The 55767-nt window shown below is 71.0% G+C and carries 61 protein-coding genes and 2 pseudogenes (1 of these 63 only partly in view); 33 read left to right on the forward strand and 30 right to left on the reverse strand.

Translation table 11 applies throughout. The annotated features are described in order from the left end of the window. Window positions 1–94: 94 nt before the first annotated feature. Window positions 95–502, reverse strand: a complete 408-nt coding sequence (locus ADK67_RS24665) for a DoxX family protein (protein WP_053718880.1) — start codon at window positions 500–502, stop codon at window positions 95–97. A 144-nt stretch (window positions 503–646) separates the two neighbouring features. On the opposite strand from ADK67_RS24665, the gene ADK67_RS24670 reads away from it, so the two are divergent. The 10 genes and pseudogenes from ADK67_RS24670 (at window position 647) to ADK67_RS53840 (ending at window position 6929) form a co-directional block, all read left to right on the forward strand. Then, a complete protein-coding gene (locus ADK67_RS24670; RefSeq protein ID WP_053718881.1) occupies window positions 647–985 on the forward strand; it encodes an ArsR/SmtB family transcription factor in 339 nt (112 codons plus the stop codon). Next, window positions 975–1454, forward strand: coding sequence for an SRPBCC family protein (locus ADK67_RS24675; RefSeq protein ID WP_053718882.1), 480 nt, complete (start codon window positions 975–977; stop codon window positions 1452–1454). The genes ADK67_RS24670 and ADK67_RS24675 overlap by 11 nt, the downstream gene beginning before the upstream one ends. A gap of 107 nt (window positions 1455–1561) precedes the next feature. After that, window positions 1562–2614 (forward strand): VanZ family protein, encoded by a 1053-nt coding sequence (locus ADK67_RS24680; protein WP_197289599.1) that lies wholly within the window; start codon window positions 1562–1564, stop codon window positions 2612–2614. A 9-nt stretch (window positions 2615–2623) separates the two neighbouring features. Continuing rightward, a complete protein-coding gene (locus ADK67_RS24685) occupies window positions 2624–2860 on the forward strand; it encodes a hypothetical protein (RefSeq protein WP_053718884.1) in 237 nt (78 codons plus the stop codon). A 389-nt stretch (window positions 2861–3249) separates the two neighbouring features. Beyond that, window positions 3250–3444: a hypothetical protein gene (locus ADK67_RS24690; protein ID WP_053718885.1), complete on the forward strand. Its 195-nt coding sequence runs from the start codon at window positions 3250–3252 to the stop codon at window positions 3442–3444. A 97-nt stretch (window positions 3445–3541) separates the two neighbouring features. Continuing rightward, window positions 3542–3862, forward strand: a complete 321-nt coding sequence (locus ADK67_RS24695) for a hypothetical protein (RefSeq protein WP_231648346.1) — start codon at window positions 3542–3544, stop codon at window positions 3860–3862. Further along, window positions 3859–5463: pseudogene (locus ADK67_RS24700) on the forward strand (replication initiator). Before ADK67_RS24695 ends, ADK67_RS24700 begins: the two are co-directional and overlap by 4 nt. An 18-nt stretch (window positions 5464–5481) precedes the next feature. Continuing rightward, window positions 5482–5670, forward strand: a complete 189-nt coding sequence (locus tag ADK67_RS24705; protein ID WP_053718887.1) for a helix-turn-helix domain-containing protein — start codon at window positions 5482–5484, stop codon at window positions 5668–5670. A 36-nt stretch (window positions 5671–5706) separates the two neighbouring features. Further along, window positions 5707–6438 (forward strand): phage integrase central domain-containing protein, encoded by a 732-nt coding sequence (locus ADK67_RS53835; RefSeq protein WP_231648347.1) that lies wholly within the window; start codon window positions 5707–5709, stop codon window positions 6436–6438. Then, window positions 6396–6929, forward strand: a complete 534-nt coding sequence (locus ADK67_RS53840; protein WP_231648348.1) for a tyrosine-type recombinase/integrase — start codon at window positions 6396–6398, stop codon at window positions 6927–6929. Before ADK67_RS53835 ends, ADK67_RS53840 begins: the two co-directional genes overlap by 43 nt. Before the next feature lie 28 nt (window positions 6930–6957). On the opposite strand, the gene ADK67_RS51155 is transcribed toward ADK67_RS53840, so the two are convergent. Continuing rightward, entirely contained in the window at window positions 6958–8436 is a 1479-nt protein-coding gene (locus tag ADK67_RS51155; RefSeq protein ID WP_157620808.1) for a P-loop ATPase, Sll1717 family, read from the reverse strand. Window positions 8437–8548: 112 nt separating this feature from the next. On the opposite strand from ADK67_RS51155, the gene ADK67_RS24715 reads away from it, so the two are divergent. Continuing rightward, window positions 8549–8815, forward strand: a complete 267-nt coding sequence (locus ADK67_RS24715) for a tyrosine-type recombinase/integrase (protein ID WP_082403740.1) — start codon at window positions 8549–8551, stop codon at window positions 8813–8815. Between the two features lie 44 nt (window positions 8816–8859). Here the strand turns inward: ADK67_RS24715 and ADK67_RS24720 are convergent, their stop codons facing one another. From ADK67_RS24720 to ADK67_RS24745, 6 genes are all read right to left on the reverse strand, one after another. Next, window positions 8860–10023 carry an acyl-CoA dehydrogenase gene (locus tag ADK67_RS24720; RefSeq protein ID WP_053718889.1) on the reverse strand — a complete coding sequence of 388 codons (1164 nt, stop codon included), beginning with the start codon at window positions 10021–10023 and terminating at the stop codon, window positions 8860–8862. A 52-nt stretch (window positions 10024–10075) separates the two neighbouring features. Next, the gene (gene purE / locus ADK67_RS24725) at window positions 10076–10561 is read right to left on the reverse strand and encodes a 5-(carboxyamino)imidazole ribonucleotide mutase (protein WP_053718968.1); all 486 of its coding nucleotides are present in this window, start codon (window positions 10559–10561) and stop codon (window positions 10076–10078) included. 17 nt (window positions 10562–10578) lie between these two features. Continuing rightward, window positions 10579–11775: a 5-(carboxyamino)imidazole ribonucleotide synthase gene (locus ADK67_RS24730; protein WP_053718890.1), complete on the reverse strand. Its 1197-nt coding sequence runs from the start codon at window positions 11773–11775 to the stop codon at window positions 10579–10581. A 130-nt stretch (window positions 11776–11905) separates the two neighbouring features. Continuing rightward, the gene (locus ADK67_RS24735) at window positions 11906–12886 is read right to left on the reverse strand and encodes a hypothetical protein (RefSeq protein WP_053718891.1); all 981 of its coding nucleotides are present in this window, start codon (window positions 12884–12886) and stop codon (window positions 11906–11908) included. Continuing rightward, window positions 12883–13755 carry an ABC transporter ATP-binding protein gene (locus ADK67_RS24740; RefSeq protein WP_053718892.1) on the reverse strand — a complete coding sequence of 291 codons (873 nt, stop codon included), beginning with the start codon at window positions 13753–13755 and terminating at the stop codon, window positions 12883–12885. Before ADK67_RS24740 ends, ADK67_RS24735 begins: the two co-directional genes overlap by 4 nt. Continuing rightward, window positions 13752–14168, reverse strand: coding sequence for a GntR family transcriptional regulator (locus ADK67_RS24745; protein ID WP_053718893.1), 417 nt, complete (start codon window positions 14166–14168; stop codon window positions 13752–13754). Before ADK67_RS24745 ends, ADK67_RS24740 begins: the two co-directional genes overlap by 4 nt. A 273-nt stretch (window positions 14169–14441) precedes the next feature. Here ADK67_RS24745 and ADK67_RS24750 point away from each other — a divergent pair, with 273 nt between their 5' ends. Continuing rightward, on the forward strand, window positions 14442–14924 hold the full coding sequence (locus tag ADK67_RS24750) for an RICIN domain-containing protein (RefSeq protein ID WP_053718894.1): 483 nt from the start codon (window positions 14442–14444) through the stop codon (window positions 14922–14924). Window positions 14925–15101: 177 nt separating this feature from the next. Here the strand turns inward: ADK67_RS24750 and ADK67_RS24755 are convergent, their stop codons facing one another. After that, window positions 15102–15827 carry a GGDEF domain-containing protein gene (locus ADK67_RS24755; protein ID WP_231648349.1) on the reverse strand — a complete coding sequence of 242 codons (726 nt, stop codon included), beginning with the start codon at window positions 15825–15827 and terminating at the stop codon, window positions 15102–15104. A 229-nt stretch (window positions 15828–16056) separates the two neighbouring features. Here ADK67_RS24755 and ADK67_RS24760 point away from each other — a divergent pair, with 229 nt between their 5' ends. Genes ADK67_RS24760 through ADK67_RS24770 form a run of 3 tightly spaced genes read left to right on the forward strand, consistent with a single transcriptional unit; the run spans window position 16057 to window position 19473 of the window. Next, a complete protein-coding gene (locus ADK67_RS24760) occupies window positions 16057–18330 on the forward strand; it encodes a sigma-70 family RNA polymerase sigma factor (protein ID WP_053718896.1) in 2274 nt (757 codons plus the stop codon). A 36-nt stretch (window positions 18331–18366) separates the two neighbouring features. Continuing rightward, the gene (locus ADK67_RS24765) at window positions 18367–18882 is read left to right on the forward strand and encodes a GtrA family protein (RefSeq protein ID WP_082403741.1); all 516 of its coding nucleotides are present in this window, start codon (window positions 18367–18369) and stop codon (window positions 18880–18882) included. Window positions 18883–18918: 36 nt separating this feature from the next. Further along, complete coding sequence (locus ADK67_RS24770; protein WP_053718897.1) at window positions 18919–19473, forward strand: GtrA family protein; 555 nt, start codon at window positions 18919–18921, stop codon at window positions 19471–19473. Window positions 19474–19509: 36 nt separating this feature from the next. Here ADK67_RS24770 and ADK67_RS24775 read toward each other — a convergent pair whose 3' ends face one another. Further along, window positions 19510–20388: a LysR family transcriptional regulator gene (locus ADK67_RS24775; RefSeq protein WP_053718898.1), complete on the reverse strand. Its 879-nt coding sequence runs from the start codon at window positions 20386–20388 to the stop codon at window positions 19510–19512. A gap of 93 nt (window positions 20389–20481) precedes the next feature. Here ADK67_RS24775 and ADK67_RS24780 point away from each other — a divergent pair, with 93 nt between their 5' ends. Then, on the forward strand, window positions 20482–21411 hold the full coding sequence (locus ADK67_RS24780) for a superoxide dismutase (RefSeq protein WP_231648350.1): 930 nt from the start codon (window positions 20482–20484) through the stop codon (window positions 21409–21411). Window positions 21412–21420: 9 nt separating this feature from the next. Here the strand turns inward: ADK67_RS24780 and hisN are convergent, their stop codons facing one another. After that, window positions 21421–22206 carry a histidinol-phosphatase gene (hisN, locus tag ADK67_RS24785; RefSeq protein WP_053718899.1) on the reverse strand — a complete coding sequence of 262 codons (786 nt, stop codon included), beginning with the start codon at window positions 22204–22206 and terminating at the stop codon, window positions 21421–21423. A 39-nt stretch (window positions 22207–22245) separates the two neighbouring features. Here hisN and ADK67_RS24790 point away from each other — a divergent pair, with 39 nt between their 5' ends. Next, entirely contained in the window at window positions 22246–22911 is a 666-nt protein-coding gene (locus tag ADK67_RS24790; protein ID WP_053718971.1) for a response regulator transcription factor, read from the forward strand. Continuing rightward, window positions 22911–24185, forward strand: coding sequence for an ATP-binding protein (locus ADK67_RS24795; RefSeq protein ID WP_053718900.1), 1275 nt, complete (start codon window positions 22911–22913; stop codon window positions 24183–24185). The genes ADK67_RS24790 and ADK67_RS24795 overlap by 1 nt, the downstream gene beginning before the upstream one ends. Before the next feature lie 55 nt (window positions 24186–24240). Here the strand turns inward: ADK67_RS24795 and ADK67_RS24800 are convergent. The 9 genes and pseudogenes from ADK67_RS24800 to ADK67_RS24840 form a co-directional block, all read right to left on the reverse strand. Continuing rightward, window positions 24241–24489: pseudogene (locus tag ADK67_RS24800) on the reverse strand (hypothetical protein); the annotation flags it as partial. Further along, on the reverse strand, window positions 24486–27200 hold the full coding sequence (locus tag ADK67_RS24805; RefSeq protein WP_053718901.1) for a TNT domain-containing protein: 2715 nt from the start codon (window positions 27198–27200) through the stop codon (window positions 24486–24488). The gene ADK67_RS24805 and the pseudogene ADK67_RS24800, both read right to left, overlap by 4 nt. A 14-nt stretch (window positions 27201–27214) precedes the next feature. Next, window positions 27215–27523 (reverse strand): WXG100 family type VII secretion target, encoded by a 309-nt coding sequence (locus tag ADK67_RS24810; protein WP_053718902.1) that lies wholly within the window; start codon window positions 27521–27523, stop codon window positions 27215–27217. Further along, the gene (locus ADK67_RS24815) at window positions 27520–27984 is read right to left on the reverse strand and encodes a YbaB/EbfC family nucleoid-associated protein (protein ID WP_053718972.1); all 465 of its coding nucleotides are present in this window, start codon (window positions 27982–27984) and stop codon (window positions 27520–27522) included. Before ADK67_RS24815 ends, ADK67_RS24810 begins: the two co-directional genes overlap by 4 nt. A 15-nt stretch (window positions 27985–27999) precedes the next feature. Next, window positions 28000–28665 (reverse strand): adenosylcobinamide amidohydrolase, encoded by a 666-nt coding sequence (locus ADK67_RS24820; protein WP_063797715.1) that lies wholly within the window; start codon window positions 28663–28665, stop codon window positions 28000–28002. Beyond that, window positions 28662–29225, reverse strand: a complete 564-nt coding sequence (locus ADK67_RS24825) for a GNAT family N-acetyltransferase (RefSeq protein ID WP_053718903.1) — start codon at window positions 29223–29225, stop codon at window positions 28662–28664. Before ADK67_RS24825 ends, ADK67_RS24820 begins: the two co-directional genes overlap by 4 nt. A gap of 2 nt (window positions 29226–29227) precedes the next feature. Continuing rightward, on the reverse strand, window positions 29228–30157 hold the full coding sequence (locus ADK67_RS24830) for a hydroxymethylglutaryl-CoA lyase (protein WP_053718904.1): 930 nt from the start codon (window positions 30155–30157) through the stop codon (window positions 29228–29230). After that, window positions 30144–30674: a PH domain-containing protein gene (locus ADK67_RS24835; RefSeq protein ID WP_053718905.1), complete on the reverse strand. Its 531-nt coding sequence runs from the start codon at window positions 30672–30674 to the stop codon at window positions 30144–30146. The genes ADK67_RS24830 and ADK67_RS24835 overlap by 14 nt, the downstream gene beginning before the upstream one ends. Before the next feature lie 45 nt (window positions 30675–30719). Continuing rightward, window positions 30720–31508: a biotin--[acetyl-CoA-carboxylase] ligase gene (locus ADK67_RS24840; protein WP_053718906.1), complete on the reverse strand. Its 789-nt coding sequence runs from the start codon at window positions 31506–31508 to the stop codon at window positions 30720–30722. A 214-nt stretch (window positions 31509–31722) separates the two neighbouring features. Here ADK67_RS24840 and ADK67_RS24845 point away from each other — a divergent pair, with 214 nt between their 5' ends. Together ADK67_RS24845 and ADK67_RS24850 are read left to right on the forward strand one after the other, a co-directional pair. Beyond that, window positions 31723–33354 (forward strand): acyl-CoA carboxylase subunit beta, encoded by a 1632-nt coding sequence (locus ADK67_RS24845; protein ID WP_053718907.1) that lies wholly within the window; start codon window positions 31723–31725, stop codon window positions 33352–33354. Then, window positions 33351–33563 carry an acyl-CoA carboxylase subunit epsilon gene (locus tag ADK67_RS24850; protein ID WP_053718908.1) on the forward strand — a complete coding sequence of 71 codons (213 nt, stop codon included), beginning with the start codon at window positions 33351–33353 and terminating at the stop codon, window positions 33561–33563. The genes ADK67_RS24845 and ADK67_RS24850 overlap by 4 nt, the downstream gene beginning before the upstream one ends. A 55-nt stretch (window positions 33564–33618) precedes the next feature. Here the strand turns inward: ADK67_RS24850 and ADK67_RS24855 are convergent, their stop codons facing one another. Next, a complete protein-coding gene (locus ADK67_RS24855) occupies window positions 33619–33954 on the reverse strand; it encodes a hypothetical protein (RefSeq protein WP_053718909.1) in 336 nt (111 codons plus the stop codon). 226 nt (window positions 33955–34180) lie between these two features. Between ADK67_RS24855 and ADK67_RS24860 the strand changes: the two genes are divergently transcribed. Next, window positions 34181–34789, forward strand: a complete 609-nt coding sequence (locus tag ADK67_RS24860) for a Maf family protein (protein WP_053718910.1) — start codon at window positions 34181–34183, stop codon at window positions 34787–34789. Window positions 34790–34967: 178 nt separating this feature from the next. Beyond that, window positions 34968–36290, forward strand: coding sequence for a dicarboxylate/amino acid:cation symporter (locus ADK67_RS24865; RefSeq protein ID WP_053718911.1), 1323 nt, complete (start codon window positions 34968–34970; stop codon window positions 36288–36290). A gap of 180 nt (window positions 36291–36470) precedes the next feature. Here ADK67_RS24865 and ADK67_RS24870 read toward each other — a convergent pair whose 3' ends face one another. Beyond that, window positions 36471–37091: a hypothetical protein gene (locus ADK67_RS24870; RefSeq protein WP_053718912.1), complete on the reverse strand. Its 621-nt coding sequence runs from the start codon at window positions 37089–37091 to the stop codon at window positions 36471–36473. Between the two features lie 164 nt (window positions 37092–37255). Here ADK67_RS24870 and ADK67_RS24875 point away from each other — a divergent pair, with 164 nt between their 5' ends. The 9 genes from ADK67_RS24875 (at window position 37256) to ADK67_RS24915 (ending at window position 45074) form a co-directional block, all read left to right on the forward strand. Continuing rightward, window positions 37256–39028, forward strand: a complete 1773-nt coding sequence (locus tag ADK67_RS24875) for an acetyl/propionyl/methylcrotonyl-CoA carboxylase subunit alpha (protein WP_053718913.1) — start codon at window positions 37256–37258, stop codon at window positions 39026–39028. 9 nt (window positions 39029–39037) lie between these two features. Then, window positions 39038–39427, forward strand: a complete 390-nt coding sequence (locus tag ADK67_RS24880; protein WP_053718914.1) for a DUF1707 SHOCT-like domain-containing protein — start codon at window positions 39038–39040, stop codon at window positions 39425–39427. Next, the gene (locus tag ADK67_RS53845) at window positions 39424–40296 is read left to right on the forward strand and encodes an HAD family hydrolase (RefSeq protein ID WP_082403735.1); all 873 of its coding nucleotides are present in this window, start codon (window positions 39424–39426) and stop codon (window positions 40294–40296) included. Before ADK67_RS24880 ends, ADK67_RS53845 begins: the two co-directional genes overlap by 4 nt. Before the next feature lie 11 nt (window positions 40297–40307). Beyond that, complete coding sequence (locus ADK67_RS24890) at window positions 40308–40748, forward strand: GNAT family N-acetyltransferase (RefSeq protein ID WP_053718915.1); 441 nt, start codon at window positions 40308–40310, stop codon at window positions 40746–40748. Between the two features lie 6 nt (window positions 40749–40754). Then, window positions 40755–41342: a DUF3558 domain-containing protein gene (locus ADK67_RS24895; protein ID WP_053718974.1), complete on the forward strand. Its 588-nt coding sequence runs from the start codon at window positions 40755–40757 to the stop codon at window positions 41340–41342. A gap of 113 nt (window positions 41343–41455) precedes the next feature. After that, the gene (locus ADK67_RS24900) at window positions 41456–41833 is read left to right on the forward strand and encodes a hypothetical protein (RefSeq protein WP_053718916.1); all 378 of its coding nucleotides are present in this window, start codon (window positions 41456–41458) and stop codon (window positions 41831–41833) included. Between the two features lie 28 nt (window positions 41834–41861). After that, complete coding sequence (locus ADK67_RS24905; protein WP_053718917.1) at window positions 41862–43187, forward strand: PPE domain-containing protein; 1326 nt, start codon at window positions 41862–41864, stop codon at window positions 43185–43187. Next, on the forward strand, window positions 43187–43981 hold the full coding sequence (locus tag ADK67_RS24910) for an ESX secretion-associated protein EspG (RefSeq protein WP_053718918.1): 795 nt from the start codon (window positions 43187–43189) through the stop codon (window positions 43979–43981). Before ADK67_RS24905 ends, ADK67_RS24910 begins: the two co-directional genes overlap by 1 nt. Before the next feature lie 175 nt (window positions 43982–44156). Continuing rightward, the gene (locus tag ADK67_RS24915) at window positions 44157–45074 is read left to right on the forward strand and encodes a DUF559 domain-containing protein (RefSeq protein WP_063797716.1); all 918 of its coding nucleotides are present in this window, start codon (window positions 44157–44159) and stop codon (window positions 45072–45074) included. A 101-nt stretch (window positions 45075–45175) separates the two neighbouring features. On the opposite strand, the gene ADK67_RS24920 is transcribed toward ADK67_RS24915, so the two are convergent. Further along, window positions 45176–45625, reverse strand: coding sequence for a gamma-glutamylcyclotransferase family protein (locus tag ADK67_RS24920; protein ID WP_033429064.1), 450 nt, complete (start codon window positions 45623–45625; stop codon window positions 45176–45178). Between the two features lie 180 nt (window positions 45626–45805). Between ADK67_RS24920 and ADK67_RS24925 the strand changes: the two genes are divergently transcribed. Then, the gene (locus ADK67_RS24925) at window positions 45806–47209 is read left to right on the forward strand and encodes an NAD(P)H-quinone dehydrogenase (protein WP_053718919.1); all 1404 of its coding nucleotides are present in this window, start codon (window positions 45806–45808) and stop codon (window positions 47207–47209) included. Window positions 47210–47263: 54 nt separating this feature from the next. Here ADK67_RS24925 and glpK read toward each other — a convergent pair whose 3' ends face one another. After that, the gene (glpK, locus tag ADK67_RS24930; RefSeq protein WP_053718920.1) at window positions 47264–48769 is read right to left on the reverse strand and encodes a glycerol kinase GlpK; all 1506 of its coding nucleotides are present in this window, start codon (window positions 48767–48769) and stop codon (window positions 47264–47266) included. Between the two features lie 14 nt (window positions 48770–48783). Beyond that, window positions 48784–49524, reverse strand: coding sequence for an MIP/aquaporin family protein (locus tag ADK67_RS24935; RefSeq protein WP_053718921.1), 741 nt, complete (start codon window positions 49522–49524; stop codon window positions 48784–48786). 182 nt (window positions 49525–49706) lie between these two features. On the opposite strand from ADK67_RS24935, the gene ADK67_RS24940 reads away from it, so the two are divergent. Next, window positions 49707–51437, forward strand: coding sequence for a glycerol-3-phosphate dehydrogenase/oxidase (locus tag ADK67_RS24940; RefSeq protein WP_053718976.1), 1731 nt, complete (start codon window positions 49707–49709; stop codon window positions 51435–51437). Between the two features lie 40 nt (window positions 51438–51477). Here ADK67_RS24940 and ADK67_RS24945 read toward each other — a convergent pair whose 3' ends face one another. The 5 genes from ADK67_RS24945 to scpA all read right to left on the reverse strand — a co-directional run. Next, complete coding sequence (locus ADK67_RS24945) at window positions 51478–52740, reverse strand: M20 family metallopeptidase (protein WP_053718922.1); 1263 nt, start codon at window positions 52738–52740, stop codon at window positions 51478–51480. Continuing rightward, complete coding sequence (locus ADK67_RS24950) at window positions 52737–53903, reverse strand: M20 family metallopeptidase (RefSeq protein WP_082403736.1); 1167 nt, start codon at window positions 53901–53903, stop codon at window positions 52737–52739. Before ADK67_RS24950 ends, ADK67_RS24945 begins: the two co-directional genes overlap by 4 nt. A 193-nt stretch (window positions 53904–54096) precedes the next feature. Further along, window positions 54097–54420, reverse strand: a complete 324-nt coding sequence (locus ADK67_RS24955; protein ID WP_157620811.1) for a hypothetical protein — start codon at window positions 54418–54420, stop codon at window positions 54097–54099. Window positions 54421–54513: 93 nt separating this feature from the next. Then, window positions 54514–55518: a methylmalonyl Co-A mutase-associated GTPase MeaB gene (gene meaB / locus ADK67_RS24960; protein ID WP_053718924.1), complete on the reverse strand. Its 1005-nt coding sequence runs from the start codon at window positions 55516–55518 to the stop codon at window positions 54514–54516. Continuing rightward, window positions 55511–55767, reverse strand: the end of a protein-coding gene (scpA, locus tag ADK67_RS24965; protein ID WP_053718925.1) for a methylmalonyl-CoA mutase. It continues 1939 nt past the right edge of the window; the window shows 257 of its 2196 coding nt (coding positions 1940–2196); its start codon lies beyond the right edge, outside the window; its stop codon occupies window positions 55511–55513. The genes meaB and scpA overlap by 8 nt, the downstream gene beginning before the upstream one ends.

Here is a 55767-nt window from a genome sequence, read left to right on the forward strand (position 1 = left end):
TCGCGACCAGGTACGACAAACTCGCCGTCCGCTACAAGGCCACCGTCCACATCGCAGCCATCAACATCTGGCTACGCCACATCTGAAACACGCGCTAGGCCGGCTGCTCGGCCTTCCGACCCTTCGCCAGCCGGGCGACGGACAGCGACCCGCCGTTGAACCCGACGGCGATCGCGGCCACCCCGAGCACGAGGACCAGCTCGTAGCCGCCTTGGCCGAGCAGCCCGTTCGGCAGGTGCACGAGGATCAGCGCGCCGAGCATGTTCACCGCCAGCAGCACGCCGACGACCGGCAGCGCGACGCCGAGGACCAGCAGCGCGCCGCCGACGAGTTCGACGATCGTGGCGAACCAGGCGGACAACGTCGGCAGCGGCACGCCCATGCCCGCGAACGCGGTGGCGGTGCCGTCGAGACCCCACTCGGTGACCTTCTGCCAGCCGTGGGCGATGAAAACCGCCCCCACGCCGATGCGGCCGATGAGCGCTGCCACGTCCTTGAGCATTGCGTTTCCCCTTCGTGTCGACGGTTGAACGCACCCGACGTTATATGAACTTTCAACCAGTTCCCGGGTCGCGGGCCGGGTTGACAGCGACTCGACAGGGGCGTAGAAAACCAGTCAGTTAGATAACCAAGTGGTTAGGTAGCCATGGCGGACGATCCCTTGAGCATCACCTTCGCGGCCCTGGCCGACCCGACGCGACGGGCCATCCTGGCGCGACTGGCGGACGGCGCGGCGACCGTGAAGGAACTCTCCGAGCCGTTCGCGATGAGCGGCCCGGCGGTGTCCAAGCACCTGCGCGTCCTCGAACGGGCGGGGCTCATCACCCGCGGCCGTGACGCGCAGTGGCGGCCGTGCACGCTCGACGCGACGCCGTTGCGCGAGGTCACCGAGTGGGCCGACGACTTCCGCCGGTTCTGGGACGACAGCTACCGCCGCCTGGACAGCTACCTCGACCGGATGAAGGAGCAGGAAGATGACCACTGACACCACCGTTTCGTGGACCACGCCGTCCGCCGTGGAGGTGGCGTTGACGAGGACGTTCGACGCGCCGCAGAAGCTCGTGTTCGACGCGTTCACCAAGCCGGAGCACGTCGTGCACTGGATGCTCGGACCCGAGGGCTGGACCATGCCCGTGTGCGAGATCGACCTGCGGCCGGGCGGGCGGTGGCACATGGTGTGGCGGCGGGCCGACGGCAGCGAGATGGCGATGACCGGCGAGTACCAGGAGGTCACGCCCTGGTCGAGGACGGTGCAGACCGAGTCGTGGGGTCCGGGGTGGGCGTCGACGGTGAACACGACCGAGTTCATCGCGGACGGTGACCGGACCACGGTCGTGCAGACCATGAAGTACCCGTCCCAGGCCGACCGCGACCGTGCGTTGGAGACGGGGATGAAGGACGGCGCGTCGATCAGCTACGAGCGGCTGGCGGCGTACCTGACGTCGGTGGGCTGAGCGCGTCCGTTCGGCGGCAACGTGCACCGATCGGGTTTGACGTTCACGCGATGGGGTTACTGAGCGGTGGACCTTCGTCGCGCGATCGTTCGACCGGATCGGTGGACATGCTGAGTTCGTACTTCGAGTCCGTGCGGACGGGGTTCGCGGCGTTCGTCGGCGTCGGCGCGCTCGTGCTGCTGCCGTTGATCGCGGTGCACTACTACCGGTTCGGGCGGGTGGAGCCGCGTCGGGCGGTGGTCCTGTACGGGCTGCTGGCGTACGGGCTGGTGGCGCTGGCGCTGATCTTCCTGCCGTTCCCGTCACGGGTGTGCGCGGGTGGGGAGATGCTGTCCACCACACCGTTCCGCTGGGTGACGGACATGCGCAACAACCTGGCGGCGAACGGCCGTTCCGGGGTGGGGGCCGTGGTCACGTCCACGGTGTTCCTCCAGCAGGCGCTCAACGTCGCCCTCTTCGTGCCGCTGGGCGTGGTGCTGCGAAAGGCGTACGGCCGCGGCCCGTTCGCCGTGATCGCGATCGGGTTGGGGATCTCGCTGGCCGTCGAGGTCGTGCAGTACACGGGGAACCTGGGCGCCTACCCGTGCCCGTACCGCATCGCGGACATCGACGACCTGATCTCCAACACCACCGGTTCACTGCTGGGCTGGATGATCGCCCCGGCGGCACTGGTCGTCCCGGCCGTGCCGCGGGCGGACGCGTCCACCGCCCCACCCGACACCGTGACCGTGCCGCGCAGGCTGTCGGCCCTGGCGGTGGACGTGACGATCCTGATCACGGCCACCCACCTGGTCTTCAACGACAACCCGTGGTGGCTCATGGCCCTGACCGTCGCGATCCGCATCGTCCTACCGGCCGTCACCGGCCGAACCCCGGGCGGCTGGCTGCTGCGCTACCGACTGCGCCGCGCCGACGGCACCCCCGCCAACCCGTTCCGGATCGCCCTGCGCGAACTGCTGGGCGTCACGGGCCTGATCACCTACACCGCCTTGGCCCCGAGCGCGTGGTGGTTCGCCGTGGACCTGACCGTCCTGGCCTTCTTCGTCCTGGGCACGTTCGCCATCCCGGCCTTCCGCCGGGACCAACGGAGCGTGCCCGACCTGGCCGCCGACACCCGCGCCACCTCAACCAGCCCCGCCACCGCCCTGACCGGCCCTTAACCTCATCCCATGGGGCCACTGTCGGACGACGAGTACCGCACCTTCTTCACCCTCCTCCACCGCTTCTGCGAGGAAGAACTGGATCAGGCGGAACAGTTCTCGGTGCCCACCAGGTTCGGCGACGTCTACGCACACTTCAGCCGCGACCCTCTCGGACCGGCCGACGCGTACACGCCGTTGGGGGACACGAAGTTCTGGAACCCGTCGGGCGGCCCGGCGCGGGAGCCGGGCCGCCCGAGGCTCTAGCGGCCGAGGATGGTGCGCGACATGACCACGCGCTGGATCTGGTTCGTGCCCTCGAAGATCTAGATGATCTGTGGCGAGCACTTCTTCCACCTTCGACTACTCCCCCGCGCCCCATCCTGATCAGGCTCTTTCCGTTGGTGACTGTTGGCTCGATTTACAGCGGTGGCTGACCGAGCTGGTGGGCGACTTGGACGGGCCTGCGGTGCTTCACCTGCCTGCTCCGAGCGGGCCGACTTCAGCGTAGGGCTCACCGAGCGCCGACTGCCCGACCTGGAGGAGTTCCGGTCCGCGAGATGAACACCGACGGGCCCGCAGCTGCATCGGGCCAGTAACGCCCGACATCGAGGGCCGACTTCACCCATCAACAGCCTCACTCACACGAGTCACGCATGAGCCGATCGATCCGCATCGCCGCCAGCACGTCCGGGGCGATCTTCTTTGTGTCGGCGTTCGTCCTGTACGTGGCACGGTCGGTTGATGTGGCGCTGTCGTGGCTGCTGATGTTCGTGTCGGTCGGCGTCGGCCTGCTGGTCGGCGTGCTCTCGACCGCAGGACAGGCGGAGTTGGGACAGCCGAGCACCTGAATCCTCGGCCTCCAGACAGCCCAAAACGCGCGCGGCGCGGGCTATCCAGACGATCACCTCGCAGGGACGGGCACCCGGCTACGCCGTCGTCGGTTTGGTGCAGGACCCGCACAAGGAAGTCGTGTCCTTCCGGCACCTGTTCACCACCCGTGTGGCGCTGCGGCTGGACGAACCACAGCAGGTGGACATGGTCCTTGGCGACGGTGTCCGGCAGCGTGGCGCAGCTGCTCACGAGGTCAGCGAGAACACGCCCGGTGTCGCGTGGGTGAAGCAGGACGGGCAGCGGGAGCCGGACCGGGCTCGGGCCTTCCACGTGACCGACGCGGACCTTGTCGAGCTGGTCGTCTATCTGGCGAACGCGATCGTGCACGACTTCCCGAATCGACCGGACGGCACCGAGGGGAGGGCGGCGGCATGAACGGCGAGACTCGCGCTGAGCGGATGCGTCAGCCCATCGCCCTGGACGTGGCCAAGGCTGCCGCCGAGAAGTACGGCGTCTGCGTCCGGCCGTTCACGATGGAAGTGGAGGATCGGGCCAGCTACGAAGTCCGGTACGTCGCGGTGCCCTGCGGGTCCACAGTGGAGAGCGTCTGTGCGCCGTGTGCGAAAAAGGCCAAGGCGTTGCGGATGGCGCAGTGCCGCGAGGGCTGGCACATGACCGAGGAACCGGACTTCACCGCGCGTCAGCCGTCCCAGGACGAGAAGGGGCTGATGACGTTCCGGGCGGACCTGGTCAAGGCGTACCGGGACGCTGTTGAGGCCGGTGAAGCGGGTGACGCCGACGAGCTGCGGGAGGAGATCCACAGCGTTGACGCGGAACTTCGGCAACTCGGCGTGCGGGGTCGGTTCCCCTCGCCCGACGCGCCTGGCAAGCGGCCGGTGAAACGGTCCACGAAGCGGCGGCAGGATGCGCCGAACCTGCCTCGGCGGCGGGTCGAGAAGCGGACGGTGGGGCGTGAATACGCGGGTGGGTTCCGGCCGTCGATGTTCGTCACGCTGACGCTCGACACCTACGGGCGGGTGCGTGATGACGGCCCGCCGGTCGATCCGGACGGCTACGACTACCGGCGGGCGGCTCGGGACGCGGTGCACTTCGCCTCGCTGGTGGACCGGTGGTGGCAGAACCTGCGCCGGGTCGTCGGCTGGGACGTCCAGTACTTCGCCACCGTGGAACCGCAGAAGCGGGCGCCGCCGCACCTGCACGCGGCGGTCCGCGGTTCGATCCCGCACGAGACCATCCGACTCGTCACGGCGGCGACCTATCACCAGGTGTGGTGGCCCAACCACGACGAACGCGTCTACGGCGGCGACCACCTGCCGGTGTGGGACGCGCGGGCGGAAGTGTTCGTCGATCCGGACACCCGGTAGCCGCTGACGGCCTGGGCGGACGCGGTCGAGGCGGTGGAGGAGCCGGCGCACGTGGTCACCTTCGGGCGTCAGGTGCACTCCAAGGGCATCCTCGGCGGCTCGGAGGAGGCCGGACGCCACATCGGCTACCTGACCAAGTACCTCACCAAGTCCATCGGCGAGGTGGTCGAGCAGAACACCGACCGGCAACGCAGGCACGGGGACCGCCTGGCGGACGAGCTGGCCGTGACGCCGTGCTCCGACCGGTGCCCGGTGTGGCTGCTCTACGGCGTCCAACCACGCGGGGCGGGCTCACGCACCACGCCGGGGCACTGCAAGGGGCGGGCTCATCGGCGGACCACGCTCGGCCTGCCCGGCCGGCGGGACCTGGTGTCACGGAAGTGGTCGGGCAAGACGCTCGCCGACCACCGGGCCGACCGGAAACGGTTCGTCATCGAGGCACTGGCGGCAGTCGGGATCGAGAAGCCCGAACCCGACACGTCCCAGCTCGTCTGGCACAAGGTCCGACCCGGCGACCCGAACGTGCCACCACGGGCACACCTGCTCATGCACGCCATCGCGGAACGAACGCGGTGGAAGGCGGAGTACGACCGGGCGATGCTCGCGGCCGGTGAGCCTCCTGAACTTTCGGCAATTTCGATAGCGGCTTGACAGCCTTGGGGGGAAGTCATGACCAGCATTGAGCCTCTGTGGGGTGTGAAAGAGGTCTCGGAGTTCTTGGGTGTCCCGATCAAGATGCTCTACCAGTGGAAGTGGCAGCGCATCGGTCCGCCCGTGAAGAAGGTCGGGAAGTACCTGCGGTACGTGCCCGCAAAGGTCCGCGCCTGGGCTGAGCAGCCCGACGAACAGGCGGCCTAGAAGTTTCGGCAATTCGGAAGACAGGAGAAGTGTGCCGTGGGGCATGTCCAAGATCGCTGGTGGAAGGAGGTCGAGGACCCGGTCACCAAGAAGGTGACCAAGGTCAAGACCTCGGTGTACGGACAAGGGCTCCGCTACCGGGTCCGCTACCTGGACCCGAGCGGGGTCGAGAGGAGCAAGAGCTACCCGGACAGGCAGAAGAAGCGTGCCGATGACTTCCTCTTGGAAGTGGAGTCCAACAAACTTGAGGGCAAGTACATCGATCCGAAAGCAGGCAAGCGCAAGTTCAAAACGCAAGCCGAGAACTGGATCAAAGCGCAGTCTCCCGATACCGCAACTCGGGAGGCGATCCAGAGTCGGCTGGACAGCCGGATTTACCCGCACTTCGGTGAACCGCCAGTCGACAAGATCAAGCCTGCAACCGTCCGCGAATGGCTCGGTGTCTTGGAACAGGAGCGGCTAAGCGAGAACTACAAAACGGTGCTGTTCACCATCGTGTCGTCGGTGATGGACTCGGCCGTTGAGGACAAGCTGATCACGGAGAACCCGTGCAAGGCCAAGACCATCAAGCGGCCCACGTCGGTCAGCCCGGACATCCTCGTCTGGCCGGAAGACCGCGTGTTGGAGATCGAGGGGGCGATCGAACCGCGTTTCGCGATCATCTGCCCTCTCGGCGCCGGCTGCGGTCTCCGGCAGGGCGAATCCTTGGCCTGTCACCGGACGACGTGGACGACGCTGGGATGGTGCTGCGCGTCCAGCGGCAACTGAGGGTGGTGCGCGGTCAGCTCGTGTTCGCGCTCCCCAAGGGCGGGAAACGGCGGGTAGTGCCGCTGACCTCTGGTGTCCTGCGGGCGATCAGGGAGCACATGCGGCTCTTCCCGCCGGTCGAGGTGACTTTGCCGTGGAAGGACCCCGAGGGCGATCCGGTGACGGTCCGACTGCTGGCCACTGGGGACGGCGGGCGGCTCTACACCGGTGACCTGTTCCACAAGGTCGTCTGGCTGGGTGCGTTCCGGGAGGCAGGTCTCATCTACCGCAAGCGGGCGGACGGGATGCACGCGCTGAGGCACTTCTACGCCTCGGTGCTGCTGTCGCAGGGCGTGTCCATCAAGGAATTGGCGGAGTACCTGGGGCACTCGGATCCAGGCTTCACGCTCCGCACGTACACGCACCTCGTCCCGTCCAGCCACGAGCGGGCACGGCAGGCGATCGACGCGGTGTTCGGCCCGCAAATTTACGACACCGCCAGACCGCAATAAAATCGCACCCTGCACAAATTAGACCAATTCAGCGAGGAATATTCCATGCATACACCAGGGCATTGTGTAGAATCAACTCACCTTTAATGTAAATTTCCACATTGTCACGCCTGTGGTAAAACTGTAGATAACGCTCACTACTGCCCGCCACAACATTACCCACGGCCCCCGCAAAAAACAGCCACTTCAACATCTCATTAGCCTGCGCGACGTTGCCATCCGAACCCTCTAGAAAATCATCCGAAAATTGACGGGCAGTGAATGTGGACTTACGAAGATGCCTAAGCGTAGAGATTGCCCGCGCCGCTAGATCACCTTCCTCTCGTAGGCCAACAAGCTCGTTCGCAATAGCCTCAACAAAATACTTGGAAGCATACCTCAAGGCACCTTCACGGATAACCTCATTAGATAGCTTAGCGCCCGGCCTATTAGAAGATTTCTGCTCGCCTTCAACCTCACGTATGTACTCAAGCAACCGGAGCAGATCACGTGGAGTATGCCTCGTTAGATCCAAAAGATATGAGTATATATCGCGCCACTTAGGAGACTTGTCACCCAATTGAACATCTTTAGGGAAAAAATCCTGGACGACGGCCAAAACACGCCCGTCCAGCATTGCGGAGGCTTTCCTGTTAACAAGATCAAATAGACTAGCCTGCCGGGGGTTACCCGACAGAACCCGCCAGTCCAAGTCAATAGAAAGGTCTTGGCGCATCTTGCCAGCGTCGGGCAACTGAAGCCGGGTAAATATGTCGTTGCGGAGCAACAGGACAACCCGTGCCTGCGATCCACCATCGCCTAAAATGTCATACACTTCGTAGGCCGCCTGCAAAAGGCTTGCTATGGCAGAAGAGTAATTCGGATCCGTCAGATATATCGAATCAAGCCCATCAAGGATGAGCATATACGTGTGACCAGACGAGTCGGAACTAAGGATTCTATCTTCAAGGTAATTGACCACATGGTAGAGATTGAAGCTTTCGGTTCTTTCCCTGGTGTATACGTTACCAAATCCAGGCAGGGTAAGTTTGTACGTAGTCTTAGTCGCACCTAGTACCGCCGCCTTCGGAGAAGCGGACATGAAGCCCAGGCGTCGAAGCTCATCGACAAGTTGAAGAACTTGAGGATCCCACTGAAAAGGATGCGACTGATCCTTCATGATGATTTCGAGCAAGCCTGTGTAAAGCAACAACTTCCATACAGTGATAACCCGTCCAGGCCCACCGGGCTCCCCCGTTTTAACCTTGTCCATCTGATCAAAAGGGAGTGTACTTAAATCCCTGATCTGCACAAAGCCAGTCTGCATGTCTTGAGTTTTATCCAAGTACGCAGCAAACGCAGATTTGCCAGCCCCCTTGGGGCCCAAAAGGAGAAATTTCTGCCCAGATTTCAGTAGGGACATGGCATTATTTCGATCCACAAAGCTTTTTACGAATTGCTCCGGCGCTTGACGCGCTTCTCGTCGACCATCAGAAAGGCCGAAGTAAAGGTCGCGGTACAGCACCATCGGAGCCTCCAATGTCGTTGGAACGCAGAGCTTACCCTCCGAGAAGCTCCCTCCCGGTATAGTGACTACAGATCTGCGGACGCTTGCTCTGGCGGCCTTCGCGTACTCCTACATGGCGCTTCACGAGTGCACACCACGGGCGGCCCGACTCATCTACCGCAAGCGGACGGACGGGGTGCACGCGCTGAGGCACTTCTACGCCTCGGTGCTGCTCTCCCAGGGCGTCTCGGTCAAGGAGCTGGCGGAGTACCTGGGCCACTCCGACCCCGGCTTCACGCTCCGGACGTACACGCACCTCGTCCCGTCCGGCCACGAGCGGGCGCGGCTTGCCATCAACGAGGTGTTCGGGTCTCAAGATCACGGCCTGGAGGCGGCATGATCATGGAAATCATGCGTCTCCAGGCCGTGGTCAAGATCGTTGATCTAGCGGCTGAGCAGGGCGCGGGACATGACGACGCGCTGGATCTGGTTCGTGCCCTCGTAGATCTGGGTGATCTTGGCGTCACGCATCATCCGCTCCACCGGGAAGTCGCGCGTGTAGCCGGCGCCCCCGAACAGCTGCACGGCGTCCGTCGTGACCTCCATCGCCACGTCCGACGCGAAGCACTTGGCCGCCGCCGTGATGAAGCCGATGTTCGGCTCCCCGCGCTCGGCCTTCGCCGCCGCCACGTAGACCATGTGCCGGGCCGCCTCGACCTTCATCGCCATGTCGGCCAGCATGAACTGGACGCCCTGGAACTCGGAGATCGACTTGCCGAACTGCTTGCGGTCCTTGACGTAGGCCACGGCGGCTTCCAGGGCGCCTTGGGCGATGCCCACGGCCTGCGCGCCGATGGTCGGACGGGTGTGGTCCAGGGTGCGCAGCGCGGTCTTCAGGCCGGTGCCCGGTTCGCCGATGATGCGGTCCGCCGGGATCGTGCAGTTCTCGAAGTGGATCTCACGGGTGGGTGAGCCCTTGATGCCGAGCTTCCGCTCCTTCGAACCGACGACGAAACCCGGGTCGTCCTTGTGCACGACGAACGCCGAGATGCCCTGCGACTTCTTCGGCGCGTTCGGGTCCGTCACCGCCATGACCGTGTACCACGTCGACTCGCCGGCGTTCGTGATCCAGCACTTCGTGCCGTTCAACACCCAGTGGTCGCCGTCGAGCCTGGCGCGCGTGCGCATCGACGCCGTGTCCGAACCGGCTTCCCGCTCGGACAGCGCGTACGACGCCATCGCCTCGCCCGCCGCGATGGACGGCAGGACCTGCTGCTTGAGCGACTCCGACGCCGACAGCAGGATCGGCATCGTGCCCAGCTTGTTGACCGCCGGGATGAGGGACGACGACGCGCACACGCGCGCCACCTCCTCGATCACGATGCACGTCGCCACCGAGTCGGCACCTTGGCCGTCGTACTCCTCCGGCACGTGCACGGCCGCGAAACCGGACTTGACCAGCGCGTTCAACGCCTCGACCGGGAAGCGCTCCTGCTCGTCCACGTCCGCCGCGTGCGGCGCGATCTCCTTGTCGGCCAGTGACCGGACCGCCTCGCGCAGCGCCTCGTGCTCTTCGGCGAGCTGGTAGGTACCGAAGCTCGGGTCCACGTTAAGTTACCTCCCGGTAGGGCGTCCTACCCGGATGTTAGCGCGCGTTCACTCAGTTCGCCGCTGTGCCGTCCGCAACAGCCCGCAGCGCCGCGTCCTTCTCCAGCACCAGCTCGGAGAGCGACGCCTGGAACGCCTCCATCCGCTTCTGCAGCTCCACGTCCGCCGCCGCCAGGATCCGCACGGCCAGCAGCCCCGCGTTGCGGGCGCCGCCGACGGACACCGTGGCCACCGGCACGCCCGCGGGCATCTGCACGATCGACAGCAGCGAGTCCATCCCGTCCAGGTACTTCAACGGCACGGGCACGCCGATCACCGGCAGCGCGGTCGCCGACGCCACCATGCCGGGCAGGTGCGCGGCGCCGCCCGCGCCGGCGATGATCACCCGCAGTCCGCGCGACGCGGCCGTGGTGGCGTAGTCCAGCATCCGCTGCGGCGTGCGATGCGCCGAGTACACGCCGACCTCGTAGGTGACGTCGAACTCCGCCAGCGCCTCGGCCGCGGCCTTCATCACCGGCCAGTCCGAGTCGCTGCCCATGATCACGCCGACGTGCGTCACTGCTGTCCTCCGTGGATGTCGTACCCGTCCAGCCACACGCCGTCGGACAGCCAGTGCGCGGCGAGCCTCGCCCGCTGCCGCACCTCGTCCATCCGCTCACCGAGCAGCGTCACGTGACCGATCTTGCGGCCCGGCCGCTCCGCCTTGCCGTACAGGTGCACGTGCGCGTCGGGGAACCGGGCGAACAGGTGGTGCAGCCGCTCGTCCGGCCCCATCTCGGGCGCGTCGTCCGCGCCGAGGACGTTCGCCATCACGACGGCGGGCGCGGCGAGGTCCGTCGCGCCGAGCGGGTAGTCGAGCACGGCCCGCAGGTGCTGCTCGAACTGCGAGGTCCGGGCGCCTTCGATGGTCCAGTGGCCCGAGTTGTGCGGGCGCATGGCCAGCTCGTTGACGACCAGCCCGTCGGCGGTCTCGAACAGCTCGACGGCCAGCAGCCCGACCACGCCCAGCTCGGCGGCGATCTTCAGCGCCAGCTCCTGCGCCTGCTCGGCGACGGCGGGGTCCACGTCCGGGGCGGGCGCCAGCACCTCGACGCAGATGCCGTCCTGCTGCACGGTCTGCACCAGCGGCCACACCGCGCCCTGGCCGAACGGCGAGCGCGCGACCAGCGCGGACAGCTCCCGGTGCATCGGCACGCACTGCTCGACCATCAACGGCGTGCCCGCGGCCAGCAGCTCCGGCACGACCCGCTGCGCGCTCTGCGGCGTGTTGAGCATCCACACGCCACGGCCGTCGTAGCCGCCGCGCACCGCCTTCAGCACGCACGGCCAGCCGTGCCGGGCGCCGAACTTGAGCACGTCGGACGCGTCCCGCACGGCGGTGAACGGCGGCACCGGCGCGCCCATCGCGGCCAGCCGCTCGCGCATGACCAGCTTGTCCTGCGCGTGCACGAGGGCCTCGGGCCCGGGGAACACCTTCACTCCGTCGGCGACCAGCGCGTGCAGGTGCTCCTGCGGCACGTGCTCGTGGTCGAACGTGATGACGTCGCACGACTTGGCGAACGCGCGCAGCGCGTCCAGGTCGGTGTGCTTGCCCAGTTCGACGTCGCGCGCGACGAGCGCGGCGGGGTCGGAGTCCGACTCGGCGAGCACCCGCAGCGACTGGCCGAGGGGGATGGCGGCCTGGTGCGTCATGCGGGCGAGCTGGCCGCCGCCGATCATGCCGACGACGGGGAGACGAGTTCGGGAGTCCACGGTTTCGTGATTCTACCTGCACAAACGCGGTGCTCCAGACCGGGTGCGGAAGCCCCGCGCGCTCCCGGAGCGCGCGGGACCCCCACGGCGGGGGCCGCCGCGGTGCGAAGGCGGCGAGCCCGGTCCCCGGTCAGATCCGACGGGCCCGGCGCACCCGCGCGAAGGCCAGCGCGAGCAGGCCCGCGGCGAGCACGAGGAAGATCGCGGACTCGAACAGCTGGAACGGCACGAGCCGGTCCGCCGGGTGGTACTGCGTGAAGAACAGCACGTTGTTGTCGTTCATGCACTTCGCGTAGGCCGCCTGGTCCACGGTGTTCGAACACGCGGGGTAGTCGACCTCGTTGCCCGCCGCGTCCGAGAACCCGCTGTTCACCACCCACGAACCGTCACCCGGGCCGTCCCACTGCTGCCGGTAGGCGTCGTACGGCTCCACTTTGAACAACGGCGTCTGGAAGTTCGGCCGCCACAGACCCGCCACGACGACGCGCACCCCGATGAACGCGCCGAGGGTGAGGCCCATCGACAGCACCGTGCGCCGGGTGACCGCGCTGAACGCCAGCCCGAGCGCGAAGCCGAACGCCGCGTACGCCGTCTGGACCAGCGGCACCGCCTCGAACGCCGGCATCGCGAACAACTCGAAGACCGGTCGGTCGGACGTGGCGTTGATGCTGTCGACCAGCGCCCTCGCCGCCAGGCCGACACCCACGGCCACGGCCACGGCGGGCACGCCGAGCAGCACCACCTTGCCCGTCAGCCAGCGGGTCGGGGTGATGTCCTGGCTCCACACCACGAGGTGGGTGCGCTGCTCGTACTCGCGCGCCAGCACCGGCGCCGCCCAGAACACCGCGATGGCCAAGCCGGTCGCGATCGGCGCCAGCATCACCACGCTGCCCAGGCTGATGAAGCGCCAGCGACCGAACAGACCCTGCATGTCGCCGGTGGCGTCGACCCGCCACACGAGGACGAGCGCCAGCGCGACGACCGCGGCGGCGCCGGCGACCAGGCCGGCGATCGCCCACCGGTGCTGCCGCCACGTCAGCCACGCCAGGTCTCCCCACCCGACGCCGGCGCGCTTGGCCACCGGCACGACGCCGGTAGTGGTGGCGGTCATGCGCGTGCCCCCTTCCGGGTGGCTTCGAGCTGCGCGAGCACGTAGTCCTCCAACGTCAGCGGGCGCTCGACCCACGGACCCGCCACCACCGGCCGCGGCTGCCCCTCGGGCAGCTCGACCAGGAACGTCGACTGGTTGTCGGTGTGCCGCGCCTCCACGATCCCGCCCAACGCGGGCGGCGCCTCCGAGCGCGGCCCGGTGTAGCTGACGTGCCTGCCGAGCAGTTCGTCCAGGTCACCGCCGGTCAGCAGCCGGCCGTGCGCGAGCAGCAGCAGGTGGTCGGCGACGCCGGACAGCTCGGCCACGACGTGCGTGGACAGCAGCACGGTCATGCCGGTCTCGTCGACCTCGCTGAGCAGTTCGGCGGTCACCTCGCGCCGGGCCAGCGGGTCGAGGTTGGCCAGCGGCTCGTCCAGCATGAGCACGTCCGGCCGCGAGCCGATGGCCAGCGCGAACGCCACCTGTGCCTGCTGGCCGCCGGACAGCTTGCCGCACGGCCGGTCCAGCGGGATCTCGAAGCGGGCCAGCCAGCGGCGAGCGCGGGCCTCGTCCCAGACGAGGTTGAGCCGCGCGCCGAACCGCAGCATGTCGGCGGCGGAGAAGGTCCGGTAGACCGGCTTCTCCTGCGAGACGAACGCCACCCGGCCCGCCGCGCCCGCCGACCCCTCGTCGGCGTCGAGGAGTCCGGCCAGGACGGTCATCAACGTCGTCTTGCCGGCGCCGTTCGCGCCGACCAGTGCCGCCACGCGGCCCGCGGGCAGCTCGAACGTGCACTCGCGCAACGCCCACTTCGCACGGTAGCGCTTGCCCAGCCCCTGCGCCCGCACGGCGACCGCGGCGCCGTCGGTGGTCTCGACCGCGGTGCTCACAGGACCGCCACCCCCTCCCCTGAGGTTGTCTGATTGCCGCCCTCGTCGGCGGTGAGGACCGAACGCACCAGCGCGTCGATGTCCTCGCTGTCCAGCCCCGCTTCGCGCGCCTCACGGACCCACACGGCGAGCCGCGTTCTCAGCGCGGCCATCACCTCCGGGTCGGTCGAGCCGAGACCGGCTTTGACGAACGTCCCCGAGCCCTGGCGCGCCTCGACCAGGCCGGACAGTTCCAGTTCGCGGTAGGCCTTGAGCACTGTGTTCGCGTTCACACCACTCCTCGCGACGACGTCGCGGACGGTCGGCAGCCGGTCTCCCGGCCCAAGCCAGCCCAAGCGCAGCGCTTCCCGCACCTGGCGCACGAGCTGGAGGTAAGCGGGGAGGCCACTGGACCGGTCGATGCGGAACTCCACCCGGCGCCTCCAAATTGTGTCACTCGACTAAGACACTGACACAGTGTCCGGAACACCTGGAGGTTGTCAAGGGGATCACCTCCCGGCGGTCACCCGTGGACCGAACGCGCCACGCCCGGTGGGGTGTCGCCGGTACCGCGTCCGTGACCGGCACGACGTCCACCTCGACCAGGCCGGGTCGTTTACCGCCACGATGGTTGTCCTCGCCGCTCGGGAATCCCGTCCGGCACTTTCACTGGACGGTGCACGAAACCCGGAACGGAAGGAAAGCGAATGAAATTCGCACGAATCCTCGTCGCCTTTGTCGCGACGGTCTCGGCGCTTCTCGTCGCGCCGGCCTCCAACGCCGCCCAGCCCGACACGCGACAGGATCTGTGGGTGCTCCAGAGCGACACCGTGAGAGACGATGTGTGGGACCAGACAAACTGGGCCTGGGACCCCGACTACCCGGTAATCGCCCACCCGCGCCATGGAGGGGCCAACCAGCAGTGGTACTGGCCCGGTGACGACACCATCAGGAACAAGCAGTACGGATGGTGCGTGACCTCGCTCGACGGCACGTTGGCGGGCCGGGACTGCGGTGACTTCGAAGACCAGCGGTGGACTTTCGAGCCCCGCGAGGATTGGCGTGTCTGGAAGATCGAGCTGCAAGGCACCAACCTCTGCGTCACGCACAACGGCACCTACAACGCGCTGATCCTCACGAGGTGCGAGGAGGATCGGGTCGACCAGAAGTGGATTATCACCAAGGCATAGCGAAAGGCACTCGGCATCCCCCACCGCTCATCAGGCGGGCCTGAAAGTGGGAGCCCGGCGCACTGGAAAAGCAGGCGCCGGGCTCCTGTGGGGGGAGGGGGTCTTCAGTTGTCGGACGCCGGACAGGGGGTTCGGCGCCCGGGTTCTCGGCGCCCGGTGCTCAGCGGCGCCCGGTGCTCAGCGGCCGAGCCCGGCGATCAACGACAGCGCGTCGTCACAGGTCGGGGGCAGTTCCTCCAGCCAGACCTCGACCGGACCGGACCGCGCCACGTGCGGGTCGACGGACAGCCGGTCCGCGGCGAGCACCCGCAGGTTGCTCACGGCCCGCGCCAGGTGCCGGTCGCGGCGCAGCAGCACGCACGCCACCGAGGACCCGATCGAGGCCACCGTCTCGCCACCGTCGAACACCTCTTTCAGCGCGTCGGCCAGCAACGTCATCGCCACCACCCGCGACCACCCGGACGTGCGGGTCAGGTCCAGCGCCACGAACACCAGCACGTGCTCCTGGCTCCCGGCGACCCGCGCCTCCGCGTACACCTCGCGCAGCCTCGTGCGCAGGTACGCGGACGTGGCCAGGCCCGTCAGCGGGTTCTCCGCGGCGCAGGTCGCCGCACGCCTGGTCATCACGTCGCCCCAGCCCAGCGCGGTGGACCGCAGCATCCGCGCCGGGATCGCGTCCACGCTCGGCGACACGATCCCGGTCGAACCCGGCGGCTCCGCCAGCACCGCGTGCAGCGCCGCCAGGTCGAGCAGCGTCTCCGCCAGCCCGGCGCCCGCCTCGGCACGCGCGGCGCCGAGCCGGTGCAGCGCCGCGCTCGCGTCGTCCTCGGCCAGCACCGCCCGGCACACGTCGTCCACCTCTGCCAACGGCCAGTCCGCCGGGAACGCCCAGCCCGCGGCCATCGTGGCGGTGCGCCACCTCGACCGCAGTGCCCGCGACCCTTCAGCGCCGGAACGCCGTGTGACCGCTTCCCGAACACCCACCCGGATGCCTCCTCGACGTCGGTTTCCGTCTACGAGACGACGCCGCGCCTCAGCCATGACGGCATTAAGTCCACCCAGTCGGGGGGTTCTGGGTGACGGTGTGCGACTCCGTACGTCACACTGGCGCCGCGCGAGGAGGGAAGAACACGTGGCGACCGTTCCTGCCGAAGTCCAGGGACCGAGCGACGCGGAGCTGATCGACTCCGTGCGCGCCGGGGACACCGACGCCTACGGGCAGCTCTACGAACGCCACGTGTCGGCCGCGTACAACCTGGCCCGCCAGCTCGCCAGGTCGTCCGCCGAGGCCGATGACCTGGTGTCGGACGCGTTCGCGAAGGTCCTCGACACGCTGCGGGCCGGGCGCGGGCCCGACTCGGCGTTCCGCGCCTACCTGCTCACCGCGCTGCGCCACACCGCCTACGACAAGACGCGCCGCGACCGCAAGCTCGAACTGGCCGACGACGTGGCCGAGGTCGCGCCCGAGGCGACCAGCGTGCCGTTCAAGGACACCGCCGTGGCCGGGCTGGAGCGGTCGATGGCGGCGCGGGCGTTCGCCCGGCTGCCCGAGCGCTGGCAGACCGTGCTGTGGCACACCGAGATCGAGGGCCAGTCGCCCGCCGAGGTCGCGCCGCTGCTCGGCCTGACCGCCAACGGCGTGTCCGCGCTGGCCTACCGCGCCCGTGAGGGCCTCAAGCAGGCCTACCTGCAGGTGCACCTGGCCGAGACGCAGACCGAGCGCTGCCGCGCCACCGTGGAGCGGCTGGGCGCGTGGACGCGCGGCGGGCTGTCCCGGCGGGAGACCACGCAGGTCGAGGCGCACCTGGACGAGTGCACGGGCTCGTGCCGGGCGCTGGCCGCGGAGCTGGCCGACGTCAACGGCGCGCTGCGCGGGATCATCGCGCCGCTGGTGCTCGGCCTCGGCGCGTCCGGCTACCTCGCCGCGGCGGGCGCGGGCACCGCCAAGGCCGCCACGGTCGCCGCGGCGGCAGCGGGCACGGGTGGCGCCGCCGGTGCGGCCGCGTCCGTGCCGCGCCAGTTCCTCGTCACCGCCGCCTCGGCCGCCGCCCTGGTGGTCGCGGTGGCGATCGGCCTGGCGTCCGGTGGCGAGCAGGAGGTGCCCGCCGCGCAGGCCGCCCCGGTGGTCACCACCCAGCCGGCGCAGCCGACCCAGCCGGCGAACCCGCCGCCGACCAACCCGCCGCCGCCCGCCACCGTGCCGTCGACGGAACCACCGCCGACCACCGAGCCGGCGCCCCCGCCCGTGCCCGCCCCGACGACGACGGCACCCACCACGGCGCCCACCACGACACCGCCGGCCGAGCCGGAACCCGAACCGGAACCCGAACCCCTGCCGACGCCGCCGAGCCTGGTGCCGGTGGTGCCGAGCGGGTTCGTGCTGACGCCCGGCGAGGACCCGGTCGACCTGCCGATCACCGTCCGCAACTCCGGTGAGACGGCGTCGGAACCGGCGAGCGCCGCGCTGGACCTGCCGCCCGGCGTCCGGTCCGTCGGCCCCGCCGCGTCGTTCGCGGGCGGGCGGCTGGTCCGGCTCGACGGCGCGGCCGACCAGACCGTGGCCTGCCCGGCGGGCACCGGCACCGTGACGTGCGCCGCCACGCAGGGCATCGCGCCCGGCGGCACGGCGACGTTCGTGTTCCGGGTGCAGGCCGACCACGACGCCACGACCGGCCGGATCACCGGCACGGTCAGCGCGGGCGTGTCGCTGAGCGTGGCGATCGCGGTCGACGTCGAGGTGCGCCCGGCGCGCGACGACCTGGAACTGCTGGTCCACAAGTGGCACCCCGGGTTCTGGGACCCGCGGCTGGACATCAAGGCCACCAACACCGGCGGCCGGGCGGGCGACCTGCGCCTCGTCGTGGAGTCCGACGAGCACATCGCGCTGGTCGCGCTGTGGCCCGGCTGCGACCGGTCCTGGAACCGGGTCGTGTGCGAGGTGCCGCTGGCGCGCGGCGAGTCGTTCCCGCTGACGGTCTGGGCGATCGGCTCGCCGCACCGCGACGGTGTGGTGCGGGTCTCGGCGACCCTCGGCACCGCGTCCGAGCAGGTCGAGGTGCCGATCTCCATGCGCCCCGGCGAACCGCACGAGCCGGAGCCGCCGGTGGTCACCACGACACCGACGCCGCCGACGATCACCCGCTCGACGCCACCGACGACCACCACGACTCGGCCGACCACGCCGACGACGACCACCGGACCGTCGACGACGACTCCGACGAGCCCGTCGGCGCCCACCACCGAGCCGTCCGCGCCGACGACCACCCACCCCACTACGGAACCCACGACCGCGCCGACCACGACCACTCCGCCACCCGCCCGTGACGAGCCGTGTCGGCCGAGGCCACCGTGGTTGCCGCCGGACTGGATCGACTTGTTCCCCGGGCACTGCCGCACCCCTTCGTGATCGTTCGATCACGCGGGTCGGTAGCCTGCCCCGGTGCTGCCACTCGTGCGCAGGGTCTTGGGCCTCTTGCCGGAACCGGTCCGCTTTCTGATCAACAAGCACCGTGAGCTGATCCGGTTCGCCGTGGTCGGCGGCACGACGTTCCTGATCGACAACGGCATCTGGTACGCGTTGAAGCTGACCGTGCTGCAGGACAAGGTCGTCACGGCCAAGGCCATCGCGGTGCTGGTCGCGGTCATCTCGTCGTACGTGCTGAGCCGCGAGTGGTCGTTCCACACCCGCGGCGGACGTGAGCGACACCACGAAGCCGCGTTGTTCTTCCTGGTCAGCGGCATCGGCATCGGGGTGAACCTGCTGCCGCTGTACGTCTCGCGGCACGTGTTCGACCTGCACTCGGAGATCGCCGACTTCGCCGCCGGTTCGGTGATCGGCATGCTCCTGGCCACGGGTTTCAAGTACTGGGCGATGCGGAAGTTCGTGTTCCCCCAGGCGGGCGCGCGGCCGTCGGTGCAGCCGCTGCACGTCGTGGCCGAATCACGCGAAGTGGCCTGAACAGGCCTTTCACCCCGCTTTCCGTAGACTGCCGGGGTGTCCGTAGTCGAAAACGTCGTCCTCCGCCTGCCCGAACCGCTGCGCTCCCTGGCCCTCAAGCACAGAGAGCTGCTGAAGTTCGCCGTGGTGGGCGGCACCTGCTTCGTGATCGACACGGTCATCTTCTTCGGCCTCAAGACGCTCGTGCTGAGCGAGAACCCGGTCACCGCGAAGATCGTGGCCACGCTGGTGGCGACCATCGTGTCGTACGTGCTCAACCGCGAGTGGTCGTTCAAGACCAGGGGCGGACGTGAGCGACACCACGAGGCCGCGCTGTTCTTCCTCGTCAACGGCATCGGCATCGCGCTCAACTCGATGCCGCTGTGGGTGTCGCGGTACCTGCTGCACTTCCAGGAGCCGCACGTGTCCAGGCTGGGCGAGGAAGTCGCCGACTTCGTCAGCGCGCAGATCATCGGCACCCTGATCGCCATGGTGTTCCGCTGGTGGGGCTACAAGAAGTGGGTCTTCCCCGAGGCGGACTTCCGGCCGCGGCGCGTGACGCGGGCCTACGACCGCCCGGAGGACGACGACCAGGCGCAAGGCCACCTCTGACCGGAACGCGGCAGGGTCCGTGGACACCGGACCCCGTCACCGGCCTCCGTCGGGCGCCTGACCGGCCGCGCAGGCGATCACCAGGCCGGCGGAGGGCGAAGGTTCCCGCCGCCACACCAACTCCAGGTCCGGCGCGGGCACGCGGTCCGCGAACGGGATCATCACCGCGTCCGCGGGCAGGTGGTCCCCCAGCGTGCGCGGCACGAGCTGGTAGTTCTCGCCGGCCGCCAGCTCGTCGAACCGGCGCCAGCCGGGCAGCCGCGTGTCCTCGACCTCCGGGACGTGCCCGAGCGCGGACAGGAGCGCGGCGCGGTAGCCGGGCATGTGCCGCCGCGACAAGAGCAGGCGACTGCCCACCAGGTCCGCCGGGGTCACCGCGGCGCGGCCCGCCAGGGGGTGCGCCGCCCCGACGACCACGATCAGGTCCTCGCGCTGGAACGGGATCCGGTCGAACTCGGGGCGCTCCGGCACGCTCCGCGACAGGACCAGGTCGAACCTCTTCGCGAGCAGCCCTTCCACCAGTTCCACCGACCACCCCTCGACCTGGTCGACGGTCAGGTTCGGGTGGCGCTCGCCGACGGCGTCGACGAGGCGCGGCACGGCCCCGTACGCGGCGCTCGTGACGAAGCCGAGCCGCACGGAGCCGAACTCGCCGCGCCCGGCCGCCCTGCTCCGCTCGAGGAGCCGGTCGGCGTCGTCGAGGATCCGACGCGCGGACGCCACGAACTCCCGGCCCGCCTCGGTCAGCCCGGTCGGCCGCCGGGTGAACAGGGTGACGCCCAGAGCGCGTTCCAGGTCGCCGACCTGGCGGCTGAGCGCGGGTTGCGCGACGTGCAGCCGGTCGGCGGCGCGCTGGAAGCCGCCCTCGTCGGCGACCGCGACGACGTAGCGCATCAGGCGCAGGTCGATCGACATGCCCGGAGCGTATGTGGGCAGACCGAGGCGGTATTGGCGGTTCCGGCGAACCGGCGCCGAGACTGGTGGCCGGTGTCGATCAACGGAGGTCGGATGATGCGCAGGCGTGACGTGCTGGTGGCGGCGGCGGGACTCGGTGCGGCGGTGCTGCTGCCCGGGACGGCGACGGCCAGGCCGTTCCCCACCGAGTTCGCGTTGCCGGACGGGTTCATGCCGGAGGGCATCGCGATCGGCGCGTGGCCGACGGCGTACTTCGGGTCCCGCGCCGACGGCGCGATCTACGAGGTGGCGCTGGCCACCGGACGCGGCCGGGTGCTCAGCGCCGGTACGGGCACGCCGTCGCTGGGTCTCAAGGTGGACTCCGCGCGGCGGCGGCTGTTCGTGGCGGGCGGCTCCGGAGGCGACGTCCGGGTGGTCGACGCCTTCTCCGGTCGCGTGCTGGCGAGCTACCGGCTCACCGACCGGGAGTCGTTCGTCAACGACCTGGTGATCACCCGCGACGCCGTGTGGCTGACCGACTCCTTGCAGCCCGTGCTGCACCGGCTGCCGCTCGGGCCGTTCGGCGCGCTGCCGCACCGGTCGGAGATCACCTCGCTGCCGTTGACCGGCGACCTGGTCCACGTCCCGGAGGTCGCCAACGGCAACGGCATCGTGACCACCCCGGACGGCCGGGCGCTGCTGGTCGGCCAGACCTCCACCGGCAAGCTGTTCCGGGTCGCGCCGGATACGGGCGTGACCGCCGAGGTCGGCCTGGGCGGTCACCTGCTGCCGCGCAACGACGGCCTGCTGCGCGAGGGCCGGCACCTCTACGTGGTGCAGAACCGGGTGAACCTGTTCACCAAGCTGGAGCTGAGCCCGGACGCGAGCAGCGCCAGGGTCGTGGCCGTCGTGACGGACCCGAGGTTCGACGTGCCGGCCACCGTCGCCGCCTGGGGCAACCGGTTCTACCTGGTCAACGGGCGGTTCAGCACGCCGCCGACGCCGACCACGACCTACGGCGCGCTGGCGCTGGACAAGTTCTGACCGGTCGGTTCAGCGGCCTTCGGCCAGCACCTTCAGCGCCGCGTCGTGCAGGTGGCCGTTGCTGGTCAGCACGGTGCCGCCGTCGAACCTCGCCACGCCGCCGAGGTCGCTGAACCGGCCACCGGCCTCCGTGACCAGCACCTGGAACGGCGCCACGTCCCACGCGTTCACGATCGGCTCCGCGGCCAGGTCGATCGCGCCCTCCGCGACCAGGCAGTGCTGCCAGAAGTCGCCGAACGCCCGGTTCTCCCAGCACGCGTCGACCAGCGCCAGGTACGCCTCGCGAGAGTGGTACTCGACCCACGTGCCCAGGTGCGTGGTGGACAGGTAGGCGTCGGAGAGGTCGCGGACCGCCGACACGGAGATCTCCCGCACACCCGACGCGTCCGACGTGTGCGCGCCGCCGCCCGTGGCCGCCCACCAGCGGCGGCCCAGCGCGGGGGCGCTCACCACGCCGACCACCGGCGCGCCGTCGACGACCAGCGCGATCAACGTCGCCCACACGGGCACGCCGCGCAGGAAGTTCTTGGTGCCGTCGATCGGGTCGACCACCCACGCCCGGCCGTCGCCCGCCGTGCCGCCGCGCTCCTCGCCGGCGACCTGGTCGTCCGGCGCCTCGGCCGCGAGGACCGCGCGGATCGCGTCCTCGACCGCCACGTCGGCGTCCGTCACCGGTGTGCGGTCGGGCTTGCGCTCCACCACGAGGTCACGGGCGCGGAACCGGGCGGTGGTGATCTTGTCGGCCTCGTCCGCCAAGCGGAGGGCCAGGGACAGATCTGCGCGAAGGTCGGGCACGCACGGGATCGTGCCACGCCTACGCTGGGTGGCGTGAGCGTGGTCTTGTTGGCCGAGGACGACCCGGCGATCGCCGAACCGCTGTCCCGCGCGTTGCAGCGGGAGGGCTACCAGGTGCAGGTCGTCACCGACGGCCCGGGCGCGCTGGACGCCGCCACGCACAGCGGCATCGACCTGCTCGTGCTCGACCTCGGCCTGCCCGGGATGGACGGGCTTGAGGTGTGCCGCCGGCTGCGCGCGGGCGGTCGCGGCCTGCCCGTGCTGATGCTCACCGCGCGGTCCGACGAGGTCGACTTCGTCGTGGGCCTGGACGCGGGCGCGGACGACTACGTGGCCAAGCCGTTCCGGCTGGCGGAGCTGATGGCCCGCATCCGCGCCCTGCTGCGCCGCCGCGCGCCCGGCACGTTGGAGGTCAACGGCGTGCGGATGGACCTCGCCGCCCGCCGCGTCACCGTGGACGGGCTGGAGGTGCAGCTGGCGAACAAGGAGTTCGAGCTGCTGCGCGTGCTGATCCAACGCGCGGGCCAGGTGGTGCACCGCGACGAGATCCTGTCCGAGGTCTGGAACGACCCGGAGCTCAAGAGCAGCAAGACCCTGGACATGCACATGTCGTGGCTGCGCCGGAAGCTCGGCGACGTGCGCTCGGTGGAGCGCCGCATCGCGACCGTGCGCGGTGTCGGTTTCCGCTTCAACACCGCCGACTGATGCGCAGCCGGATCCTGCGGGCCATCCTGCTCGCCGTCGCGGTCACCGGCTTCGCGCTCGGCCTGCCGCTCGGCTACACGGCGCTGCGGCTGGTGGAGGACGGCGCGCGCACCGACCTGGCCGCGCGGGCGCAGCGGATAGCGGCGTCCGTCGACGACCAGATCGCGAGCGGTCGGGAGATCGACCTCGGGCCGGTGGAGGTCGGCGTGCCGGAGGGCGGCCACCTCGTGGTGAGGTCGGCCGGCGCGGTGCGCGAGTTCGGCCACCGGCCGGGACCGGACCCGTTGTCGGTCGAGGTGCCGATCGCGCAGCAGGGCACGGTGCTGCTGGAGGTGTCGTCCGCGCCGATGCACACCGCGCAGTACCAGGTGGCGGCGCTCGTGGTGCTGCTGGTCGTGCTGTCGGTGAGCACCGGCACGGTGGTGGCCACGGTGACGGCGCGCAAGCTCGCCAAGCCGTTGCGGCACGTGGCGGCGCGCGCGGCCCGGCTGGGCGCCGGTGACTTCCGGCGTGACGACCGGCGGCACGGCGTGCCCGAGCTGGACCTCGTCGCCGAGGCGCTCGACCGGTCGGCGGGCGCGCTGGCGCAGCTCGTGCAGCGGGAGCGCGAGCTGGTCGGCGACGTCTCGCACCAGCTGCGCAGCAGGTTGACCGCGTTGCAGCTGCGGCTGGAGGCGTTGTCGCTGCACCCGGAGCCGGACATGGCGGTGGAGGCGCGGGCCGCGCTGGAGCAGGCCGAACGGCTGGCCGAGGTGCTCAACGAGATGCTGGCCGCGGCCAGGGCCGCCCGCGCGGTCGGCGCGGAACCGCTGGACCTGGGCGCGGAGTTGACGACCATCGCCGAGGAGTGGCGCGAGCCGCTGCGGCGGGCCGGGCGCGCGCTGCGGGTGAAGGTGCCGGACGGTCTGCTGGCCCGTGCCACGCCCGCACGGCTGCGGGAGGCGATCGGCGTGCTGCTGGACAACGCGTTGCGGCACGGCGAGGGCTTGGTCGTCGTGTCGGCGCGCCGTGACGACGGCACGGTGGTCGTGGAGGTCGCCGACGGCGGCGCGGGCGTGCCGGACGAGTTGGCGCACCACATCTTCGAACGCGGGGTGTCCGGCGGCGGGTCGACCGGTGTCGGCCTGGCGCTGGCGCGTGCCCTGGTGGACGCCGACGGCGGGCGGCTGGAGCTGTCCACCGCCCGGCCGGCGACGTTCGCGCTGTTCCTGCCCGTGCCGAAGGCCGAGGACGTGGTCGGCGTGACGTGGCGGACCGACCTCACGCCTCGCTAGGCGCGACCTCCGGCTGGGCGTCCTTGACCTGGCCGTCCTTGGGCTGGGTGTCCTGGGGCAGCACGCCGACCGCGCCGCGCACGACCTGCGCCCACACCAGCCGGCCGAACAGGTAGTGGCAGGCGACGTCCTCGCTGGTGAACGCCGCCCAGTCGTACCGGTTGCCCTGCTCGCGCCAGAAGACCTCGAAGCCCTCCTCGGTCGGCAGGAGGCACCACGTGTTGTCGGCCTCCGCGCCGATCGACACGACCTCCGCGGGCACGCCGACCGCCAGCAGCCAGCCCTGGATCGACTCCGCGTTCATGCCATCTCCTCCAGGTAGCCCAGCGCGATCAGGTCGGCGACCGGGTAGGTGGCGCGGAAGCGGGCGCCGCCGCCGGGCTGGCCGAACCACTCGGCGGACAGGGTGAACCACACCGGCAGCACCTTGACCACCCGGTAGCGGTGGTAGCCCGCGTCCACCAGCGCGGGCGGCAGCGACCGCTCGGCGTACGCGGTGCCGAGCTGGGACAGCACCCGGCCTTCCGGCCCGCCGAACCGGTCCAGCTCCACGCCGGCCGCGAGCACGCCGGCCTGGCCCGCCTCGTAACCGCCCTCGGGGAACAGCTCGCCGGGCGGCCAGGCGTACTCGGGCGGGTCGGCGCGGACCAGGAACCGGCGGTCCCAGTCGCGTTCGTGCAGGCCCGCCAACGGGTCGTAGCCCGCCAGCAGCACGGGATCCGGCGCGGCGCCGGGCGTGAGGACCAGGCGTGGCCGGTTGGCCGCGGGCACCGGATCGGTGGACACCGGACCGGCCGGCTCCTCGCCGGAGAGCCGCGACCGCAGCGCGTCCTGGCTCACGGCCCGCAGGTCGAGGCCGAACTGGGCGGAGGCGTCGACCAGGTGGCCGTCGGGGTGGCCCTGCGGCTCGAAGCGCAGGCCCGCGGCGAACGTCTCGTCCTCCGACGGCGGCGGCAGCTGGCGCGCGGGCGCCGTGCTGGGTGGCGGGAGCGTGCCGCCGGGGAACATGTGCAGCAGGAACAACGCCGCCGCTTCGGTGGCCGGCTCCGCGGTCTGCGCGGCCTTCACCGGTGGCGCGGGCGGGGTGTCGTCGCGCTCGGTCGGCAGGATCGCCGACGTGGCGCCCGCCGGGAGCGGCGGTGCGATGGTGTCGCGACCGCCGCCGAGCGAGAGGGGGACGATCGCGAACGCGAGGTCGCCGTCCTTGACCTGCTGCCCGACGGCGGCCAGGGCGTCCTTCAGGTCCTTCTGGACGTCCCTGACCTCGGCCTTGGCGGCGCTGTCGGCCTTGGCTTGGCCCTCGCTCTTGGGCTGTGCCTCCGCCTTGACCTGGCTCTCCGCCTTCGCGGCGGCTTCGCCCTTGGCCTGAGCGCCCTGGTTCTGGCTCTGGCCCTGGCTCTGACCCGAACCGGACTGGCTTTGCCCCTGGTTCTGGCCCTGCCCCTGACCCGCCGGTGTCTGGCCGGGCTGGGGTTGAGCGGCTTGACCAGCTTGAGCGGCTCGCGCCTCGGCCTTCGGCGCCGCCTGCTGCCCGGCCTGCTGGCCCGGGGCTTGGGTGTTCGCGGCGGCGTTCGCGGCCGGGCTCTGCGCGACGGCCGCCGCTGCCGCTGCCGCCGGAGCCGCCGCGGGCGCGCCACCGACGGACGGGCCGCCGAACGCCGGACCCTGCGGCCCGGCCTGGGTCGCGGCCGGAGCCGCCGGCTGGGCGGTCGCGTGCGGCGCTTCGGTGTGCGGGAGCAGCGGTCGGTCGAGGACCGCCGCCGACGACTGGTTGACCGTGCCCTCGGCGCGGGTGACGGCGGCGTCCACGACCGGCCCCGCGGCACCCAGCACGGGGTTCACCAGGTCGCCGACGAGGTTGCCGCCCGCGTTGCCCCCGTTGCCGTGGCCGGGTGCGGCACCCGATCGGCCGGGCGCGTTGTCCTGGCCCGGCGCCACGGTCTCGCCCACGTTGTGAACCGTGTCCGCCGCGCCCTGGACGGTGCGGCCGACCGTGTCGTCCACCGCGCCGCCGACGTCCTTGACGACCTCGCCCGCCTTGTCCAGCGCCGGTTCCACCACGGCGGCGAGCGGCGGCGCGACGGTCTCGACCACGTCCAGGGCCGGCTCGGTCACCACGTTCACCGTCTCGGTCACCGCGCCGACCAGACCGCCGACCAGACCGGGCGGCTGAGCACCCGGAGCCGCGCCGGAGCCACCCGGCTGCGACCCTTCGCCCAACCCGGGCGGCTGAGCGCCCGGAGCCGCGGCGAGCGGCGGCGCGACGGTCTCGACCACGTCCAGGACCGGCTCGGCCACCGCGCCCACCGTGTCGGTCACCGCGCCGACCAAGCCGCCGACCAGACCGGGCGCCTGAGCACCCGGAGCGCCGCCACCACCGGACCCGTTGCCTTCCGCCGGCCCACCGGGCAGCAGACCGTCGAGCAGACCGCCCGGCTGACCGGAACCACGTCCCGCGTCGGGCGCGTGCACGCCGGGGTTGGCGTCGACCGGCGGCTGGTGGCCACCGATCTGCACGCCGCTGTCCAACCGCACCGCGCTGGTCAACGTGTCGGTGAGGTGGGCGACGTTCGCCGCCGCGCCGCGCACCGCCGTCTCCAGCCCCAGCAACGCCGTCGGGTGCCCGGCGGTCGCGGCCTGCTGCGCGGCGTCGTTGTTCTTCGCCAGGTTCACCAGCTCGCGCACCAGCTCGACCTTGGCCGCGCCGACCTGCTCGGCCGCGTGGTCCAACCGGTCGGCCGCCGCGTTGCACCCGCGCAGCACGGCGTTCAGCGTGCCGTCCGGGGCGGTGAACTTGTTCCAGTGGCCGCGGGCCGCGTCACCGGTGGACCCGGTCATCGCGGTCAACGCCTTGCCCGCGGACCCGTCGGACTCGCCCGCCAGCGTGGAGAGCTTGGCGCCCGCCTCACGCCACGCGGTCGCGGACGCGCGCAACTTGTCCTCGTCGGCCTGGGGCCAGGAGACCCCGGCCTTGGCGGCAACCTCGGCCAACTCGGCCGGCAGCTCGATCCCCATCACGGCCCCCTGAGTCAGATCGCGCCGAGCGCGTTGCGGTTGCCCTCTTCGACTTCGCGGTACGTGCGGGCCGTCTCGGCGAAGCGCTCCCCGACACCGCCGAACCCGGCGCTCAACCCGTTCAGCCCGCCCAGCACCTCGCCCGACGGCTGGACGTGGCTCGCCGCGAAGCTCTGCCCGATCGCGTCACCGCCCCAGCAGTCGCCGATCGAGCCGAGCACGCCGCCGAGCTCACCCGCGATCTTCCCGGCCCGTTCGGCGAACGCGGTGAAGTCGTCGGCCCCCTCGGCGAGGCGGGCGAGGTCGGTCTCGAAGCCGGTCATCTCGTTCTCCTCGAAGCCTTGGCGTCGACGTCGGTCATCCACTCGCGCTGCTCGAAGTCGTCGTCGTCGACGACCGGACGCCTCCGGGCCGGCTGCGGCGGCTGGATCTCCTCGGACCGCAGGTCGGCCGTGCCGCGCAGCAACGCCTCGGGATCCGTGCCGGCGGGCAGCACCGGGCTCAACGTCCGGTAGGCGCCCTCGGCGGCCTGCGCCGCGGCTTCCCGCGTCGTGCGCACGATCAGCTCGGCGAGCTGCGCCGGCCGCAGCCGGTACGCGTTGTCGCCCAGTTCCAGGTCGGTGAGCGTGCCCTTGGCGTCGACCACGGCGGTCACCGAGCCGTCGGGACTGGTGGCCGACCCGGAGATCCGGGCCAGGTCGCGCTGCACGGACGCCAGTTGGTCGCGACTGCGCCGGTAATCGGCGAGCAGCTCGTCCACCTGGGCGCGGTGATCGGTCGTCACGGCCACCTCCGGTCTTCAGCCGTCGCCGGGCATGGTCGTCGGTCGCGCGTTGGACGTTACGACCACTACGCCGGTTCCCGCCCGTTCCAGGGAAATCCCGGCGTGGACGGCGCGGTGCACCGTTCGGGCCAACGCCGAGCCGATCACCGACCGCGGCCCGCCGTACGGCTCGACCGGGCCGTCCACCGGGCACAGCAGCACGACCGCGTCGGTGACCGTCCCGGTGCCGGGCACGCCCGCCTCGCCCAACGCCTGCGCCTTGGCCTCGGCAACGGTGGCGACCGCGTTCACCAGGGCCGCGTCCGCCAGCCGCACCGGCAGCACGCACACCGCGTTGATCGTGCCGACGCCCGGCACGTCGTCGGCGGGCGGACCGGCCGCCCACGTGGGGTGCGCGCCGATCCCGGTCGTCACCCACGACCGCACACCGCCGTCGGCCGCCGGCACCACGTCCCGCACGTCGACCGCGGTGAGCAGACCGGCGCCCGGCCCGCGCAGCCCGAGACCGGCCGCGATCTCGGCGACGTGCACGTCCGGGTCGAGGCGCGCGTAGTCCTTGGGCACGGTCGCGTTCAGCGCCCAGTGCCGCACGCCGAGCCCGCCGCCGTGCGGGCCGGACGAGATCGCCAGCATCGGCTTCGACAGCCGCCACACCAGGACGCCGGGGTGCCGTTCGATCACGGCAGGAGCCGCACGAGCGCCCGGTTCGCGCCCCGGCGCTCCACCAGCTCGAACCCCGCGTCGGTGAACATGCCCAACGTGCCGTGGTACAGGTCGCCGGAGCCCTTCTTCGCGCCGCCGGTGTCCACCGGGTAGCCCTCGACGGACCGCGCGCCGTGCGCCCGCGCGTACCGGACGGCGTGCTCCAGCAGCACGGCGCCCACGCCGCGACGCCGGGCCGTGCGGTGGATGAAGAAGCACGTCACCGACCACACGTCGGTCAGGTCGTCGTCCACCGGGGCAGCCACCTTCGTGCGCGCCAGCCGTGCGTAGCCGAGGCGGGGCGCGACCGCGACCCACCCGACCGGCCGGTCGTCGTCACCGGTCGCCACCAACCCGACCGGGACGCCGGACCGGACTCGGGAGCGCAACAGCTCCTTGTTGCCCGCCGAACCGTTGGCCCGCATCTCGGCGTTGGTCTGGAAGAACCACGTGCACCAGCACCCGGACTGCGCGCCGTTGGGCCCGAACAGCTCCTCCAGCACAGGCCACGTCCGCGGTGTCAACTCGACGACCCGCACCGCTAGCCCCGCAGCGCCCGGACCACCCGCGACGGGCTTGGCCTGCCGAGCCGTTCGGCCATCCACGCGCTGGTGTCGGCGAGCTTGTCCAGGTCGACGCCGTGGGCCACGCCCAGCCCGTCGAGCATCCACACCAGGTCCTCGGTGGCCAGGTTGCCGGTCGCGGACTCCGCGTACGGGCAGCCGCCCAGCCCGCCCGCCGACGAGTCGATCGTGCGCACGCCCGCCTGCATCGCGGCCAGCGTGTTCGCCAACGCCTGCCCGTACGTGTCGTGGAAGTGCACCGCGAGCCGGTCCACGCCGTCGAAGCCGGCCAGCAGCGCGGACACCTGCCCCGGCGTGGCCACGCCGATGGTGTCGCCGAGCGAGAGCTGGTCGCAGCCCATGTCCAGCAGCCTCTTGCCGACGCCGACGACCTGCTCGCGCGGCACGGCGCCCTCCCACGGGTCGCCGAAGCACATCGACACGTACCCGCGCACCGCCAGGCCCTCGGCCTTCGCCCGGGACACGACCGGGTCGAACATGGCGAACTGCTCGTCCAGCGACCGGTTCAGGTTGCGCCGGGCGAACGTCTCGGTGGCGCTGGCGAAGATCGCGACGTGCTCGACGCCCGCCCGCAACGCCCGCTCCAGCCCGCGTTCGTTGGGCACCAGCACCGGGTAGCTCACGCCGGGGCGCTTGACCAGGCCGGCCAGCAGCTCCTCGGCGTCGGCCAGCTGCGGCACCCACTTGGGGTGCACGAAGCTCGTGGCCTCCAGCACCGTGCCGCCCGCGTCGGCCAGCCGGTCCAGGAACTCCAGCTTGGTGCCGACCGGCACGACCTCGGCCTCGTTCTGCAGCCCGTCCCGCGGCCCGACCTCCCAGATCGTCACGCGGTCCGGCAGGCCGTCGCCGCCGACCGTGTCCGGCAGGCCGACTTCACGCGCGCCCATCTGTGACCCTGTCCTCCGTCCGGTGGTCGTCGGCCGGGTTGTCGTTGATCTCCCGGTACAGCATCGAGTGCACCTTCTCCACCCGCGGGATGTCGTCGAACTCCAGCGGCTCGTCCGAGGCCGACTCGATGATCAGCGTGCCGCAGCCGAGCAGCCGGTCCACCAGCGTGTGCTCGAAGCGGACGCTGTTGACGCGGCCGAGCGGGATGTCCAGCCCGGTGCGCTTGAACACGCCGATCCGGTACATCACGCGCTCGCTGGTGACGATGAAGTGCGTGGTGCGCCAGCGGATCACCGGCGCGACGGTCAGCCAGGCGACCAGCACCAGGACGACCGCCGCGAGCGCGATCCAGGCGATCGACGCCCAGCTGAAGTCGGACACCTGCACCGCGAGGTAGGCGCCGACGGCGACCGCGACGAGGAGCACGAGCACCGGGACGACCAGCGTCTTCCAGTGCGGGTGCCGGTGGATCACGACGTGCTCGCCGGTGCTGAGCAGGTCGTCCGGGTAGGCCACGACGGTCCCTTTCGGTGGCTCGGCTCGCCTCGGGTGCGGCTCGCCTCACCGTACCCGGAGGTGCACCACGTCCCCGGCGGAAACCGAGTGGTCGGCGCCCTCCTCGTCGCGCACCACCAGCGTGCCGTCGGACTCCACGTAGCGGGCCGTGCCGAGCAGCGACTCGCCCGCGGCCAGCTCCACCCGCACCTGGCGGCCGAGCGTGCCGCAGTGCCGGCGGTACTCCTCGCGCAACGACGGCTCGTCGCCGGCCGCGCGCCGCCACCGCTCCTCCACCGCGGCCAGCTCGCGGAGCAGCGTGATCGCCACCTCCGTGCGGTCGAGCGGACCGGCGTGGTCTTCGAGGCTGGTCGGCACGAGTCCGCCCGCGCCGGGCTCGACGTCGTCGGGCAGCTTCGCCACGTTCAGCCCGATGCCGACGATCACCGCCTGCGCCACGCCCGCGGTGGTCTCGGCCAGCACGCCCGCCGCCTTGGCGTCACCGACGAGCAGGTCGTTCGGCCACTTCAGGGACGCCTCGACTCCGACGCCGCGCGCCGTGCGGACCAGCGCCACGCCCGCGAGCAGCGTCACCCACGGCAACCGGGCCGGCGGCACGCCGGTCGGGCGGAACAGCACGCTCAGGTAGAGGCCGCCGGGGGGCGACGTCCAGCCGCGGCCCCGTCGTCCCAGGCCCTCGGTCTGCCGTTCGGCGATGAGGACGGTGCGGTCGTGCGCGCCGCGGTTCGCCGCGTCACGCAGGTCGAGGTTGGTGGAACCGGTCTCGGCGACGACGTCGACCGTCGCGTAGGTGCCGGTGAGTGCGGAGCGGAGAGCGGCGGCGTCCAAGGTCACGGCTCGCACCTTAAGAGCGAAGACGCCGGCCCGCACGGTCCGCGCCGGGAGTCGCGCGACCCGCCCCACGCGCTTGTCGGAGCGGTGTGGACCGTGGGGCGGGCCGCGTGCCCAAGCCTGCAACCTCCACCGCACTGGAGGTCAACTTCCGGTCCAGTGACCTGGGCTACTACCGCCACGCGCGGACGTTACCGGCTGGTTAAGCTGCCGCGCTATGAGCAGTGCGACCGCCCCCACTGGCGAGGAGCCGGACGTCCACACCACGGCCGGGAAGCTGGCCGACCTCCACCGGCGCAACGAGGAGGCCGTGCACGCCGGTTCGGCGCGCATGGTGGAGAAGCAGCACGCCAAGGGCAAGAAGACCGCCCGCGAGCGCATCGAACTGCTGCTGGACCCCGGCTCGTTCGTCGAGCTGGACGAGCTGGCGCGGCACCGCTCGACCAACTTCGGGCAGGAGCGCAACCGGCCCTACGGCGACGGCGTGGTGACCGGCTACGGCACCGTCGACGGCCGCCCGGTGTGCGTGTTCAGCCAGGACGTCACGATCTTCGGCGGCTCGCTCGGCGAGGTGTACGGCGAGAAGATCGTCAAGGTCATGGACCTGGCGATCAAGACGGGCCGGCCGATCGTCGGCATCAACGAGGGCGGCGGCGCGCGCATCCAGGAGGGCGTCGTCTCGCTCGGCCTCTACGGCGAGATCTTCCGCCGCAACGTGGCCGCGTCCGGCGTCGTGCCGCAGATCTCGCTGATCATGGGCGCGGCCGCGGGCGGGCACGTCTACTCGCCCGCGTTGACGGACTTCGTGGTGATGGTCGACCAGACCTCGCACATGTTCATCACCGGCCCGGACGTGATCAAGACCGTCACGGGCGAGGACGTCGGCTTCGAGGAGCTCGGCGGCGGGCGCACGCACAACACCAAGTCGGGCAACGCGCACTACCTCGGCGACAACGAGGAGGACGCCATCTCCTACGTCAAGGAGCTGCTGTCCTACCTGCCCGCGAACAACATGTCCGAGCCGCCGGTCTTCGACCCGCCGGACGACCTGGTGCACGGCTCGGTCGAGGACTCGGTCACCGACGCCGACCGCGAGCTCGACACGCTGATCCCGGACTCCGCGAACCAGCCCTACGACATGCACGAGGTCATCACCCGCGTGCTGGACGAGGGCGAGTTCCTGGAGGTCCAGCCCCTGTTCGCGCCGAACATCCTGGTCGGCTTCGGCCGGGTGGACGGCCACTCGGTCGGCATCGTGGCCAACCAGCCGACCCAGTTCGCGGGCTGCCTGGACATCGACGCCTCGGAGAAGGCCGCGCGGTTCGTGCGCACCTGCGACGCGTTCAACATCCCGGTGCTGACGTTCGTCGACGTGCCCGGCTTCCTGCCCGGCACCGACCAGGAGTGGAACGGGATCATCCGGCGCGGCGCGAAGCTGATCTACGCCTACGCCGAGGCGACCGTGCCGCTGGTCACCGTGATCACCCGGAAGGCCTACGGCGGCGCGTACGACGTGATGGGTTCCAAGCACCTGGGCGCGGACATCAACCTGGCGTGGCCGACGGCGCAGATCGCGGTCATGGGCGCTCAGGGCGCCGCGAACATCGTGCACCGCAAGACGTTGGCGACCGCGGCGGCCGAAGGCGAAGACGTCGACGCGCTTCGGGCCCGTTTGCAGCAAGAGTACGAAGACACCCTCTGCAACCCTTACGTGGCGGCCGAACGCGGCTATGTTGACAGTGTGATCCCTCCCTCTTTCACGCGCGCGCACGTCGCCAGGGCGCTGGTGATGCTGCGGGACAAGCGCGAGGCGTTGCCGCCCAAGAAGCACGGGAACATCCCGCTGTGAGCGCGGCACCGCACCTCCGGGTGGTGCGTGGCAACCCGGACGACGTCGAGTTGGCCGCCGTGACGGCGGTCGTGGTCGGCCTCGCCTCGGCCGGCGTTCCCACCGGGGACGAACCGCGCCGTTCGGCGTGGTCGGACAAGTCCAGGCAGGTCAGGCGCCCGTTGCCGCACGGCCCGGGCGCGTGGCGGAGCTCCGCCCTGCCTTACTGACTCATGACTGGGAACCCGCCGCCGGGACGCCTCGGCGGCGGATCCCGGCTTGCCCTCAACAGTCCACGCGGCGTGAGTTGACCTGCGCGCCGTCGCCGAGCACCGAGACCTCCCGGCAGCGCGTCCCGTCCGGCACGTGCACGCGCACCCGCATCCACATGGTGCCGACGCCGACCCGCGCCTCCAGCACCTCGACGCCCTCGGCCGCCACCGCCGACGGCACCTCGTCCAGCCGCCGCAACGCCCGCGCGATGGACGTCACCTGGTCCATCACCCGGTGCTCGACGCGGTCGCTGCCGTTCGCGAACGGCCAGAACGGCACGCCGTAGCCCACCGGGTCCGTGGACACGACGCGCGCCGACAGGACGAGGATCAGGACGACCGGCGCCACCAACAGCCACCGGTACCGGCCTCGACCCCGGTCGTTCCGGCGGACTACCAGAGCCAGACGTTGCACCACTCCGAGAGTGCCGCACGCCGTCACGGCGCGCATCGGTAGTTCTACGCACCGCACGTGCACGCCTCACGAAATGCTGTGATCAGGGGTTTCCGGTTCGGCAACCCGCACCGCGCCCACCCGACCGCCGTCCGTCCGGGAGGGCCCTAGGCTGCTCGTCGTGCGCTTCGTCCTCGCCTCCCAGTCCCCCGCCCGCCTGGCCGTGCTGCGTGCCGCCGGTGTCGAGCCCGTCGTCCGCGTGTCCGGCGTCGACGAGGACGCGCTGGCCGCCTCCCTCGCCGACCCGACACCGGAAGAGCTGGTCACGGCCCTGGCGACGGCGAAGGCCGAGGCGATCGCCCGTGACGAGGACGACGACGCGGTGATCGTCGGGTGCGACTCGATGCTGCGCACCGCCGACGGCGAGGTGCACGGCAAGCCCGGCACGGTCGAGGTCGCGCGCGAGCGGTGGAAGAAGATGGCAGGCACCACCGGCGCCCTGCTGACCGGGCACGCCGTGCTGCGGATGCGCGGCGGGCAGGTCGTGGCGCGCGCCGTCGGGCACGAGGCGACGCTGGTGCGGTTCGGCCGGCCGACCGACGACGAGCTGGAGGCGTACCTGGCGACGGGCGAGCCGCTGCACGTCGCGGGGGCGTTCACGCTCGACGGCCTCGGCGGCTGGTTCGTGGACGGCATCGACGGCGACCCGTCCAGCGTCATCGGCATCAGCCTGCCGCTCACGCGCGCGCTGCTGCGTCAAGTCGGCGTCGCGGTGTCCGACATCTGGTAGCCGTTGTCACATTTCCCCTGATCCGGGAAGCTCCTCGAAGGCCTTTCGCGTTGGGGGAGCTGTGGGTGAACTGCTGACGCGCCGCCGTCACATCGACTTCGGGCGCAGGACGAGCACGGGCTGTCGCGGCTGACGCCGCCCCCGTCGCCCACCCCTGCGCAGCCAACCCGGAGCAGTCGTGTCGTTCGTCCGCAGTTATACGAAGCCGAAGGTGTTCGGCTTCACCGTCCTCGCCGCCCTCGTCCTCGGCGCCCTGGCGGGGTACGTCGCCAAGAGCACGGACCAGGCGTGGCTCACTACCACCCTCGGTTCCATCGGCGACGTCTTCACCAGTCTCTTGCAGTTCACCGTCATCCCACTGGTGTTCACCGCGATCGTGGTCGGCATCACGAGCCTGCGCAGGCTGGGCAACTCGCGCGCCGCGCGGCTGGGCGGGAAGACGCTGCTGTGGTTCGCCGCCACGTCCCTGATCGCCGTGCTGATCGGCCTGGCCATCGCGCTGGTCTTCAAGCCGGGCTCGGGCGTGCGGGTCGAGCCGTCGCAGGCGGCGGTGGAGAAGCTCGCCGCCCGTGACCAGGGCTCCTGGGGCACCCTGCTGGAGACGTTGATCCCGTCGAACCTGTTCAGCGCGTTCACCGAGGGTGAAGTGCTCCAGGTCGTGTTCATCTCGGTGCTGGTCGGGTTCGCCGCGTACGCGCTGGGCGAGAAGGCCACGCCGTTCGTCACGCTGACCCGGTCGGCGTTCGACCTGATCCAGAAGATCGTCGGCTGGATCGTGCTGCTGGCCCCGATCGGCGTGTTCGGCCTGATCGGCACGGCGTTCGCGACGTACGGCAACTCGTTCGTCCAGCCGCTGTTCTCGCTGATCGCGGCGGTGTACGGCGGGTCGCTGCTGGTGCTGTTCGTGGTGTACCCGCTGCTGCTGCGGTTCGTCGGCCGGGTGTCGCCGGTGACGTTCTTCGCCAAGGCGTGGACCGCGATCCAGTTCGCGTTCGTGTCCCGCTCGTCGGGCGCGACGCTGCCGTTGAGCAGGCAGACCGCCGCCAACCTCGGCGTGGACAACGACTACGCGTCGTTCGCCGTGCCGCTGGGCACGACCACGAAGATGGACGGTTGCGCCGCCGTGTACCCGGCCATCGCCACGGTGTTCATCGCGAACCTGTTCGGCGTGCAGCTGGGCGTGTGGCAATACGTGGCGATCGTCGCGGTCGCCGTGTTCGGCGCGCTGGCCACCGCCGGCACCACCGGCTGGTTCACCATGCTGACGCTGACCCTGGGCGCGGTGAACATGCCGCCGGAGGTCATCGCCACCGGTGTCGCGGTCGTCTACGCGATCGACCCGATCCTGGACATGGTCCGCACGGCCACCAACGTGACCGGCCAGATCACCGTCCCGGTCCTGGTCGCCCGCAGCGAGGGCCTGCTCGACGACGAGATCCTGAACGCCCCGAGCGAGCCGCCCCTGCTGACCACCCCGCGCACCACCCCCGTCCCCGCCTGACCGTTCACCTCACCCGACCTGGACGTAGGACACGCGCGTTCCGAACGTAGGACACGCGCGAGAGTCCTACGTCCAGGTCGCGCGTGTCCTACGTTCAGGTCGCGCGTGTCCTACGTTCAGGTCGCGCGTGTCCTACGTTCAGAACACGCGAGTTCAACGCTCAGAACGTGTGCCGCACCGTCACGCGCCGCATTGGCGCAGGTCGGACGGGTCCGGCGTGACGGTCGGCCAGCCGGGCAACGACTCCGCCTCGCGCACGACCGGCGTGCACCCCAGCTCACCGCCGGCCGGCGAGAACACCTGCGCGAACCACCGCCCGCAGTCCGCGTCCACCTTGCACGCCCGCTGCACGGCCACCACGTCCGCGACCGCGTCCTGGTCCACGTCGTGCAGCGCCAGGTACGCCCCGCTGGCCACGTACGGCACCTGCGCCCGCGTCCAAGCCCCGGACCTGCGCACCAGCACCTCCCCGAGCACCTCGCCGCCGACCTCGCCCCGCACCAGGCACACCGCGACCTCGGCGTCCACGCACTGCAACGACGACCCGTCGATTCGGGCACCCGAAGACGCGATGGTCAACTCGAAGACGTTCGGCCCCGAAGCGCCACTGGTCCAGATCCGGCCCGCGCCCTCGCCGACGACCAATTCCACTGAATCGACACCGACCTCCTGCTTCACCACCGAACGGCACGCCGTCGCCCCGCACCGCAATTCGTCCTGCGGCGTCGCGGCGCCCGGGTCCGGCACCGCGGGAGGACGCAGTGACCAGGCGATGACCAGGCCCGCGATAGTGATGAGCACAGCTGCGCAAGCTGTCAGAAGCGCGGCGGTGGGCGGGCGTGTCACGATTTCCCATTGTTCCACCCAAGCGTGAGCTGTCTCTCGGTCACCGGGTACTGACGGGTCACTAAACTTCCCGACCATTGCCGCTCCCAGTCCCAGCGTTTGCCAGGAGGTAGGACGTCGTGTCGCTGCGCAAGGTCCTCGTCGCCAACCGCGGTGAGATCGCCGTCCGGGTCATCCGTGCCTGCCGGGACGCCGGTCTGGCCAGCGTCGCCGTGTACGCCGACCCGGACCGGGACGCCCCGTTCGTCCGGTTGGCGGACGAGGCGTTCGCCCTGGGCGGCAGCACGCCAGGGGACAGCTACCTGTCCATCGACAAGCTCCTCGACGTGGCCAAGCGCGCGGGCGCGGACTCGGTGCACCCCGGCTACGGCTTCCTGTCCGAGAACGCGGACTTCGCGCAGGCCGTGCTGGACGCGGGCCTGATCTGGATCGGCCCGACCCCGCAGGCCATCCGCGACCTGGGCGACAAGGTCACCGCGCGGCACATCGCGATGCGCGCGGGCGCGCCGCTGGTGCCCGGCACCAAGGACCCGGTCTCCGGCCCGGACGAGATCATCGCGTTCGCCGAGGAGCACGGCCTGCCGGTCGCGATCAAGGCGGCGTTCGGCGGCGGCGGGCGCGGCCTCAAGGTGGCCCGCACGCTGGAGGAGATCCCCGAGCTGTTCGACAGCGCGGTGCGCGAGGCCGTCACGGCGTTCGGCCGCGGCGAGTGCTTCGTCGAGCGCTACCTGGACAAGCCGCGGCACGTCGAGGCGCAGGTCCTGGCCGACCAGCACGGCAACGTGGTCGTCGTCGGCACGCGCGACTGCTCGTTGCAGCGCCGCCACCAGAAGCTGGTCGAGGAGGCGCCCGCGCCGTTCCTGACCGACGAGCAGCGCGCCGAGATCCACCGCTCGGCCCGGGCCATCTGCAAGGAGGCCGGCTACCACGGCGCCGGCACGGTCGAGTACCTGGTCGCGGTCGACGGCACGATCTCGTTCCTGGAGGTCAACACCCGCCTGCAGGTCGAGCACCCGGTCAGCGAGGAGACCGCGGGCGTCGACCTGGTGCGCGAGCAGTTCCGGATCGCCGCCGGCGAGGTGCTGCGGTTCACCGAGGACCCCACCCCGCGCGGCCACTCGATCGAGTTCCGCATCAACGGCGAGGACGCGGGCCGCAACTTCCTGCCCGCACCCGGCACGGTGACCACGTTCACCTCGCCGTCCGGCCCCGGTGTCCGGGTGGACGCGGGCGTGGAGAGCGGCACGGTCATCGGCGGCCAGTTCGACTCGTTGCTGGCCAAGCTGATCGTCACCGGCGAGGACCGGCCGCAGGCCCTGGAGCGGGCACGGCGCGCGTTGGACGAGATGGTGGTGGAGGGCATGGCGACCGTGCTGCCGTTCCACCGCGCGATCGTGCGCGACCCGGCGTTCGTGGGCTCCGAGGACGGCTTCACCGTGCACACGCGGTGGATCGAGACCGAGTTCGACAACACCATCGCGCCGTTCACCGACGGCGCGGAGGCCGAGGAGGACGAGCCGCGGCAGACCCTGGTGGTCGAGGTCGGCGGCCGTCGCCTGGAGGTCTCGCTGCCCGGTGACCTGGCGCTCGGCGGCGGTGGCGGCGGCGCGGCCAAGGCGGGCACGAAGGTCAAGCCGCGCAAGCGCGCCGGCGGCAAGGGCGGCGCGGCGGTCTCCGGTGACGCGGTGGTCGCGCCCATGCAGGGCACGATCGTCAAGGTCGCGGTCGAGGACGGGCAGCCGGTCGAGGCGGGCGAGCTGATCGTCGTGCTGGAGGCCATGAAGATGGAGAACCCGGTCACCGCGCACAAGGCAGGCGTCGTCACGGGTCTGTCCGCCGAGTCGGGCACGGCGGTCACCCAGGGCACCGTCATCTGCGAGATCAAGGAATAGGCTCACCGTGTGAGCGAGCGGGACATCCGGATCGGCGACGCGGAGCGTGAGCACGCGCTCGAACTGCTCGGCACGCACCTCGGCGAGGGGCGGTTGAGCTTGGACGAGTACGGCGACCGCTCCGCCCGCGTCGCCGCCGCGAAGACCCGCGGCGACCTCTACGCGCTGTTCGGCGACCTGCCCGCGCCACGGCCGCGGTTCACGCAGGTGGAGCCGCCGGTGACGCCCTCGGCGGTGTCCCCCCGGCGCGGGATGCCGCTCGACTTCCGGGTGAGCAGCGCGGCCGTCACGGCGGTCGCGATCATCAGCGTGGCGTTGTTCTTCCTGGCCAAGACGCCGTTGGTGTTCCTGCTGATCCCCGCCGTGTTCCTGCTGATCGGCCGGATGGGCAGGCGGTGAGCGCGCCGTCGCTGCTGCTGCTCGACCTGGACGGCGTGCTGCGGCGGTTCCCGCCCGACGGGCCGGTCGAGGACGGTTTCGGCCTGCCGCGCGGCACGTTGGCGCGGGTGTCGTTCTCCCTGGCCGGTCCCGCGACCGCCGGCCGTGCCACGGACGAGGAGTGGCGCGCGGCCGTGCGGGAGCAGTTGGTCGCCGAAGGGCTCTCGCCCGCACGCGCGGCCGACGCGGTGGCGGCGTGGACGCGGACCGGCGAGGTGATCCCGGAGGCGTTGGACCTGGTGCGACGGGTCCGCAAGCGGTGCCGGGTGGCGTTGCTGTCCAACGCGACCGACCGGCTGCCGCGCGACCTGGCGGCGTTGGGGCTGGACCGCGAGGTCGACGCGGTCGTGTCGTCCGCGCGGCTCGGGGTCGCGAAGCCTGCGCCCGAGGCGTTCCGGCGCGCGTTGCGGGTGCTCCAACACTCGCCGTCGGGGACGTTGTTCTGCGATGACAACGCGGTGAACGCGGAAGCGGCGCGGTCCGTCGGCATCGACGCCGTGCACACGCCGGACTTCCCCTCGTTGCACGAAGCCCTGTCGTCGCGGGGCTTGCTGGACGACGGCGTCGGCGGCGGCGCGGCCGGGACCGCGGGTCCGTTGTTGCTGGTCCTGCACGACCGCGACGACGCGGAGGAAGCCGCGCGCGAGCTGGGCGCGGCCGGCTGGTCGCCGTGCGCGGTGCACAAGGACGTGCTGGCCGGCGAGGACGACCTGGAGGACGCCGACTGGGTCGTGGAGTTGGCCACGGGTCCCGACGACCGGCCCGCGTCCGCGCACCGCGGTCTGCTCGAAGAGCTGGCCGGGCGTTACGACGGGTTCGTCACGGACTAGTCTGCCGCGTCATGGAGGCCGTCGAGATCAACGCGGGGGAGTTCTACCTGCGTCAACTCCGCGCCGACGACCGCATCGACGACCGGCCGGCGTTGGTGGGCGGCGGGCTCTTCGCCGACCTCGACGCGGCGGGCGCGCACATCGCCGAACGCGCGGACCAGTGGCACACCGAAGAGTCGTGTTCCTGGGCCGTGTGCGACCAGCTCACCGGAACGGCCGTCGGCGAGGTCTCCTTGACCAGCACCGGCGAACTGCACTGCTGGACCACGCCCGACCTGCGCGGCAAGGGCATCGCGACGCACGCGACAGGCGCCGTGCTGCGGTTCGGCTTCGGGTTCCTCGACCTGCCGCTGATCACCGCCAGCCCCCCGGACGACGCGGCCAGGCGGGTGGCCGAGAAATGCGGCTTCACAGCCGAGGGTCCACTTGGCGTGTGGACCCGGCTACGGTAGGTGTCCATGAGGGCTGCTCGGGTGCTCACCGCCACGCTCTGCGCGTTGGCGATGGCCTCCTGCACGCCCGTTCCGGAGAAGAAGGCCGACGGCCGGGTCGACGATCCGCTGCCCGTCGCGACGACCACCGTGCCGTCGTTGCCGCCGCGGCCCCAAGAAATACGGTTGGACGACGTCGACCCGTGCGCGGTGCTCTCACCCGAACAGCGCACCGCGCTGAGCCTGGACAACCCGCCGAGCGCATATGTGGAAGCGAGCTTCGGCAACGCGAAGGCGTGCACCATGCGCAGCAACATCAGCGGGAACGTCGTCCGGCTCGCCCTCGTCACAGTAGAGGGCGTCGGCGTGTGGCTCAGCGAGAACGCGCAGGTGCACGCCGAGCAGACCACGGTGGCCGGTTTCCCCGGCCTGACCGTGCGAACGCCCGGCATGGACACCGTGTGCAACGTCGAGGTGGACGTCGCGGAGGGGCAGTTCCTCGACGTGATGTTCCGCGACGGCGGTAACGAAAAAGCGGTGAAGCAAGACACTCTGTGCCAAGGGGCGCAACGGGCGGCAGAGGCGGCGGTAGCCGGTTTGCTGCAACGGCGCTGATCCACGCGGGGGATGTCCGCTCCATCCACTCCCCGCTGTCGGACCGGGTGGCTAGAGTGACCTTGCGCGAGAACGGAATGCGCGACGGGAACGAGGAAGGCGGGAGGTTGTCCATGCCGTCGGAAGACCACGGCCACGGCGCTGACACGGGCTCACCACCGCCCCTGTCGCACACGTTGAACGTCGAGCCCGGCGCGATCCCCGGTCTGCGCAGCGCGTTCGCGGGCGCGCTGACCAAGCTGGACGAGCAGATCGAGCTGGCGATCACCGAGGTCAGGGTCCGCCCGTGGGCGGGTGACCCGGTGAGCCAGGACGCCGCGGAGCGGTTCAACGAGCGGTCGCTCGAATCGGGCGACTCGGCGCTGATCGCGTTGGAGAACTACCAGCGGCAGCTCAAGTCGGCCATGGACGCGCTCACCCTGGTCGAGCGGCAGTACCAGTCCATCGAAGAAGACAACACCGGGTTGATGGGACAGCAGGGCAGCCGCTGAGCGCCCGGCGCAGGCAAGGGGAACGTTCATGCCCGATGGACACCGCTGGAACGGGTACAGCCACGAAGAGCTGTACCAGCAGATCAACTCGGGGCCGGGGCCCAAGGCCTCGCACGCCTCGATGGAGCGGTGGCAGGGCGTCTCCGCCGCGTTGACCGAGATCAACGCCGACCTGCACAGCGGCGTGCTGCGGTCCGGCGCGTCCTGGGAGGGTTCGGCCGCGGACAAGGCGCGGACGGGCATCAACCCGCTGGCCGCGTGGGCGGACGACGCCCGTGCCGGCGCGGAGGTGATGCGCATTTCGGCCGAGCTGCAGGCGGACTACATCGCCAAGGCGCGCGCGGACATGCCGCCGCCGGTGAAGGTGACCGCGGAAGAGCCGAACATGCTCGTCAGCGCGTTGACCAACCTGGTCGGCGGGCAGACGGACTACGAGCAGCAGGAGAAGGCGCAGAACGCGGCCGAGCAGCGGGCGCGCGAGGTCATGACGACCTACGCCTCCAGCACCGTGTCGAACACCAGCACGTTGGGGCAGTTCCACCAGCCGCCGCAGTTGGTGATCAACGCGCCCGAGGTGGTGCGCAACGACTCGGCGGGCGTGTCCGGGCCCGGTTGGGGTTACGGCGGTCCGCGCGGTGGGCGTGGCGGCGGTGGCGGTCGCGGCGGGTGGCGTGGCGGTCGCAGCGGTGGTCGGGGCGGCTACACGCCTCCGCGCACCGTGACGCAGCCCACGTTCGGCGGTTCGACGGGCACGTCGTCGGCCGGGACGTCCGGTGGCACGCGGACTTCGTCGGCCGCCGCGTTACCCGGGTCGGGGACGACCTCGGGCACGTTCGGGCCTGGTGGCGTGATCGGCGGTGGCGCGGGCGGTCAGCAGGACAAGGACCGGCGGAAGTCGTCGACCGGCACCGACACGACGAACGGCCAGCACGCCGGTGGCGGCGGCGCTGGTGGTGGTGCTGGTGGTGGCGGCGCAGGTGGTAACTCGAACCCGCTCCTGCCTCCCGGCATGCCACTGCCGGCTGGCACGACGTCGGTGAGCTCGGCGGAGTTCGGCGCGTTCGCGGCCAACGCGCAGCACGCGTCGGCGGTCGGGCCCGGTGGCGCCTCGGGCTCGATGCCCGGCGCGGGTGTCGCCGGCAGCGGCGGCCAGGACACCGTGCACAAGCGCAGCGTCGCCGCGCCCGCGCAGCCCGCGTTCGACCCGTTCGGCGGTCTGGGCGGCGCGCGTGGCGCGGAAGAGGAAGAAGATGCCACGCACGACGCCGCCGACTACCTTCGGGAGACGGACGACATCTACGGCATTGGCGGGACCATCTCGCCTCCGGTGATCGGGGAGAGCACTACCCACTGATGACGACGTTCGGCTTGGACTTGGGCACCAACGACCTGCGCGAACCCGTGACGATCTCGGCGCTGGAGTTCGACGTGCTGTGGGAGCACCTGCGGCTGGAGACCATGCCGCTGGTGCTCAAGGTGCCGTCACCCGGCAAGACGAACACCGAACGTGCCGAGCTGGAGCGGCGGGCGTGGGGTGAGCTGGACCGTCGCGGGCTGGGGCGGCCGGTGTCGCTGGACCCGATGCTGGAAGACCTGCTGCACCTGCTGAACCGGCCGCAGCACGAGGTGGACGGCCGGTTGTGGCTGGGGCACAGCGTCCGCGTGCTGGCGGCGGCGAAGGGCCAGTCCGGCGTGCTGGCGGTCCTGGCCCACGACCAGTTGACGTTGCGGCCGGCGTCGGCCGAGGGCCTGCCCCGGGAAGCCCTCTCCGTCCTGCCTCCGCTCGGCGCGGGCCCGGGCCACTCGGTGACCCTGCCCAGCGCCGACCTGGACGCCGCCGCCGCGGGCGCGAACACCGCGGAGGACCTGCAGCAGGCGCTCCTGGCCCGCGGCATCCGCCAGGAGGACGCCCGCACGTTGGCCGACATGTTCCGCGACGCGGGCAACCGCGGCCAGTTCGGCGCCGCGAGCCGTGACAAGTGGGGCAAACGCGTCCGCCAGGACCGCGTCGTGTCGTTCTTCGACAACCCCCAGGGCCGCTACATCCAACTCCGCCGCTCCACCCCGGGCCAACAACCGTGGAGCACCGTCTCCCCCGTCGACAGCCGCCGCCTAATCCAACACCTAACCGAACTAGCCACCACCTAACCGCGCGTGTCGAACCTTCAGAACGCGCGTGTCGAACCTTCAGAACGCGCGTGTCGAACCTTCAGGTCGCGCGTGTCGAACGCCCAGGACCCGTGAGTTCAACGTTCAGGTCGAGCGGCGTCCCACGGTCGGGTGAACCGTGTACGGGATCGATGGTCCCGTCACTCGGTTCTGCATGACCGAACTGCCTCCAGGCCTCCACGGGGCCTACTCGCGTACCCGCCTGCACAACCACCTCGGCGCCAAGTCACTGCGGAACGCCATCGCCGAGGGCCGCCTGGTCAGCTACTGCCGCACGGTCGTCATCCAGCGCGAACGGATGACGAGCCTGCACACCCGGGCCGCCGCAGCGCTGCTCATGGCCGGGCAGGGCGCCGCACTGGCGAGCCACACGGCGGTTTGGCTGCACGGCTGCACGGCCGCGGACACGAACCGCGTCCACCTGGTGCTGGGCTACGAACGCAAGCTCCGACCTCGCCCGGATGTCGCGGTCCACTACGACAGCTACGACCCCGCGGACGTGGTCGAGATCGACGGCCTGCGCACCATGGCGCTCGACTACGCCCTCGCTGACCTGCTCTGCCGGGCACGCCACCGTTCCACGGCCCTGGCCTGCGCGGATCAAGCTCTCGGCGCTCTCCCACCGCAGCAGCGTGCCGCGTTCAAGGCCGACCTCTCCGTGCGCATCGCGGCCCGGCGTGATTACCGCGGCCGACGCCAAGGCGTGTTCCTCCTGGACCTGGCCACGGGACTGCCGGAGTCCCCGCCGGAGAGCACGCTCCTGCTGATGATCGCCGAAGCCGGCTTCCCGCTGCCCGAGCCGCAGCACTCCGTCCGCGATCTGGACGACCGTGAGCTCTGGCGGCTGGATTTCGCCTGGCCGGACGCCCGCGTCGCCGTCGAGTACGACGGCTACGCGGCGCACGTCGGCAAAGCCGAAGCCGACCAAGCCCGTGACGAGGACTTGCGCCGACGCGGCTGGAAGGTGCTCCGGGCCGATGTCTCGGACCTGCGGAACCCCGTTCACCTGTTCCGACAGCTGAGCGTGGAACTCGCCAGTCCTGAACGCAGGGCTCGCGCGTTCCGAACGTAGAACTCACGGGGCCTGAGCGTTCGACACTCGGGACCTGAGCGTTCGACACGCCGGTCCCGAGTGTTCGACACGCGGGACCTGGAGGTTCGACACGCGGGGGGTTAGGGGCCGATGCCTTGGCACGGGCGGGTGCGTAGGTCGGCTACGTAGTCGTCCGGGGCGCCGGCGGCTTCGGCGGCGTCGGCCACGACGCCGATGTAGCGGGCCGAGGGCAAACCCCCCTCGTAGGCGTCCAGGACGTAGAGCCAGGCGGTCACCGAACCTTCCAGGGTCTGGACGCGCAGGCGGATCTTCTTGTAGAGCCCGAGGGCGCCTTCCCAGCGGTCGAGGCGGGACTCGTCACGCGGGCTCACGTCGTAGAGCACGCAGAACACCTGCGAGTCCGGGTCCTCGACGATGGTGGCGAGCGCGCCCTCCCAGCCCAGGTCCTCGCCACCGAACGTCAGACGCCATCCGGCGAGCCACCCGGTCCCCGCCATCGGGGAGTAGGGGGCTCGCTCCATCATCTGGTTCGGGTCCATGTTGGACCCGTACGCGGCATAGAGCGGCACGACGACAGCCTAGCGACCTCACGATCACCGCGAGGTACCAGAAGACCGGACGACACACCCGGACACCCGACCGCGTACGGTTGTGCGCGGCTGCAAGCGGCGCAAACAGCGCGAGAAGACGCGAGAAACGCCGGCCGGAAGCGGTGCGAACAAGCGCCAAGACCAGGAGGAGGACGTGTCGTGACCCGCATCGTCATCATGGGCGGTGGCCCCGCAGGTTACGAGGCGGCACTGGTCGCGGCCCAGCACGGGGCCGACGTGACCATCGTCGAACGCGAGGGGCTCGGCGGCGCCTGCGTGCTCTACGACTGCGTGCCGTCGAAGACGTTCATCGCCTCCGCGGGTGGCCGCAGCGCCTTCCGCGACGCCGGTGAGCTGGGCATTCGCACGAACAACGCGGAAGCGGCGGTCGAACTGCCGATCGTCCACGGACGGGTGAAGGGCCTTGCACTCGCCCAGTCCGCCGACGTCCGGGCCCGCCTGCAGCGCGAGGGCGTGCGGATCGTCAACGGCATCGGCAAGTTCTGCGACAACGCCCGCGGGCTCGCCCAGCACGAGGTCGTGGCCATCGCCGACGACGGCACGAAGGAAGTCCTCCCCGCCGACGTGGTGCTGATCGCGACGGGTGCGACCCCGCGCGTGCTGCCCGGCGCCGAGCCCGACGGCAAGCGGATCCTGACCTGGCGGCAGATCTACGACCTCCCCGAGTTGCCCGAGCACCTGGCCGTCATCGGATCGGGTGTCACCGGTGTGGAGTTCGCCTCCGCGTACACGGAACTCGGCGTGAAGGTGACCATGGTCTCCAGCCGCGACCGGGTGCTTCCGCACGAGGACGCCGACGCGGCCGTGGTGCTGGAGGACGTGTTCGCCGAACGCGGCACGGCGGTGGTCAAGCACGCCCGCGCGGACCGGGTCGAGAACGTCGGCGACGGCGTCCTGATTCACCTGGAAGACGGTCGCACGATCGAGGCGAGCCACGCCCTGATGACGGTCGGCTCCGTCCCGAACACCGCCGACCTCGGCCTGGACAAGATCGGCATCGAACTCGGCCGCGGCGGGTACATCCCGGTCGACCGGGTGTCGCGGACGAACATTGCGGGCGTCTACGCGGCGGGCGACTGCACGGGTCTGCTGCTGCTCGCGTCCGTCGCCGCCATGCAGGGCCGCATCGCCATGTGGCACGCGCTGGGCCAGGGCGTGAGCCCGATCAGGCTCAAGACGGTCGCGGCGAACGTGTTCACCAACCCCGAGATCGCGTCGGTCGGCATCAGCCAGCAGGCGATCGACTCCGGCGAGGTGCCCGCGCGCACGATCATGCTGCCGCTGGCCACCAACCCGCGGGCCAAGATGGAGGGCCTGCGCCGCGGCTTCGTGAAGCTCTTCTGCCGTCCCGCGACCGGTGTCGTCATCGGCGGCGTCGTCGTCGCGCCCAACGCCAGCGAGCTGATCCTGTCGATCACGCTCGCCGTGCAGAACCAGCTCACGGTGGACGACCTGGCCACCACGTTCTCGGTCTACCCGTCGTTGACCGGGTCGATCACCGAGGCCGGCCGCCAGCTCATGCGCCACGACGACCTGGACTGAGAGGGAAAGGGGCGCCGCCCAAGCCGCCAAGCGGGATGGCGGCGCCCCCGAAGGTCACTCGACCCAGTCGAAAGTCCTGGTCACGGCCTTCTTCCACTCCGCGTAGGTCCGGGCACGGGTGTCGTCGTCCATGGCCGGGTCCCACTGCTTGTCCTGCGCCCAGTTCTGCCGGATGTCGTCCTCCGACGCCCAGAACCCGACCGCCAGCCCCGCCGCGTAGGCGGCACCGAGCGCGGTCGTCTCGTTGACCACCGGCCGGATCACCGGCACGCCCAGGATGTCCGCCTGGAACTGCATCAGCAGCTCGTTCACGACCATGCCGCCGTCGACCTTCAACGACTTCAGCGGCACGCCCGAGTCGGCGTTCATCGCGTCGATCACCTCACGGGTCTGGAACGCCGTCGCCTCCAGCACCGCGCGGGCCAGGTGCCCCTTGTTCACGAACCGGGTCAGGCCGACGATCGCGCCACGCGCGTCCGACCGCCAGTACGGCGCGAACAGGCCGGAGAACGCGGGCACGAAGTACGCGCCGCCGTTGTCCTCCACGGTCCGGGCGTGCTCCTCGATCTCGGCGGCCGTCGAGATCATCCCGAGGTTGTCGCGCAGCCACTGGACCAGCGACCCCGTCACCGCGATCGAGCCTTCGAGCGCGTACACGGGCGCCTGCGAGCCGATCTTGTAGCAGACCGTGGTGAGCAGGCCGTTCTCGCTCATCACCTTGTCCGTGCCGGTGTTGAGCAGCACGAAGTTGCCGGTGCCGTAGGTGTTCTTGGCCTCGCCCGGCGACAGGCACGCCTGCCCGAACGTCGCCGCCTGCTGGTCGCCGAGGATGCCCGCGATCGGCACGCCGGCCAGCGCGCCGCGTTCCCGGACCTTGCCGTACTCCTCGGACGACGACCGGATCTCCGGCAGCATCGACAGCGGCACGCCCATGTCGGCCGCGATGCCCTCGTCCCAGCTCAACGTGTCGAGGTCCATCAGCAGCGTGCGGGACGCGTTGGTGGGGTCGGTGACGTGCACGCCGCCGTTCACCCCGCCGGTCATGTTCCACAGCACCCACGTGTCCATGTTGCCGAACAGCAGGTCACCGGCCTCGGCACGCTCGCGCGCACCCTCGACGTTGTCCAGGACCCAGCGGATCTTCGGGCCGGAGAAGTAGGTCGCCAGCGGCAGGCCGGTCTTGTCCCGGTACCGCTCCTGGCCACCGCCCAGAGCCGCCAGGTCCTGGCAGATCTTGTCGGTGCGGGTGTCCTGCCAGACGATCGCGTTGTACACCGGCTGCCCGGTGGTCTTGTCCCAGACGAGCGCGGTCTCGCGCTGGTTGGTGATGCCGACGGTGGCGATGTCGGCCGTGGTGAGGTCCGCCTTGGCCAACGCGCCAGCGGCCACCTGCCTGGTGTTGGTCCAGATCTCGTTCGCGTCGTGCTCGACCCACCCGGCCTTGGGGAAGATCTGCTCGTGCTCCTTCTGGTCGACGGAGACCACGCGGCCCGAGTGGTCGAAGATCATGCACCGGGTCGACGTCGTGCCCTGGTCGATCGCGGCCACGTACTTCGTCATGCGCTGGAGTCCTTTCAGACCGGGAGAACCAGGTACAGGAGGCCGGCGAGCAGGCCGCCGACCAGCGGTCCGACCACCGGCACCCAGGCGTAGCCCCACTCGGCGCTGCCCTTGTCGCGGATGGGCAGGATCGCGTAGGCGATGCGCGGCCCGAGGTCGCGGGCCGGGTTGATGGCGTAGCCGGTCGGCCCACCGAGCGAGGCGCCGATGCCGATGACGACGAACGCGACGCCGGCGTAGCCGAGGGCGGAGTTGCCCAGCTGCGGGACGCCGTCCGCCGCCTCCTTCGCGGCCGGGCTCAGCAGCACCCACGCGACCAGCACGAACGTGCCGATCACCTCGGTGACGACGTTCCAGCCTGCCTTGGGGATGGTCGGGCCGGTGCAGAAGATGCCGCGCGTGCCCGCCGGGTCGTCGTGCGCGTCGAACTGCGCCTTGTAGGCCAGCCACGCGAGCACGGCGCCGATGAACGCGCCGACCATCTGACCGGCGAAGTAGACGGGGACCTGGTCCCAGGGGGTCTTGTCCGCGACCGCCAGGCCCAGGGTCACCGCGGGGTTGAGGTGTGCGCCGCTCGGTGCGGCGATGCTGGCGCCCGCGAAGACCGCGAACCCCCAGCCGATGTTGATCAGGAGCCATCCGCCGGTGTTGCCCAACGTGTCCTTGAGGACCACGTTGGCGACGACACCCGCACCCAACAGGATCAGGATCGCGGTGCCCAGCATCTCCCACACGAAGATCGAGCCACTGCTCACTCGCCGACCTCCTCGCCTTGACAGGAGGCAGCACGGTCCGGGTCCGGCGGCGCTGCCCACCCCACAATGGGGCTTGACGCTAGTTCCGACCTGATCAGTTGTCCACGGGTGGCGTACCAGCGGGTAACGTGGTCGAGTCAGTCCTGGTCCGCCCGGTCGGTTCGAGCATCAGGGAGGCGTCAGTGGTCACGCGCAAGCAGTACCCCGCCACCGCGGGCCGGCTGGGACCGCTCGAACGCTCGGAGGCCTGGGACCGGCTCGGCGCGGAGACGTTCGACCTGGTGATCATCGGCGGTGGCGTGGTCGGCGTCGGCTCCGCGCTGGACGCCGCGACGCGCGGCCTGCGGGTGGCGCTGGTCGAGGCGCGCGACCTGGCCTCGGGCACGTCGAGCCGGTCGTCCAAGCTGTTCCACGGCGGGTTGCGGTACCTGGAGCAGCTGGAGTTCGGGCTGGTGCGCGAGGCGCTGCGGGAACGCGAACTCATGCTGACCCGCCTGGCTCCGCACCTGGTCAAGCCGGTGCCGTTCCTGTACCCGCTGACGCGCCGCGGGTGGGAGCGGCCGTACACGGCGGCCGGGCTGCTCATGTACGACACGATGGGCGGCGCGCGGTCCGTGCCCGGGCAGAAGCACCTGACCAAGGCCGGTGCGCTGCGGCTGGTGCCCGCGTTGAAGCCGTCGGCGCTGGTCGGCGGCATCCGGTACTACGACGCGCAGGCCGACGACGCGCGGCACACCATGATGGTCGGCCGCACGGCGGCGCACTACGGCGCGGTCGTTCGGTCGTCCACGCAGGTCGTGGGGTTCCTGCGGGAGGCGGACCGGGTGTCCGGCGTGCGGGTGCGCGACGTGGAGGACGGGCGGGAGACGTCCGTGCGGGCGCACGCGGTGATCAACGCGACCGGGGTGTGGACCGACGAGCTGCAGCGGCTGTCCGGCAGTCGCGGCCGGTTCCGGGTGCGGGCGTCGAAGGGCGTGCACATCGTCGTGCCGCGGGACCGGATCGTCTCCGAGTCGGGGTTGATCCTGCGCACGGAGAAGTCGGTGCTGTTCGTGATCCCGTGGCGAAATCACTGGATCGTGGGAACGACCGACACCGACTGGAACCTGGACCTGGCGCACCCGGCGGCGACGCGGAAGGACATCGACTACATCCTGGAGCACGTCAACGCGGTGCTCGCGACGCCGTTGACGCACGACGACATCGAGGGCGTGTACGCCGGGCTGCGGCCGTTGCTGGCGGGTGAGAGCGAGTCGACGTCGAAGCTGTCGCGCGAGCACGCGGTGGCGCGGGTGGCGCCCGGGTTGGTCGCGATCGCCGGCGGGAAGTACACGACGTACCGGGTGATGGGCGCCGACGCGGTGGACGCGGCCTCGGTCGACCTGCCGGGGCGGATCCAGCCGTCGATCACGGACAAGGTGCCGTTGATCGGGGCGGACGGCTACCACGCGTTGGTGAACCAGGCCGACCAGTTGGCGACGCGGTACGGCCTGCACCCGTACCGGGTGAGGCACCTGCTCGACCGGTACGGGTCGTTGGTGCACGAGGTGCTGGGGTCGGCGGACGCGGAACTGCTGAAGCCGGTGCCCGGCGCGCCGGACTACCTGCAGGTGGAGGCCGTCTACGCGGCGTCGCACGAGGGCGCGTTGCACTTGGAGGACGTGCTGACCCGGCGGACCAGGATCTCGATCGAGTACCCGCACCGGGGCGTGGAGTGCGCGTTGCCGGTGGCCCGCCTGATGGCCGGTGTGCACGGCTGGGACGACGCGCGGGTGGCCCACGAGGTGTCGGTCTACACGGCCCGCGTCGACGCCGAGCGCGCGTCGCAGGTGGAACCGGACGACCAAGCCGCCGACGCCGTCCGCTCGTCCGCGCCCGAGGCCCGACCGGAGATCGTCGAGCCGGTGAGCTGACCGACGCGGTGCCCGGGCGGAGCCGGGCACCGCCGAACGGTCAGGCCAGCGCTGCCAGGGCCGCGTGCACCATCACGCGCACGCCCACGAGCAGGGCGCGTTCGTCCAGGTCGAAGCCCGGCTGGTGGAGGTCCTTCTGCTTGCCGACGCCGTCCCACACGCCCAGGCGCGCGAACGAGCCCGGCACGTGCTCCAGGTACCAGCCGAAGTCCTCGCCGCCCGACGACTGCTCCGTGCCGGCCAGCGCGTCCTCGCCCAACGCCGCCTCGACGCCCGCGCGCAGCAGCATCGTGCTCTCGCGGTCGTTGACGACCGGTGGGACGCCGCGCCGGTGGTGCAGGTCGAAGCCGACACCGGTCGGCGCCAGCAGCGCGCCCACCAGCTCCTTGATCAACGGCTCCAGCTCGGCCCAGATGTCGCGGTCGCCGGTGCGGAGCGTGCCGCGCAGCACGCCGTCCTGCGGCACGGCGTTGGGCGCCTCCCCCGCGTGCACCGCGCCCCACACGAGGACGGTGCCCGAACGGGGGTCCACGCGACGCGACAGCAGGCCCGGCAGGCCCGTGATCACGGTGCCCAGCGCGTGCACGAGGTCCGCCGTCAGGTGCGGCCGGGACGTGTGGCCTCCGGGTGACGTCAGGCGCAGCTCCAGCATGTCGCTGGCCGACGTGATCGCGCCGATCCGGGTGCCGATCCGGCCGACCTCCAGCCGCGGGTCGCAGTGCAGGCCGAAGATGCGCTCCACGCCGTCCAGGCCGCCCGCCGCCAGCACGTCCAGCGCACCGCCGGGCATGACCTCCTCGGCGGGCTGGAACACCAGCCGGACCCGGCCGGGCAGCTCGGTGGCCGACGCGAGCGCCAGCGCCGCGCCGAGCAGCACGGTGGTGTGGGCGTCGTGCCCGCACGCGTGCGCCACGCCGTCCACAGTGGACGAGTACGGGGCGCCGGTGTTCTCCGGCAGGGGCAGCGCGTCGATGTCGGCGCGCAGCGCCACGCAGCGCGGCCCGGAGCCGACGTCGCAGACCAGGCCGGTGCCGCCGGGCAGGACGCGCGGCTTGAGCCCGGCCGAGCGCAGCACGTCGGCGATCAGCTCGGTGGTCGCGTACTCGTGCCGGGACAGCTCCGGGTGCGCGTGGAGGTGCCGGCGCCAGGCGACGACCTCGGAGGCGTTCGCCGCCAGCCAGTCGTCCAGCCACGAGGGTCCGCGACCCTCACCGGGATCATCCACAGGGGCAATGCTGACCCCGCGATCGGTCAACAGCACCTCGGCACCCTCCTCCGGCAGACGCGAGTCCAGGACCGTCATGCCACACCCGCCAGCAGTCGAGAGCGCTGCGCACCGTCGGTGGCAGCGGAAATTGTGGTCCAGGCGAGTGCGAGCGCCCCGTCGAGCACAGCTCGGTCGGCCGAGGCCGACGCACAGGCGGTCGCGAACTCGATTTGGTGGTTCACCGCGTCTCCGCAGTCGATGGCGATGGTCGGGTGGATGGCCGGCAGCGCACGGGTGATGTTGCCCATGTCGGTGCTGCCGATCTTCTCCTTGAGCTCCTCCTCGGGGCTCAACGGATGCCTGCCCAGCTCGATCGCGGCACGCCGGTAGGCGTCCGCGAGCCAGGGGTCTGGGGTCAGCTCGGCGTACACCGGCGAGACCTTCACGACCTCGTGGGCGCAGCCGGTGGCGAGGGCGCCCGCCTCGAAGCAGCGGTTCATCCGCTCCTCCAGCCGGCGCAGCGAGTCGAGGTCGTCGGCGCGCAGGTCGAACATCGCCGACGTGCGCGCGGGCACGATGTTGGGCACGGTGCCGCCGCGGGTGACGATGCCGCTGACCATCTGGCCCGGCTCCAGGTGCTGGCGGGCGAGCCCGATGGCGACCTGGGCGACCGTGATCGCGTCGGCGGCGTTCACCCCCAGGTGCGGCGCGGCGGCGGCGTGCGACGGCTTGCCGGTGTAGTGGACCTCGACGTCGGTGATGGCCAGCGATCGTGCGGCCACGGCCTCGTACGGAGCCGGGTGCACCATCATCGAGAACGCCACGTCGTCGAATACCCCGCGTTCGAGCATCAGCACCTTGCCGCCGCCGACCTCCTCGGCGGGGGTGCCGATCACCCGGACGGTGAGGCCGAGCTCGTCGGCCAGGTCACGCAGGGCGAGGGCCGCGCCGGTCGAGGCGGCGGCGATGACGTTGTGCCCGCACGCGTGGCCCACCTCGGGCAGCGCGTCGTACTCCGCGCACAGCCCGAGCACCAGCTCACCGGACCCGAACGACGCGGTGAACGCCGTCTCCAGGTCCGCGACGCCGCGTTCGACCTCGAAGCCCTCGGCGGCGAGCAGGTCGGCCACCTTGGCCGCGCTGCGGTGCTCGGCGAACGACCGCTCGGGCTCCGCGTGGATGCTGCGGGAGAGGTCTACCAGCGCATTCGAGTACCGCTCGACGGCCGAGCGCGTGCTCATCTTGAAGTCGGTACCCATTTGCGTCCATCCTGCATCACGGTCCGGCGGGCACGTCGCACCCCTGGTTGATCAACCGGCAACCGGTCGCGGCGATGCGCCAAGCGGTGCTCGATTTTCGGTCAGACCGATCACGCCCGCGCGCCGTGCACGTTCGCGCGGGCCATGCTAGAAGGCGACCACATGCCAGTCCGGCGTTCCCACCAGTTGGGAATCACCCGGACTTGCGGCCGGCCCTCCACTTCGACCAGCGCTTCTTGTTGCGCCAGTAGACGAGGGCGAACAGCACCACCGCGATACCGCCGAGCAGGAACTTCCGGCGCGTTTCGGCGCTCGACTCGGCCGAGGGCTCCTGCGGCGCGTCGATCGTCGGACCGGGCGGCACGGTGCCGTCGGGCTGGATGGTGCCGCCGGGCGCGAGCGTCTCGGTCGGCTGGGCCGCGAGGTGCGGCGCTGTCGTCACGGCCGCGCCTGTGCCCGACACGGTGAAGGCACCGGCCAGCACGAACAGGCACACCGCGAGCACAGATCGCCACATGGTCGCCAAGCCTAGCTACCGCCTTTCGTGGTTACCACTGTCAGTGGTCATCCAAACCGGGCTTTGTTCACGTGCTGTGAGCGAACGAGCCCGTCAGGTGCCCGCGCGGAACGCGGCCAGGATGCGTTCGGCGGCCAGGGTGGCGGTCAGCTCGCCCTCGCGCACCTGACGTTCCACCTCGGGCACGACCGACCGCACCCCGGGCGCCTCGCGCAGGCTCGTGAGCAGCTGGTCGTGCACCATCGCCCAGGTCCAGTCGACCTGCTGGCGACGCCGCCGCTCGGCCAGCCCACCGGCCGCCTCCAGGGTCTCCCGGTGCTTGGTGACCTGCTGCCACACGGTGTCGAGCCCGGAGCCGTCCAGCCCGCTGCACGTCAGCACGGGCGGGTGCCACAGCGCGTCGGCCGGGCGCAGCAGCCGCAGCGCGCCGGCCAGCTCGCGGGCGGCCTTGCGGGCGTCCAGCTCGTGCGGGCCGTCGGCCTTGTTGACCGCGATCACGTCGGCCAGCTCCAGCACGCCCTTCTTGATGCCCTGGAGCTGGTCGCCGGTGCGGGCGAGGGTGAGGAACAGCGAGCAGTCCGTCATGTTGGCCACCGCGACCTCGGACTGGCCGACGCCGACCGTCTCGACCAGCACCACGTCGTAGCCCGCGGCCTCGACCAGCACGATCGACTCGCGGGTCGCCTTGGCCACGCCGCCGAGCGTGCCGGAGGTCGGCGACGGCCGGATGAACGCCGCCGGGTCGACCGCGAGCCGCGCCATCCGGGTCTTGTCGCCCAGGATCGAGCCGCCGGTGCGGGTGGACGACGGGTCGACCGCCAGCACCGCCACCCGGTGGCCTTGGGCGGTCAACATCGAGCCGAACGCGTCGATGAACGTCGACTTGCCCACGCCGGGCACGCCGGTGATGCCGACGCGGTGCGCGTTGGCCCCGGAGAAACCGGAAGAGTGCGGCAGCAGCTCGACCAGCAGCTCCTGCGCCGACGCGCGGTGGTCCGGGCGCGTCGACTCGACCAGCGTGATGGCCCGCGCCAGCGTGCCGCGGTCGCCCGCGAGCACACCCTTGACGTACGCGCCGACGTCGACCGGCCTAGCCATCTCGTCCGGGCAGGTCGTCGTCGTGGCCGAGCTGCTCGGCGAGCTTGCGCAGCAGGTCGCCCGCCGCGTCGGCGATGACCGTGCCAGGCGGGAAGATCGCCGCCGCGCCCGCCTCGCGCAACGCGTCGAAGTCCTGCGGCGGGATCACGCCGCCGACCACGATCATGATGTCGTCGCGGCCCATCTCCGCCAGCGCCGAGCGCAGCGCGGGCACCAGCGTGAGGTGGCCCGCGGCCAGCGACGACACCC

It is taken from the genome of Saccharothrix sp. NRRL B-16348, assembly GCF_001280085.1.
Taxonomy (GTDB): domain Bacteria; phylum Actinomycetota; class Actinomycetes; order Mycobacteriales; family Pseudonocardiaceae; genus Actinosynnema.

What these genes read in the sequence shown, in the direction of transcription:
- ADK67_RS24665 (WP_053718880.1), bottom strand. Translation starts at nt 502, where the DNA reads ATGCTCAAGGACGTGGCAGCGCTCATCGGCCGCATCGGCGTGGGGGCG.
- ADK67_RS24670 (WP_053718881.1), top strand. Translation starts at nt 647, where the DNA reads ATGGCGGACGATCCCTTGAGCATCACCTTCGCGGCCCTGGCCGACCCG.
- ADK67_RS24675 (WP_053718882.1), top strand. Translation starts at nt 975, where the DNA reads ATGACCACTGACACCACCGTTTCGTGGACCACGCCGTCCGCCGTGGAG.
- ADK67_RS24680 (WP_197289599.1), top strand. Translation starts at nt 1,562, where the DNA reads ATGCTGAGTTCGTACTTCGAGTCCGTGCGGACGGGGTTCGCGGCGTTC.
- ADK67_RS24685 (WP_053718884.1), top strand. Translation starts at nt 2,624, where the DNA reads ATGGGGCCACTGTCGGACGACGAGTACCGCACCTTCTTCACCCTCCTC.
- ADK67_RS24690 (WP_053718885.1), top strand. Translation starts at nt 3,250, where the DNA reads ATGAGCCGATCGATCCGCATCGCCGCCAGCACGTCCGGGGCGATCTTC.
- ADK67_RS24705 (WP_053718887.1), top strand. Translation starts at nt 5,482, where the DNA reads ATGACCAGCATTGAGCCTCTGTGGGGTGTGAAAGAGGTCTCGGAGTTC.
- ADK67_RS51155 (WP_157620808.1), bottom strand. Translation starts at nt 8,436, where the DNA reads ATGGTGCTGTACCGCGACCTTTACTTCGGCCTTTCTGATGGTCGACGA.
- ADK67_RS24715 (WP_082403740.1), top strand. Translation starts at nt 8,549, where the DNA reads ATGGCGCTTCACGAGTGCACACCACGGGCGGCCCGACTCATCTACCGC.
- purE (WP_053718968.1), bottom strand. Translation starts at nt 10,561, where the DNA reads ATGGGCAGCGACTCGGACTGGCCGGTGATGAAGGCCGCGGCCGAGGCG.
- ADK67_RS24735 (WP_053718891.1), bottom strand. Translation starts at nt 12,886, where the DNA reads ATGACCGCCACCACTACCGGCGTCGTGCCGGTGGCCAAGCGCGCCGGC.
- ADK67_RS24750 (WP_053718894.1), top strand. Translation starts at nt 14,442, where the DNA reads ATGAAATTCGCACGAATCCTCGTCGCCTTTGTCGCGACGGTCTCGGCG.
- ADK67_RS24755 (WP_231648349.1), bottom strand. Translation starts at nt 15,827, where the DNA reads ATGGCCGCGGGCTGGGCGTTCCCGGCGGACTGGCCGTTGGCAGAGGTG.
- ADK67_RS24775 (WP_053718898.1), bottom strand. Translation starts at nt 20,388, where the DNA reads ATGTCGATCGACCTGCGCCTGATGCGCTACGTCGTCGCGGTCGCCGAC.
- ADK67_RS24780 (WP_231648350.1), top strand. Translation starts at nt 20,482, where the DNA reads ATGATGCGCAGGCGTGACGTGCTGGTGGCGGCGGCGGGACTCGGTGCG.
- ADK67_RS24795 (WP_053718900.1), top strand. Translation starts at nt 22,911, where the DNA reads ATGCGCAGCCGGATCCTGCGGGCCATCCTGCTCGCCGTCGCGGTCACC.
- ADK67_RS24805 (WP_053718901.1), bottom strand. Translation starts at nt 27,200, where the DNA reads ATGGGGATCGAGCTGCCGGCCGAGTTGGCCGAGGTTGCCGCCAAGGCC.
- ADK67_RS24810 (WP_053718902.1), bottom strand. Translation starts at nt 27,523, where the DNA reads ATGACCGGCTTCGAGACCGACCTCGCCCGCCTCGCCGAGGGGGCCGAC.
- ADK67_RS24830 (WP_053718904.1), bottom strand. Translation starts at nt 30,157, where the DNA reads ATGGGCGCGCGTGAAGTCGGCCTGCCGGACACGGTCGGCGGCGACGGC.
- ADK67_RS24845 (WP_053718907.1), top strand. Translation starts at nt 31,723, where the DNA reads ATGAGCAGTGCGACCGCCCCCACTGGCGAGGAGCCGGACGTCCACACC.
- ADK67_RS24890 (WP_053718915.1), top strand. Translation starts at nt 40,308, where the DNA reads ATGGAGGCCGTCGAGATCAACGCGGGGGAGTTCTACCTGCGTCAACTC.
- ADK67_RS24895 (WP_053718974.1), top strand. Translation starts at nt 40,755, where the DNA reads ATGAGGGCTGCTCGGGTGCTCACCGCCACGCTCTGCGCGTTGGCGATG.
- ADK67_RS24900 (WP_053718916.1), top strand. Translation starts at nt 41,456, where the DNA reads ATGCCGTCGGAAGACCACGGCCACGGCGCTGACACGGGCTCACCACCG.
- ADK67_RS24905 (WP_053718917.1), top strand. Translation starts at nt 41,862, where the DNA reads ATGCCCGATGGACACCGCTGGAACGGGTACAGCCACGAAGAGCTGTAC.
- ADK67_RS24910 (WP_053718918.1), top strand. Translation starts at nt 43,187, where the DNA reads ATGACGACGTTCGGCTTGGACTTGGGCACCAACGACCTGCGCGAACCC.
- ADK67_RS24915 (WP_063797716.1), top strand. Translation starts at nt 44,157, where the DNA reads ATGACCGAACTGCCTCCAGGCCTCCACGGGGCCTACTCGCGTACCCGC.
- glpK (WP_053718920.1), bottom strand. Translation starts at nt 48,769, where the DNA reads ATGACGAAGTACGTGGCCGCGATCGACCAGGGCACGACGTCGACCCGG.
- ADK67_RS24945 (WP_053718922.1), bottom strand. Translation starts at nt 52,740, where the DNA reads ATGACGGTCCTGGACTCGCGTCTGCCGGAGGAGGGTGCCGAGGTGCTG.
- ADK67_RS24950 (WP_082403736.1), bottom strand. Translation starts at nt 53,903, where the DNA reads ATGGGTACCGACTTCAAGATGAGCACGCGCTCGGCCGTCGAGCGGTAC.
- ADK67_RS24955 (WP_157620811.1), bottom strand. Translation starts at nt 54,420, where the DNA reads ATGTGGCGATCTGTGCTCGCGGTGTGCCTGTTCGTGCTGGCCGGTGCC.
- meaB (WP_053718924.1), bottom strand. Translation starts at nt 55,518, where the DNA reads ATGGCTAGGCCGGTCGACGTCGGCGCGTACGTCAAGGGTGTGCTCGCG.